At 73.2% G+C, this 57,671-nt stretch carries 47 protein-coding genes (1 of these 47 cut by a window edge); 31 read left to right on the top strand and 16 right to left on the bottom strand.

Annotated elements, in window-relative coordinates; all coding sequences use genetic code 11:
* The 3 genes in view from AB0A74_RS08755 to truA are tightly spaced (at most 58 nt apart) and all read left to right on the top strand, a layout consistent with a single transcriptional unit that may run on beyond the window.
* A protein-coding gene (locus tag AB0A74_RS08755; RefSeq protein ID WP_121224939.1) for a DNA-directed RNA polymerase subunit alpha crosses the window boundary here: on the top strand, positions 1-234 show its 3' end. It extends 822 nt beyond the left edge of the window; 234 of the gene's 1,056 nt are visible here — the last part of the coding sequence; its start codon lies beyond the left edge, outside the window; it ends in the stop codon at positions 232-234.
* 58 nt (positions 235-292) lie between these two features.
* On the top strand, positions 293-865 hold the full coding sequence (gene rplQ / locus AB0A74_RS08760) for a 50S ribosomal protein L17 (RefSeq protein ID WP_358248236.1): 573 nt from the start codon (positions 293-295) through the stop codon (positions 863-865).
* Between the two features lie 56 nt (positions 866-921).
* On the top strand, positions 922-1,713 hold the full coding sequence (truA, locus tag AB0A74_RS08765; RefSeq protein WP_358248237.1) for a tRNA pseudouridine(38-40) synthase TruA: 792 nt from the start codon (positions 922-924) through the stop codon (positions 1,711-1,713).
* Here the strand turns inward: truA and AB0A74_RS08770 are convergent.
* Positions 1,679-2,578, bottom strand: coding sequence for a lysylphosphatidylglycerol synthase domain-containing protein (locus AB0A74_RS08770; RefSeq protein WP_358248238.1), 900 nt, complete (start codon positions 2,576-2,578; stop codon positions 1,679-1,681). The two genes, truA and AB0A74_RS08770, sit on opposite strands and share 35 nt — an antisense overlap.
* Positions 2,579-2,613: 35 nt before the next feature.
* On the bottom strand, positions 2,614-3,357 hold the full coding sequence (locus tag AB0A74_RS08775; protein ID WP_358248239.1) for a PIG-L family deacetylase: 744 nt from the start codon (positions 3,355-3,357) through the stop codon (positions 2,614-2,616).
* A 49-nt stretch (positions 3,358-3,406) separates the two neighbouring features.
* Here AB0A74_RS08775 and AB0A74_RS08780 point away from each other — a divergent pair, with 49 nt between their 5' ends.
* On the top strand, positions 3,407-4,489 hold the full coding sequence (locus AB0A74_RS08780) for a glycosyltransferase family 4 protein (RefSeq protein ID WP_358248240.1): 1,083 nt from the start codon (positions 3,407-3,409) through the stop codon (positions 4,487-4,489).
* Here AB0A74_RS08780 and AB0A74_RS08785 read toward each other — a convergent pair.
* The 4 genes from AB0A74_RS08785 to eccE all read right to left on the bottom strand — a co-directional run bounded on the left by AB0A74_RS08785 (position 4,479) and on the right by eccE (position 9,275).
* A complete protein-coding gene (locus AB0A74_RS08785) occupies positions 4,479-5,306 on the bottom strand; it encodes a Uma2 family endonuclease (protein ID WP_358248241.1) in 828 nt (275 codons plus the stop codon). The two genes, AB0A74_RS08780 and AB0A74_RS08785, sit on opposite strands and share 11 nt — an antisense overlap.
* 53 nt (positions 5,307-5,359) lie before the next feature.
* Positions 5,360-6,922: a S8 family peptidase gene (locus AB0A74_RS08790; RefSeq protein ID WP_358248242.1), complete on the bottom strand. Its 1,563-nt coding sequence runs from the start codon at positions 6,920-6,922 to the stop codon at positions 5,360-5,362.
* Between the two features lie 251 nt (positions 6,923-7,173).
* Positions 7,174-7,899, bottom strand: coding sequence for a hypothetical protein (locus AB0A74_RS08795; RefSeq protein WP_358248243.1), 726 nt, complete (start codon positions 7,897-7,899; stop codon positions 7,174-7,176).
* The gene (gene eccE / locus AB0A74_RS08800; RefSeq protein WP_358248244.1) at positions 7,896-9,275 is read right to left on the bottom strand and encodes a type VII secretion protein EccE; all 1,380 of its coding nucleotides are present in this window, start codon (positions 9,273-9,275) and stop codon (positions 7,896-7,898) included. Before eccE ends, AB0A74_RS08795 begins: the two co-directional genes overlap by 4 nt.
* Before the next feature lie 130 nt (positions 9,276-9,405).
* Here eccE and eccB point away from each other — a divergent pair, with 130 nt between their 5' ends.
* The 3 genes from eccB to AB0A74_RS08815 all read left to right on the top strand — a co-directional run bounded on the left by eccB (position 9,406) and on the right by AB0A74_RS08815 (position 12,636).
* On the top strand, positions 9,406-11,040 hold the full coding sequence (gene eccB / locus AB0A74_RS08805; RefSeq protein ID WP_358248245.1) for a type VII secretion protein EccB: 1,635 nt from the start codon (positions 9,406-9,408) through the stop codon (positions 11,038-11,040).
* 142 nt (positions 11,041-11,182) lie between these two features.
* The gene (locus tag AB0A74_RS08810) at positions 11,183-11,545 is read left to right on the top strand and encodes a hypothetical protein (protein ID WP_358248246.1); all 363 of its coding nucleotides are present in this window, start codon (positions 11,183-11,185) and stop codon (positions 11,543-11,545) included.
* Positions 11,542-12,636 (top strand): hypothetical protein, encoded by a 1,095-nt coding sequence (locus tag AB0A74_RS08815; RefSeq protein WP_358248247.1) that lies wholly within the window; start codon positions 11,542-11,544, stop codon positions 12,634-12,636. The genes AB0A74_RS08810 and AB0A74_RS08815 overlap by 4 nt, the downstream gene beginning before the upstream one ends.
* A 73-nt stretch (positions 12,637-12,709) precedes the next feature.
* Here AB0A74_RS08815 and mycP read toward each other — a convergent pair whose 3' ends face one another.
* Both mycP and eccD read right to left on the bottom strand, forming a co-directional pair.
* Complete coding sequence (gene mycP / locus AB0A74_RS08820; RefSeq protein WP_358248248.1) at positions 12,710-14,140, bottom strand: type VII secretion-associated serine protease mycosin; 1,431 nt, start codon at positions 14,138-14,140, stop codon at positions 12,710-12,712.
* Between the two features lie 3 nt (positions 14,141-14,143).
* Positions 14,144-15,538, bottom strand: a complete 1,395-nt coding sequence (gene eccD, locus AB0A74_RS08825; RefSeq protein ID WP_358248249.1) for a type VII secretion integral membrane protein EccD — start codon at positions 15,536-15,538, stop codon at positions 14,144-14,146.
* Between the two features lie 286 nt (positions 15,539-15,824).
* Between eccD and eccCa the strand changes: the two genes are divergently transcribed.
* From eccCa to AB0A74_RS08900, 15 genes are all read left to right on the top strand, one after another.
* Positions 15,825-19,829 (top strand): type VII secretion protein EccCa, encoded by a 4,005-nt coding sequence (gene eccCa / locus AB0A74_RS08830; RefSeq protein ID WP_358248250.1) that lies wholly within the window; start codon positions 15,825-15,827, stop codon positions 19,827-19,829.
* 653 nt (positions 19,830-20,482) lie between these two features.
* Positions 20,483-23,338, top strand: a complete 2,856-nt coding sequence (locus AB0A74_RS08835; protein ID WP_358248251.1) for a BTAD domain-containing putative transcriptional regulator — start codon at positions 20,483-20,485, stop codon at positions 23,336-23,338.
* Positions 23,339-23,559: 221 nt separating this feature from the next.
* The gene (locus tag AB0A74_RS08840) at positions 23,560-26,304 is read left to right on the top strand and encodes a BTAD domain-containing putative transcriptional regulator (RefSeq protein ID WP_358248252.1); all 2,745 of its coding nucleotides are present in this window, start codon (positions 23,560-23,562) and stop codon (positions 26,302-26,304) included.
* 26 nt (positions 26,305-26,330) lie between these two features.
* Positions 26,331-28,097 carry a BTAD domain-containing putative transcriptional regulator gene (locus tag AB0A74_RS08845; protein WP_358248253.1) on the top strand — a complete coding sequence of 589 codons (1,767 nt, stop codon included), beginning with the start codon at positions 26,331-26,333 and terminating at the stop codon, positions 28,095-28,097.
* Between the two features lie 115 nt (positions 28,098-28,212).
* The gene (locus tag AB0A74_RS08850; RefSeq protein ID WP_358248254.1) at positions 28,213-29,988 is read left to right on the top strand and encodes a type VII secretion-associated protein; all 1,776 of its coding nucleotides are present in this window, start codon (positions 28,213-28,215) and stop codon (positions 29,986-29,988) included.
* An 11-nt stretch (positions 29,989-29,999) separates the two neighbouring features.
* Positions 30,000-30,425 carry a hypothetical protein gene (locus AB0A74_RS08855; protein WP_358248255.1) on the top strand — a complete coding sequence of 142 codons (426 nt, stop codon included), beginning with the start codon at positions 30,000-30,002 and terminating at the stop codon, positions 30,423-30,425.
* Positions 30,426-30,576: 151 nt separating this feature from the next.
* A complete protein-coding gene (locus tag AB0A74_RS08860; RefSeq protein ID WP_358248256.1) occupies positions 30,577-30,894 on the top strand; it encodes a WXG100 family type VII secretion target in 318 nt (105 codons plus the stop codon).
* Between the two features lie 80 nt (positions 30,895-30,974).
* On the top strand, positions 30,975-31,262 hold the full coding sequence (locus AB0A74_RS08865; protein WP_358248257.1) for a WXG100 family type VII secretion target: 288 nt from the start codon (positions 30,975-30,977) through the stop codon (positions 31,260-31,262).
* Positions 31,263-31,581: 319 nt separating this feature from the next.
* The gene (gene rplM, locus AB0A74_RS08870; protein WP_358248258.1) at positions 31,582-32,025 is read left to right on the top strand and encodes a 50S ribosomal protein L13; all 444 of its coding nucleotides are present in this window, start codon (positions 31,582-31,584) and stop codon (positions 32,023-32,025) included.
* A gap of 26 nt (positions 32,026-32,051) precedes the next feature.
* Complete coding sequence (gene rpsI / locus AB0A74_RS08875; RefSeq protein ID WP_358248259.1) at positions 32,052-32,585, top strand: 30S ribosomal protein S9; 534 nt, start codon at positions 32,052-32,054, stop codon at positions 32,583-32,585.
* Positions 32,586-32,702: 117 nt separating this feature from the next.
* Positions 32,703-34,037, top strand: coding sequence for a phosphoglucosamine mutase (glmM, locus tag AB0A74_RS08880; protein WP_358248310.1), 1,335 nt, complete (start codon positions 32,703-32,705; stop codon positions 34,035-34,037).
* 22 nt (positions 34,038-34,059) lie between these two features.
* Positions 34,060-34,440, top strand: coding sequence for a hypothetical protein (locus AB0A74_RS08885; RefSeq protein WP_358248260.1), 381 nt, complete (start codon positions 34,060-34,062; stop codon positions 34,438-34,440).
* A gap of 169 nt (positions 34,441-34,609) precedes the next feature.
* Positions 34,610-34,912, top strand: coding sequence for a hypothetical protein (locus AB0A74_RS08890; protein ID WP_358248261.1), 303 nt, complete (start codon positions 34,610-34,612; stop codon positions 34,910-34,912).
* The gene (locus AB0A74_RS08895) at positions 34,912-37,932 is read left to right on the top strand and encodes a WXG100 family type VII secretion target (protein WP_358248262.1); all 3,021 of its coding nucleotides are present in this window, start codon (positions 34,912-34,914) and stop codon (positions 37,930-37,932) included. The genes AB0A74_RS08890 and AB0A74_RS08895 overlap by 1 nt, the downstream gene beginning before the upstream one ends.
* Positions 37,929-38,402 (top strand): hypothetical protein, encoded by a 474-nt coding sequence (locus AB0A74_RS08900; RefSeq protein WP_358248263.1) that lies wholly within the window; start codon positions 37,929-37,931, stop codon positions 38,400-38,402. Before AB0A74_RS08895 ends, AB0A74_RS08900 begins: the two co-directional genes overlap by 4 nt.
* Positions 38,403-39,092: 690 nt before the next feature.
* Here the strand turns inward: AB0A74_RS08900 and AB0A74_RS08905 are convergent.
* A complete protein-coding gene (locus AB0A74_RS08905; protein ID WP_358248264.1) occupies positions 39,093-39,908 on the bottom strand; it encodes an alpha/beta hydrolase in 816 nt (271 codons plus the stop codon).
* A 134-nt stretch (positions 39,909-40,042) separates the two neighbouring features.
* Between AB0A74_RS08905 and glmS the strand changes: the two genes are divergently transcribed.
* From glmS to tsaE, 5 genes are all read left to right on the top strand, one after another.
* Complete coding sequence (gene glmS, locus AB0A74_RS08910) at positions 40,043-41,905, top strand: glutamine--fructose-6-phosphate transaminase (isomerizing) (protein ID WP_358248265.1); 1,863 nt, start codon at positions 40,043-40,045, stop codon at positions 41,903-41,905.
* Positions 41,906-41,936: 31 nt separating this feature from the next.
* Positions 41,937-43,337, top strand: a complete 1,401-nt coding sequence (locus AB0A74_RS08915) for an NAD(P)H-hydrate dehydratase (RefSeq protein ID WP_358248266.1) — start codon at positions 41,937-41,939, stop codon at positions 43,335-43,337.
* 114 nt (positions 43,338-43,451) lie between these two features.
* Positions 43,452-44,552, top strand: a complete 1,101-nt coding sequence (gene alr / locus AB0A74_RS08920) for an alanine racemase (protein WP_358248267.1) — start codon at positions 43,452-43,454, stop codon at positions 44,550-44,552.
* Positions 44,549-45,652 carry an alpha/beta hydrolase gene (locus AB0A74_RS08925; RefSeq protein ID WP_358248268.1) on the top strand — a complete coding sequence of 368 codons (1,104 nt, stop codon included), beginning with the start codon at positions 44,549-44,551 and terminating at the stop codon, positions 45,650-45,652. The genes alr and AB0A74_RS08925 overlap by 4 nt, the downstream gene beginning before the upstream one ends.
* Entirely contained in the window at positions 45,634-46,098 is a 465-nt protein-coding gene (gene tsaE / locus AB0A74_RS08930; RefSeq protein ID WP_358248269.1) for a tRNA (adenosine(37)-N6)-threonylcarbamoyltransferase complex ATPase subunit type 1 TsaE, read from the top strand. The genes AB0A74_RS08925 and tsaE overlap by 19 nt, the downstream gene beginning before the upstream one ends.
* Here tsaE and AB0A74_RS08935 read toward each other — a convergent pair.
* From AB0A74_RS08935 to AB0A74_RS08955, 5 genes are all read right to left on the bottom strand, one after another.
* Positions 46,095-47,309 (bottom strand): carboxyl transferase domain-containing protein, encoded by a 1,215-nt coding sequence (locus AB0A74_RS08935; protein WP_358248270.1) that lies wholly within the window; start codon positions 47,307-47,309, stop codon positions 46,095-46,097. The genes tsaE and AB0A74_RS08935 overlap by 4 nt on opposite strands.
* A complete protein-coding gene (locus tag AB0A74_RS08940; protein WP_358248271.1) occupies positions 47,306-48,631 on the bottom strand; it encodes an acyl-CoA synthetase in 1,326 nt (441 codons plus the stop codon). The genes AB0A74_RS08935 and AB0A74_RS08940 overlap by 4 nt, the downstream gene beginning before the upstream one ends.
* Positions 48,632-48,713: 82 nt before the next feature.
* Entirely contained in the window at positions 48,714-48,974 is a 261-nt protein-coding gene (locus tag AB0A74_RS08945) for a hypothetical protein (protein ID WP_358248272.1), read from the bottom strand.
* A 72-nt stretch (positions 48,975-49,046) separates the two neighbouring features.
* Entirely contained in the window at positions 49,047-49,355 is a 309-nt protein-coding gene (locus AB0A74_RS08950) for a thioredoxin family protein (protein WP_358248273.1), read from the bottom strand.
* Positions 49,343-49,714, bottom strand: a complete 372-nt coding sequence (locus AB0A74_RS08955) for a MerR family transcriptional regulator (RefSeq protein WP_358248274.1) — start codon at positions 49,712-49,714, stop codon at positions 49,343-49,345. Before AB0A74_RS08955 ends, AB0A74_RS08950 begins: the two co-directional genes overlap by 13 nt.
* Before the next feature lie 82 nt (positions 49,715-49,796).
* Here AB0A74_RS08955 and tsaB point away from each other — a divergent pair, with 82 nt between their 5' ends.
* From tsaB to tsaD, 3 genes are read left to right on the top strand one after another with little or no spacing between them, the layout of a single operon-like run.
* Positions 49,797-50,468 (top strand): tRNA (adenosine(37)-N6)-threonylcarbamoyltransferase complex dimerization subunit type 1 TsaB, encoded by a 672-nt coding sequence (gene tsaB / locus AB0A74_RS08960; protein ID WP_358248275.1) that lies wholly within the window; start codon positions 49,797-49,799, stop codon positions 50,466-50,468.
* On the top strand, positions 50,465-50,923 hold the full coding sequence (gene rimI, locus AB0A74_RS08965; RefSeq protein WP_358248276.1) for a ribosomal protein S18-alanine N-acetyltransferase: 459 nt from the start codon (positions 50,465-50,467) through the stop codon (positions 50,921-50,923). The genes tsaB and rimI overlap by 4 nt, the downstream gene beginning before the upstream one ends.
* Positions 50,916-51,968, top strand: a complete 1,053-nt coding sequence (gene tsaD, locus AB0A74_RS08970; protein ID WP_358248277.1) for a tRNA (adenosine(37)-N6)-threonylcarbamoyltransferase complex transferase subunit TsaD — start codon at positions 50,916-50,918, stop codon at positions 51,966-51,968. Before rimI ends, tsaD begins: the two co-directional genes overlap by 8 nt.
* Here the strand turns inward: tsaD and AB0A74_RS08975 are convergent.
* Positions 51,939-54,869, bottom strand: coding sequence for a BTAD domain-containing putative transcriptional regulator (locus AB0A74_RS08975; RefSeq protein WP_358248278.1), 2,931 nt, complete (start codon positions 54,867-54,869; stop codon positions 51,939-51,941). The genes tsaD and AB0A74_RS08975 overlap by 30 nt on opposite strands.
* 85 nt (positions 54,870-54,954) lie before the next feature.
* Between AB0A74_RS08975 and AB0A74_RS08980 the strand changes: the two genes are divergently transcribed.
* Positions 54,955-55,818 carry an NAD(P)-binding domain-containing protein gene (locus AB0A74_RS08980; RefSeq protein ID WP_358248279.1) on the top strand — a complete coding sequence of 288 codons (864 nt, stop codon included), beginning with the start codon at positions 54,955-54,957 and terminating at the stop codon, positions 55,816-55,818.
* Here the strand turns inward: AB0A74_RS08980 and AB0A74_RS08985 are convergent.
* Complete coding sequence (locus AB0A74_RS08985) at positions 55,815-57,320, bottom strand: alkaline phosphatase D family protein (protein WP_358248280.1); 1,506 nt, start codon at positions 57,318-57,320, stop codon at positions 55,815-55,817. The two genes, AB0A74_RS08980 and AB0A74_RS08985, sit on opposite strands and share 4 nt — an antisense overlap.
* Between the last annotated feature and the right edge of the window lie 351 nt (positions 57,321-57,671).

Below are 57,671 nucleotides of genomic sequence, written 5' to 3' on the forward strand. Positions count from 1 at the left end.
CTGGTCTCGCGCAGCGAGGCGGACCTGCTGGACATCCGCAACTTCGGCGCCAAGTCGATCGACGAGGTCAAGATGAAGCTCGTCGGCCTCGGCCTCGCGCTGAAGGACAGCCCGCCCGGGTTCGACCCGTCGGCCGCCGCGTCCGACTACCCCGCCGAGGGCTGGGGCGCCGCGGACACGTCCGTGGACAACCACGACGACGGCCACGACTACGCGGAGACCGAGCAGCTCTGAGGCCGCTTAGCGGCCGGGCCGGAGCAGAGGATCAGAAAGAAATCCGAGGAGCAATTCGATGCCCACCCCCACCAAGGGACCCCGTCTCGGGGGCTCGCCGGCCCACGAGCGGCTCATGCTGGCCAACCTGGCCACGTCGCTGTTCACCCACGGTCGGATCACGACCACGGAGGCCAAGGCGAAGCGGCTGCGCCCGTACGCCGAGAAGCTGATCACCAAGGCCAAGGTCGGCGACCTGCACAACCGTCGCGAGATCCTCAAGGTCATCCGCGACAAGGACGTCGTGCACAAGCTGTTCGCGGAGATCGGCCCGCAGTTCGCGGACCGCGCCGGCGGCTACACCCGCATCACCAAGACGCTGCCGCGCAAGGGCGACAACGCCCCCATGGCCGTGATCGAGCTGGTGCCGGAGAAGACCGTCACCTCCGAGGCGGAGCGCGCCCGCAAGACCAAGTTCGCCAAGGACGAGGTCAAGCCGGCCGAGACCAAGGCCGAGGAGACCAAGGCCGACGAGGTCGCCGACCAGGACGCTGACGCGCCCGAGTCGGCCACCAAGGACGCCGCGGAGGAGCCCGCCGAGGGCGCCGACGAGGCCGCTCCGAAGGCCGAGGACAAGAAGGACGAGTCCTGACGGACCCGACCGCCGACGAGCCCGTCGTCCCCTCGCGGGGCGACGGGCTCGTTCGTGTGCGCCTGGACCTGGGCTACGACGGCACGGAGTTCTCGGGGTGGGCGCGCCAGCCGGGTCGGCGGACGGTGTGCGGGGTGCTGGAGGACACGATGTCCACCGTGCTGCGGGAGGACGTGTCCCTGACCGTGGCGGGGCGGACCGACGCCGGCGTGCACGCGGCCGGCCAGGTGGCGCACGCGGACCTGCCCGCGTCGGTGGACGTCGAGGGGTTGCCGCGGCGGCTCGCGCGGGCGTTGCCGACCGACGTGCGGGTGTTCTCGGCGCGGGTCGTGCCGGCCGAGTTCGACGCCCGGTTCGCGGCGTTGCGGCGGCACTACGAGTACCGGGTGACCGACGCGCCGTTCGGCGCTTCGCCGCTGCGGCGGCTGGACACCCTGGCGTGGCCGCGTCCGCTGGACGTGGACGCCCTGAACGCCGCCTCCGAGCTGCTGCTGGGGGAGCGGGACTTCTGCGCGTTCTGCAAGCGCCGGGAGGGCGCGACGACGATCCGCGAGCTGCAGCGGCTGTCGTGGGAGCGGGACGGGGACGTCCTGACGGCGTCCGTCTCGGCGGACGCGTTCTGCCACTCGATGGTGCGCAGCCTGGTGGGGGCGCTGCTGGCCGTCGGGGAGGGGCGCAAGCCGGTCACCTGGCCCGCGTCGCTGCTCTCGTTGTCTTCTCGATCGAGTGAGGTCACGGTCGCTCCGCCGCACGGCTTGTCACTCGTCCGGGTGGACTACCCGGAGGACTCGGAGCTGGCCGCGCGGGCGCTGGTCACGCGGAACGTGCGCGGCGCACCGACCAGTTGAGCCAGGCCACGCCGCCCATCGGGATCTCGGCGAGGTAGGTGAAGACGGCGAACAGGAGCACGCCCGCGACGGCCGGCCCGGCGGGTGTGCCCAGCGCGACGAGCAGCGCGATCGTCCCGTTCTCGCTGACCCCGAACCCGCCGGGCGTCACCACGGCCAGCGTGAGCAGCCGGCTCACCGCGAACGCCGCGACCAGCGCGCCCGGTGACAGCTCGACCCCGGTCACCGCGAGGCAGCACCACAGCAACAGGGCCTGCAACGCCAGGTAGACCACCATGCCGGTGGTCATCTTCGCCCAGTTCCGCCGGATGACCTGCGCGTTCTGCCGGCGCAGCCGCACCACGAACCGCCGGGCGCGGCCCCGCAGCACGCCGCTGAGCCAGCGCAGCCTGGTCAGGGCGGCGACGGTGACGACCAGGGCCACCGCGGTGGTGAGGGTGGCGGCGAGGACCGTGCGCCCGAGCACGGCCGCGCCCTGCACGGCCAGCGCGACCAGCGGGAGGGCGACCCGGCCCAGGGCGTTCCACAGGCCGCTGACGATGGTGGACGTGGTGATCGCGCGGGCCGTGTGCCCCCAGCTCGACGCCATCACGGCGGTCACGGCGACGCCCGCCGCGCCGCCGAACGGGAACAGGTTGCTCACCGCGCTGCCGGCCGCGTTGAGGCTGAACGCCTGGGTGTTGCGCAGGCCGGGCAGCGAGCCGGTCAGGACGTAGGTGTAGGCCCACAGGCCGGCCAGCCACAGCGCGGTCAGGCCCGCGAGGGCGGCGGCGCTGACGGCGGCGAGGTGGTCGGTGATGGTGGCCCAGCCGACGCCGCCGACCTTCGGGACCAGCGCGACCACCAGCCACACCGCGAGGCCCACGGAGGCGAGCGAGGCGAGCAGGTTCAGGTGGCCCCTCAGCGTGCGCGCAAGCGTTTGCGCTCGATGTACCACTCCGTGCCCATGACCAGCCGGAACAGCGGCGGCGGCAGGCTCAGCAGGGCGCCCACGGTGCGGGTCTGGTCGCCGCCCGTCGTCTGCGTGGCGTGCGCCGCCAGCGCCGCCCGCTTGCACCCGGCGTACCGGCGGACGTCCACGGTGTGCGTGATCGCCGCGCGGGGCGTGTAGGCGGTCCGGAACGGGGTCAGGTCGAACCGCCGCGCGACCCGGGCCAGCCGGAGGGCGCGCAGCAACAGGGTCCGGTCGACCGTCGCCTCCCACACCCTCAGTGTGCCCGCCAGTTCGGCGGCCAGCGCGCCGACACGGTGGACCTGCACGTGGTCGGGGTGCCCGTAGCCGCCGACGGGGTCGTAGGTGGTCAGCAGGTCGGCGCGTTCCTCGTGCAGGATCTCGGCCAGCCGCCCGGCGGCCTCCGGCACGTCCGCCCGCGCGAAGCCCGTCGAGGCGCTCCCGTCCAACCCGGAGTCGGCGTAGCCGAGGAACTCCACCCGCGCGCACCCGAGCACCTCCGCCGCCCGGTGCGCCTCCTTCGTGCGGACGGCCCCGAGGTCTCCCCGGTGGGCGGCCAGCCCGCGCTCGCCGGCGGTCGCGACGACCAGCACCACCCGGTGCCCCTCGGCGGCGAGGCGGGCCATGGTGCCCCCCGTCAGGAGGGCTTCGTCGTCTGGATGGGCGTGGAAGAACACGCAGGTTCGGCTCACGGGTGTAAGAGTGTCAGTTGCTCCGTTCAGCGGCTTGACGGGAGTCCCTGTGTCGATCATCCACGTCAGCGACTGCTTCCTGCCGCGCCTGGGCGGCATCGAGGTCCAGGTGGCGGGTCTGGCCGAGGCGCAACGACGCGCGGGCGCGGAGGTCCACGTGATCACCGCGACCCGCGCCGCCACCCGGCCGCCCGGCTACACCGTCCACCCGGTGGCGATGCCGTTCGGGCCGCCGATCCACCTGCGTGCCGGGCACCACCTGGACCGGTTGCTGGGGTCGTTGGGTGCGGACGTCGTCTACGTGCACGTCGGCGCGGTGTCGCCGTTCGCGTGGTCGGGCATCCGGTCGGCGCTGGGGCTGGGACTGCCGACGGTCGCGGTGGTGCACAGCATGTGGGACCCGGCGGTGCGCCGGTGCTACCGGGCGCTGGACCGGGTGGACGGGTGGTCGCGGTCGCCGCTGGTGCTGGCCGCGGTCTCGACGGCCGCGGCGGCGCGGGTGCGGTCGGCGTTGCCGGGAGAGGTCTTCGTCGTGCCCAACGGCGTGACGCCGGCGCTGTGGCGGGGGATCCCCGCGCAGCGCTCGGGCGGGCCGGTGCACATCGTGTCGGTGGGCAGGTTGGCGTCGCGCAAGCAGCCGCTGCACTTGTTGGCCGTGCTGCGGGAAGTGTTCTCGGCGGTCGGCGGGGTGCGGGCGACGCTGGCCGGGGACGGCCCGGAGATGGGGGCGGTGCGCCGGTACGTGCGGCGGCACGGCATGGACTGGGTGAGCCTGCCCGGTCGGCTGGACCGCGAGGCGGTGGCGCGCCTGCTGGCGTCGGCGGACGTGTTCGTGAACCCGACGGTGTGCGAGGCGTTCGGCTTGGCGACCCTGGAGGCCCGGACGGCGGGGGTGCCGGTGGTGGCGCGACCGGGGACGGGCGTGGCGGACTTCGTGCGCGACGGCGTGGAAGGGCTGCTGTCCGACGACCTGGCCGCGGCCCTGGTGCGGTTGGCGTCCGACCGCGGCTTGCGCACCCGGATGGCGGCCCACAACCGGTCCACGGACCCACCGTGCACGTGGCCGCGGGTGCTGGAGGCTTTGGAGGCGTGCCGGGAACGGGCGGTGCGCGGCGGAGTGCTCAGGGGGTGAGGTCGGCGAGGTCGAGGGTGATCGGGACGGGGGAGGCGGTGATGGTCTCGGGGCCTTCGGTTTCGAGGATGTTCTCGGCTTTGTAGAGCCCGTTCTCCAGGCGGAAGGCCGTCATCTGCATCGCGTTGAGCTTCGGTCGCCTTTCAACGCCCCAGAAGAACGGCACGCCGGCGTTGGCATAGCTCGCCATCTTCGTGTCGCGCTCCGCCGTGCGGTTGCCGGGTGACCACACCTCGACGGCGAGCCGCACCGCCTCGGCCGGGAACGAGACCCCGATCGGCTTCCGGTCGAGCACCACGATGTCGGGGATCAGCGCCGTGCGCAGAGGTGTCGAGATCCGCACACCGACACCTTGAACGACGTGCAGGTCAGCGCGCCCGTCGGACTCGACGGCCTGGTACAGCTTCATGTACAGGCGCCCGCCGGCGTGCTGGTGGGTGCCCGACGGCGGAGGAGTCACGAACAGGTACCCCATGATCAACTCGATGCTCGACCCGTCCGGAGCGGGATCCAACTCCAGCCAGTCCTCGATGGTGTGCGGCCCGAGGGTCGAGCGCGGTGGGTCGTACTCGGTCGGCGGTTCACAGCCGTACTCCGGTGCTGCGGACACGGATGGACCTCCTGCTTCGTCTTCCCTCACAGCGTCCCACTCTCCACCAAACGGGTGAGATCGCAACAGAACCGCCACCATCGGATCAGCGGTGACGGCATCGGGGTCGAGGCCCGCCCCCACCGCGACGGCTTCGACCGGGAACCGGTCGTCGAGCGGCCCGCTGTCGAGCGCCGCCGGGTCCCGGAACGGCAGAACGGCCCCCACCGGCGGAAGGAGGTGGGGGCCGTTCGTTGTGCTGCCTGGTACCGCCGGACCTGCTACAGGTCGAGGGTCCAGGTGTCGATGTAGCCCGTGTCCTGCGAGTAGACGTCGCGGACGCGCAGCTGCCAGTTGCCGTTCGCCGTCTCCGCCGACAGGTTCACCGTGTACGTCGCGTCCACGTTGTCCGCGCCGTCCGAGCCGCTGGACACCTTGAGCTGCTTCACCGCGCCGCTCGGCGTGATCAGGTCGATCGCCAGGTCACCGCGGTACGTGTGCTTGATGTGCACCTCGACCGTGGCGGTGGCGCTCGCGGCGCCCGCGCAGTCGGTGATCGCGATGGTGCTGGTGGCGGTGCCCAGGTCGGGCACGTTCACGTCGGTCGCGTTCGTCTTGGGCGCGCAGCCGGTGGGCGGCGGGGTGGTGCTGCCGACCAGGCGGAGGAGCTTGTTCGGGGAACCCGTGCCCGCGTTGCCGACGACGCCGCTCGTCGCGCCGTTCACCAGGGCGTCGCGCACCTGCTGCGGCGTGGCGGTCGGGTTGGCCGCCAGGTACACCGCCGCCGCGCCGACGACGTGCGGGGTCGCCATCGAGGTGCCGCTGATGGTGTTGGTGGCCGCGTCGCCGGTGTGCCAGGCCGACGTGATGGACGAGCCCGGCGCGAAGATGTCCAGGCAGGTGCCGATGTTGGAGAACGACGAGCGCGCGTCGGTGTTCGTCGTCGACCCGACCGTGATGCCCTCGGTCGTGCGGGCCGGGGAGGTGTTGCACGCGTTCGCGCCGTTGTCGTTGCCCGCCGCGAGGCCGTAGGTCACGCCGGCCGCGATGGAGTTGCGGACGGCCTGGTCGACCGTGGCGTCCGCGCCGCCGCCCAGCGACATGTTCGCCACGGCCGGCTTCGCGGCGTTCTGGGTCACCCAGTCGATGCCCGCGATGACGCCCGCGTACGTGCCGGAGCCGGAGCAGTTCAGCACCCGCACGCCGACCAGCTTGGCCTTCTTCGCCACGCCGTGCTTGGTGCCGCCGACGGTGCCCGCGACGTGCGTGCCGTGGCCGTTGCAGTCGGTGGCGTCGTTGTCGTTGTCGACGGTGTCGCGCCCGGAGACCGCGCGCCCGCCGAAGTCGGTGTGGGAGAACCGGATGCCCGTGTCGATGATGTAGGCGGTGACGCCCTCACCCTCGTTCGGGTAGGTGTAGGAGTTGTTCAGCGGCAGCGCCGCCTGGTCGATGCGGTCCAGGCCCCAGGACGGCGTCGGCGACTGCGTGCCGGAGATCTTCACCTCGGCGTCCTGCTTGACGTACTCGACGCTCGGGTCCGCGGCGAGCCGGCGCGCCTGCGCCTCGCTCATGGTCGCGGAGAAGCCGCGCAGGGCGCTGGTGTAGGTGTGCTTCACGGAAGCCTGGTACTTCGCGCTCAACGTGTCGGCGCTCGCCGCGCCCACGTCCTTGAGCACCACGATGTAGCTGTCCTTGACCGCGTTCGGCGCGTCGAGGCCGAGGATCTCGCCCTCGGCGGCGCCGGCGGTGAACGTCGTCAGTGCGGCGGTGACGGCGAACGCGGTGCCGGTGGCCAGGCCCGCTCCGGTCACCCGCCTCGTCCAGGACGCGCGAGAGTCTCGCATCGCAGGGGTTCTCCTCTTCGCAGGGTGTGCGCCCGGGAGGATCACCGCGGCGAGACCGCCCGGACACGGTGAGTCAGTTCCTAGTTCGCCCTGCGGTGGGAGCGCAAGAATTCGCACCGAATACGAGCCGGTCGGCCTCTCCACAGTATTGACCCGGCCTGTGAACGAAATGCTGCGGAGAGTGACTGGACGGAGAAAGAAAAACGTGCCCCGGACCAGCCGGCCCGGGGCACGCCAATGCTGCTCGGAGGTCAGTCGCCGCGCCGGACCGCGCCCAGGATCTGCTGCTCACCGGGCGTGGTGACCAGCCGCAACGGCCGCCACAGGTTCGCGCCCAGCGCGATCACCTGGTCGTCCTTCAACGTCGTCAACTGGTGCGCCATCTGCGGCGGCAACCGCCAGATCTGCGCCGCCAACTGCGCCTGCCCGACCGGCAGCCGCTGCAACAGCACGAGGTCCGCGGAATTCGCCGTGCCGGACGCCTGCGGGTGCAGGTAGGGCAGCACGTACATCGTCGTCTGCCACGGCGAGCGCGGCGGGAACAGCTCCTGCGGCACGTGCCCGCCGTCGTGCACGACGAGCAGCGGCGCGTCCTCCGACGGCCGCGGCAGGTCCACCGGGGAGAGCCGGCGCAGCTGCACGGTCGGCGCGGGACGCCCGTCCGGGCCGGTGCCCGCCGCCCGCACCACCGGCTGCCACGCCTGCGGCCGGCCGGTCGCGACGGTGATCCACGCGCCGGTCGCCATCGCCCGCAGCGCGATCTGCCGCGCCAGGTACAGGCCGCCGACCACGACCATGCGGGTCGGCGCGGACCGCAGCACCGAGATGGTCAGCGGCTCGCCCTGCAGGCCCGAGCCCAGCACCATGCCGCCGCGGTCGCCCGACGGGCTGACCACGTCCAGCAGCTGCGGCGCGACCAGGAACTCCGGCGCGACGCCGCGGCCCTGGCCGGTGTCCAGCAGACGGCTGTTGCTCACGCGACACCTCCGAGCGGCAGGGTGGCGGCCAGGCCCGCGACCTGGAGCCCGTTCAACGGGGTCAGGGTGATGTCCAGCTTGTCCGCCAACGCCTTGAGCCGGTCGTCCGCGCGGTCCAGCTCGGCCGGCGTCCGGGCGGACACCCGCACCAGGCCGCGCAGGCCGACCTGGCCCTGCTCGCTGCTCGGCGAGATCGTCATGGACAGCGTCGAGGACAGCGCCCGCACGCCGGTCAGCGCGTTCAGGTTGTTGCGCATGCCCTTCGCGGGCCAGCCGGTGATCGCGTAGGACGCGTGGCCGACGCCGCCCGCGGTGACGCCGCCCCACTTCTCGCGCAGCGACACCGGGTTGTTCGTGCCCGCCACGGAGGTCAGCTCGGCGGCGGAGATGCCGGCGCGGATCAGCTCGTCGGAGTCCAGCGGGCGGATCGTCACGCCGGCGGACTCCAGGGCATTGCGGACGCGGGACAGCGCGCCGATCAGCGCCCGGTGCGCGCCGACGACGCCGCCGCCGCGCTCCCGGATCGCCGCCGCGCACCGCTTCGGGTCCAGCCGCACCGCGATCCACGTGGTGCGCCGGGCCGCCGCGGGCAGCGGGCCGAGCACCTCCATGTAGGAGTTGAGGGCCGGGGAGTTCGCGGGCAGCGCCGCGGAACCGGGGTAGCAGTGCCAGATCACCGAGATGGCGTCCAGCACCACGCCGCGGTCCTCCAGGCACGGCGCGAGCGCGCCCAGCGGCAGCGACGGCGCGGTGCCCACGGCGTTGATCAGGCCGGGCGCCGGGTCGACCAGCAGCACCGCCGTCCACGCGCCCTGGTGCCACGCCAGGCCCAGCGGCCGGCGCTCGTGGTCGGTGCCCTTGGCCACCACCAGGTCCGGCACGGCCAGGCGCAGCAGCGCCACGCGCGGGTCGTCCGAGCCGATGACCGAGGCCTCTTCCTCCGACGGCGGCTTCATCTCCACCGGGCCGCCGCGCTTGGCGGAGCGGCTGTGCGAGCGGAGGTTGTAGCGCACGACGAGGCCGATCCACTGGGTCAGCCAGCGGCCACGCGACCGGGTGAACGCGAGGATCAGCGCGATCAGCACGATCCCCCCCGCCGTGTAGAGCAGGGCGGGGGCGATCTCGTCACCGGTCGTGCCGACCGCGAGCAGGATCAGGCCGACGGCGACGCCGACTTCGAGGACAACCAGGTTGGCGACCGGCAGCGCGCCGAGGCTCGCCCCGGTCGCGCGCCGACGTGCCCGGAGCAGGGCGGCGCGCACGCCGCCGCCCGGTGGCTGCGCGGGACCGCCGGGGCCACCAGGGCCGCCGGGGCCGCCCTGCGGGCGGGCCGTGGCAGGGTGCGGTTGACCCGGATGTGGGGTGGTCACGGACATCCGATCTGGTTCTCTTTCCCGTCGGCGTTCGGCGGGTGGACCGACCGGGTCTGACCAACCCGCACACGCGCCACCCGCCGTCCGGCTATCGTGCAGACCGTACCGCGACTGGGAGAGCAGCGAGCCGAGAATGGCATCAACACCCACCACCAAGTCACAGGTCCAGGCCTACCGCTTCGTGCTGCGCAGGATGCAGTCCGCCCTGGTGCGCAGAGACGCGGTGATGCTGCACGACCCGATGCGCACGCACTCGCGTGCCACCGCTGTGGGTGTGATCCTCGGCGTGATCGGGCTCATCGGCTTCCTCGTGTTCGGCTTCTTCTCGCCGGACCCGCGGCTCGACGACGAGACGCAGATCGCCATCTCGAAGGAGACGGGCCAGGTCTACGTCGTCCGGCAGGGCGGCACGAAGCAGCTGATCCCGATGACCAACCTGGCCTCCGCCCGACTGCTGATCCTCAACCAGTCGAACCCGGACAAGGCGCAGCAGATCGGCGGCGGTGACGCCCAGGCGGGCCAGGTCAACGCGGCGCCGCAGGTCGCGGGCGGCGAGCCGAAGCTGGTCAGCGAGAAGGCCCTGGCGAAGCTGCCCAAGGGCCGGCTCACCGGCATCCCGGACGGCCCGGACGTCCTGCCCGCCAAGCCGGAGGACCGGATCGGCGCGGAGTGGTCGGTGTGCGACACGCTCGACCTCGACGAGTCGCTGAACAACCCGACGTCGAAGAACAAGTTCGAGACGACGGTCATCGCCGGCATGAGCGGCGGTTCGCTGCTGGACGGCAACAAGGCGCTGCTGGTCAAGGCGGGCACCGACGACAAGCAGGCCTACCTGATCTACAAGGCCCCGGTGAACTCGAAGATCACCTCGACGTCGACCGTGCGGGCCAAGGTGGACCTGACCGACCCGCAGGTGCAGAACGCGCTGAACCTCAAGGGCAAGACGGTCCGCGCGGTCAGCGCCGGCCTGCTCAACGCCATCCCCGAGGCCAAGCCGCTGGAAGCGCCGAAGATCACCGGCGCCGGCGAGAACGTGACCTACCTCCAGGGCGTGCCGGGCCTGAAGGTCGGCCACGTGATCGAGGTCGAGCGCACCGGCGCGGACTCCGAGTTCTACGTGGCGCTCAAGGACGGCCTGCAGAAGATCAGCCGCGCGGCCGGCGACCTGATCCGCGCCGACAACGAGCAGGGCGCGCCGAAGGTCGTCAACATCGCGAAGATCGACACCAAGGAGCCGGCCGAGAAGCTGGACTTCCTGGACTACCCGGCCGAGGTGCCGGACGTGCTGGAGCCCAACCAGAACAACCGGGTCGTGTGCCTGGGCTGGCGGGCGGAGAACGTCAACGCGGACAACCGGTCGCAGCACACCCAGGTGACCATCGCGCCGTCCCTGCCCGTGCCGACCGACGCGGTCGCGGTGAACATCAACCAGGTCGGCGCGACCGGCGAGGCCGTGAGCAAGTTCATCATGGCGCCGGGCAAGTCGGCGGTGGTGCGCGCCGCGACGTCCACGCAGGACTTCAGGAGCGGCCCGATCCACCTGATCACCGGTCGTGGCGTGAAGTACGGCATCCCGGACACGCTGATCGCGGGCGCGCTGGGGCTGGGCGACCAGTTCGTGCCGGGCCCGGAGTCGATCCTGCGGTTGTTGCCCAACGGTCCGCAGTTGAACCGCAACGACGCCATCCGGAGCTGGGACTCGATCCCGGTCCCGAAGAACGTCGGCTTGCTGCCCGAGGAGCAGGCCAAGAAGGCGTCCGGCGGCTGAGCGGTGCCGGACGGCGCGCCGCCGGCGGGCTTCGGCGAGCCGCCGGCGGGCTTCGGCGAGCCGCTGGTGGCGGGCTGGGCCCTTCGGCGGAACCCGGGGGCGTCGGGGACCGTCACACCTGACGCTTGAGGGAGGTGTTCGGGTGTACGAGGCACCACGTCCCCCGGTCGCGGGGTCCGGCAAGGTCAGCGTCGACGCGCGCTGGGTCGAGTTGTACGCGCAGCGCGTGGACGAGGCGGCGGAGGAGTTGGCGCGGGCGCGGGATCGGTTGCGGTCCGCCCCGGTGCGACCGCACAGCTTCGGCGAGCTGGGCAAGACCCTGCGCACCTCCGAGGCCTACACCCGCGCGGCCGGGATGCTGAACCAGCAGCTCGACCGCGCCTGCGAGGTGCTGTCGGCCGCGTCCAAGGGGCTGCACGCGGTGGCCGAGCACTACGGCGGCCAGGAGGACGAGGCCGCCGCGCTGATCAAGAAGGCGCACCGCCGCCTGGAGGACTCGCGATGAGGGGCAAGGACGGCCGGCAACTGGTCGCCGAGGTCGGCGCCGAACTGGACTACCTGGCCGGCATCAGCCGCCGGCTCGGGTTGCAGGACCTGGTGGCGGACTACTTCGAGCCCGTCGTCGGGTCCTGGAACGACCTGCACGAGGAGGCCGAGCGCTGGCGCGCGGCGGGCCTCGTCGCCGAGCACGTGACCCGCGACCTGACCAAGCCGCTGGGCAAGCTCGACTCCGCGTGGCAGGGCCGGGACGCCGAGTCCTTCGTGGCGCACATGCAGTCCGTGGGCCTGGCCGGGCACGACATGTCCGACGCCATGCACGCCATGGGCGACGCCCTCGACCAGACCGCCGACGGCATCCGCGGCATCGTCGAGGACATGGCGCGCGTGTACGCCGAGGCCGCCGACACGGTGTCCGGCGCGGCGGCGCTGCCGTTGGACGGCGACCGGCGCGTGGTCGAGGTGCTGGACGAGCTGCGGGACCCGGCCAAGGAGCTCTACGAGTCGGTCCGGGACATCCTGGAGGCGTTCCTGCGGCTGTGCGACGGGGTGTCCGGCGAGAACTCCGACTTCGCCGACGTGAAGATGGAGCACAAGTACCCCGAGAAGGACTGGACGTTCAGCGAGCCCAAGAAGGCGACCGCGCCGCCCGCAGGCGGCGGGGGCGCCGCCGCGCCGCCCGCCGCGACCGAGCCCGCCAAGGCCGGTGGCGGTGGCGTGGGTGGCGGTGGCGTCGGTGGTGGGGGCGTCGGTGGCGGTGGCGTCGGCGGAGGTGGCGGTGTGCCCGGTGGCGGTCTCCCGGGTGGGTCGCCGGCCGAGCGGCTGGGCTCCGGCGGGTACACGACCGTGCAGGAACCCCGCACGTCCGAGGCGGGTCCGGCCCCGGCGGCGGCTGCGGCGTCCGGTGGTGGCCGCGGCGGTGCGCCCGCCGGCGCGGGCATGGGCATGATGGGCGGCGGCATGATGGGCGGCATGGGCGCCGGCGGCCAGCAGGGCGGTGACAAGGAGCACAAGTCGAAGTTCCGGATCACCGGCACCACCGAGGAGTTGCTCGGCAAGCCCAAGAAGACCGCTCCCCAGGTGCTCGGCGAGGACTGAGGACCCCGAGGACCGGGTCCCCGAGACGGCGAAAGGGCCGCTCCCACGACGGGAGCGGCCCTTTCGACTTCGGTCAGAGCACCGAGCGCTTCACCGGGACGGCCGCCTTGCGGGCCCGGTTGCGGTTCACCGTGTGGACGATGAACAGGGTCAGCAGGAGCAGGCCCACGCCGCCGCCCGTGCCGGACAGGGCCACGATCAGCGGCGTCGGGTCCGGCGGGTTCAGCGGGTCGAGGTTGGTCAGCACCTGGGACGGCTGGACCGGCTTGAAGTCCTTGCGCTCCGACGGGAGCTCCGCGGTCAGGGCCGCCACCGGGTTGATCATGCCCGCGCCGACCTTGTTGTCCCGGCCGCCCGGGTTGCCCGGGTGCTGGGCGGTCGCCTTGATGCGGTCCATGACCTGCTTGGCGCTCAGGTCCGGGAACCGCTCGCGGACCAGGGCCACCACGCCGGCCACGTACGGCGCGGCGAAGCTGGTGCCCTGGATGCGGGTCGGCCCGCTGGGACCCTCGCTGGAGTTGGTCAGGCCCTGGCCGCGCGGGTCCAGGGTGACGATGTCCTCGCCCGGCGCCGCGACGCTGACCCACGGGCCCCACACGGAGAACGACGACACGTTGCCGGTCTGGCCCACCGAGGCCACCGACAGGACGTTGTCGGCGTACCACGGCGGCGAGGCGACGATGTTGACGTTGTTGGGGTCCTCGTTGTCGTTCTGGAGGGAGCAGCCGTCCTTCTGGGTGAAGTTGCCGGCCGCGGTGACGATCACGACCTGCTTCTCGTTGACCGCCCAGTCGATCGCGGCCTGCAGCTCGCGTTCCTGCTGGCTGGGCTCCTGGGGCTGGGCGCAGGAGGTCAGCGAGATGTTGATGACCTTCGCGCCCTTCTCGGCGGCCACCACGATGGCCTTCGCGAGGGTGCCCACCTTGCCCGCCGAGTCGCGGTTCTGGCTCTTGTCGGTCGGGTGCTCGAACTTGAAGTTGCTGCTGGTGTGCCGGATGGCGAGGACCTCCGCCTCCGGCGCGGCGCCCACGAACCCGGTCTCGTCGTCCCGGCTCGCCGCCGCGACGCCCGCCACCTCGGTGCCGTGGCCGTCGCAGTCGTCCACGCCGTTCTTCTCGGTCTCGACGTAGTCGCCGGTCGGGGTGACCCGGCCCTTCAGGCGCGGGTGCTCGTTGACGCCGGTGTCGATGATCGCGATCTTGACGTCCTTGCCGGTGGCGAACCGGTGCGCCTCCTCCAGGCGCAGCTGCATCTGGCCCCACGGCCGGTTCGGGATCGTCTTGTTCCCGGTGTTGGAGGCGATGCAGATGTTCTTCTGGGTGTAGGGGACGTCCTCGACGGGCGGCTCGAACGCCGGGCGCAGGCTCCGGTCCACCGGGGGCGGCACGGAGTTCGGCCGGGTCGGGGCGGGCGTGGTCGTCGGCTGGGCGATCGCGCCGGGGGTGGTGACCAGGGTCAGCGCCACGGCCACCGCGGCGGCGGACTTCCGAGTCGTCGTCCGCATGGCTCAGGCCGGGATCAGCTGGCGCATGGCGACGTACAGGTCCATCACGGCCAGCGCGAGCGGCAGCACGATCGCGATCAGGATCGCCTCCAGCACGTCCACCGTGCGGCGCAGCACCGGCGAGAACTTCTGGCCGGGGAAGATGACGCCGAGCACCAGGGCCGCCGCGCCGACCAGCACCAGCGTGCCGAACACGAACAGCAGCCGGTTGTCCAGCGAGGACTGCACGAGCCAGCCCAGCAGCACGCCGGCCGCCGCCACCATGCCGCTGACCAGCAGCGCCACCGCCTGCGCGCCGTTGGCGTAGGCCCGGCCGCGCAGCATCAGCACCAGGGCCACCGTGACCGCGAGCATCGGACCCCAGATGGTGCCGTCGCCGGCGGCGATCACCGCGAACACCGCGGCGGTGCCGCCGCAGCCGATGATCATGCCGGTCAGGTACTCGTGGGCGTTCGCGGTGCGCCGCTCGATCACCGCGTACTCGGGGAAGCCGGTGTCCTCCTTGAGGTCCTCGGCACTGCCCGGCACGGTCGGCAGCGGCAGCTTGGCCAGCTGGATGGTCAACCGGGGCAGCGCGGACAGCGCCGCCAGGGACACCGCCGCGGTCGCCGCCGCGATTCCCACGATCGGGTGGTCCACGAAGATGCCGATGAGGAACGCGAGGCCGCTCAGCGCGCCCGCCGTGGCCGCCGCGATGAACACGGTGATGCCGCGGCCGATCAGCAGGATCGCCGCGCTGGCGAAGATCAGCACCAGGACGCTGGCCAGCAGCAGGTTGGGCCGGCCGATCGCGCCCGGGACGGTGTAGAGGCCCGCCACGTACGCCATGGGCAGCCCGCCCGCGCTCGCGATCAGGACGCCGGTGCCGACCGCGTTGTAGGAGCGGGAGATGACCGCGCCCGCGGCCAGCGCCACGATCGCCATCGCGCCCGCGCAGATCGCCGGCCACAGGCTCGGGCCGCCCGCCAGCGGGCCGGACAGCAGCACCGCGACGGCCGCCGCGATCAGCGCCAGCGCGCCCGCGATGTGGCCGTACTTGCGCGCGGTGTCCTTGGTCCACGGCCGGAAGCTGTCCGGGTCCGACTCGGCGATCGCGTCGACCACGTCGTCGTACAGCGGCGGCGGCGGGTTCTCGTTGCGCTTGCGCAGCTGGAGCAGCTCGCCGTCCACGACGCCCAGCGAGGCCAGCGTGCGGCTCGGGTCGAGCGGGCTGTCGCCCAGCTTCGCCAACGCCCACCCGCCGTGTCGCACGCCACCGTCCGGAGTGGCCTCCTTGGCCATGTCCAGCAGCATCGGCAGCAGGTCGGCCACCGCGACGTCGGCGGGGAGCGCGACGTCGATGCGCGTGCGCGGCGCAACCACCGTCACCCGGCTGAACACCGTCGTACCGGTCGCCACCAGGGCCCCCTAAGTCCTCTTGCGTGTCTGCGTGCCGCCCCGACCTTATTGGCTCGCTCGACGCGCCGGCCGGAGGGGCGGGACACAGTATGGCCGGAACGGGTGACCGGAGGAGGGCCGTTCCGGCGAACACGTGCGACGTGGATTTCCCGGACCCACCTTCGTGGCGGGTTCCGATGCGCCATAGTGTCGGGTGCGGCGCCCCCGCTCGTCGGCGCCCGCCGTGACCTGCCGGGTCGCGCACCCTGCGTGTTGGTTCGAGAGAGTGTGAAGAGGTGCCTGTTAGGTGAGCACGTTGCAGTTCAAGCGCACGGCACGCCTCGCTGCTCCCCGTCCGCCGGGCGGTGAGGTCCACCTCGAACCGCCGCCCGAGGTGCCCCGGATCATCCCCGGCAACATCATGATGAAGGCGATGCCGGCCGTCATGATCGTGTCGTCCGTCGGGATGATGGTCCTGATGTTCACGTACAGCAACAAGAACCCGGCCGCGATGATCATGCCCGGCATGATGATGATCTCGACCATCGGCATGATGGCGGGCGGCATGGGGTCCGGCAAGGGCCAGAAGAAGGCCGAGATGAACGAGGACCGCAAGGACTACCTGCGGTACCTCGGGCAGATGCGCGACCGGGCCCGCGAAGCCGCCAACGAGCAGCGCGCCGAGCGGGAGTGGGTGCACCCCGACCCGCAGATGCTGTGGTCGCTGGCCACCACCCGCCGCATGTGGGAGCGCCGGCAGAACGACCCCGACTTCTGCCACCTGCGCGCGGGCCGCGGCTCGCAGCGCCTGGCCACCCGGCTCGTGCCGCCGCAGACCGGCCCGGTCGAGGAGCTGGAGCCGATCGCCACGCTGGCGCTGCGCCGCTTCGTGCGCGCCCACTCGCTGGTGCCCGACCTGCCCATCTCGATCGCGCTGCGCGGCTTCGCCGCCGTCGGCCTGCTCGGCGAGACCGACGCCAAGCGCGGCCTCGCCCGCGCGCTGATCGCCCAGATGGCGACCTTCCACTCCCCGGACGACCTGCTCATCGCCGTCGTCACCACCGGCCGCACCAAGGCCGAGTGGGAGTGGATGAAGTGGCTGCCGCACGTGCAGCACCCGAACATCGTGGACGGCATCGGCCAGATGCGGATGATGGCCGGTTCACTGACCGAGGTCGAGCAGATGCTCGACGAGCAGCTGCGCGACCGCCAGCGGTTCACCCGCAACGCGCCGCCGCCGGCCGACCAGCCGCACATCGTGATCCTCATCGACGACGGCGACGTCACCCGCGAAGAGCAGATCATCCTGGAAGAGGGCCTGGTCGGCGTCACCCTGCTCGACCTGTCCGAGTCGCTGGGCAACCTGACCGCCCGGCGCGGCCTGCGCCTGGTCATCGAGGACGACAAGCTGGGCGCGCGCAGCGCCAGCGGCGTCGAGTGGTTCGGCGCGCCGGACTGGCTGTCCGTGGTCGAGGCCGAGGCGCTGGCGCGGCGGCTCGCGCCGTACCGGATCGGCGGCGTGGACGCGGGCGGCGGCGACGAGGACCCGCTGTCGATGTCCAACAACCCGCCGCTGATCGAGTTCCTGGGCCTACCCGGCGACCCGATGACCTTCGACGTGCAGCAGGCGTGGCGGCCCCGGCCGGTCCGCGACCGCTACCGCGTGCCGTTCGGCATCGGCGAGTTCGGCCAGCAGGTGGAGCTGGACATCAAGGAAGCGGCCATGGAGGGCATGGGCCCGCACGGCCTGTGCATCGGCGCGACCGGTTCCGGCAAGTCCGAGTTCCTGCGGACCCTGGTGCTGGGCCTGCTCGCCACGCACTCCTCGACGTCGCTCAACATGATCCTGGTCGACTTCAAGGGTGGCGCGACGTTCCTCGGCCTGGACAAGGCCCCGCACGTCGCCGCGACGATCACCAACCTGGCGGGCGACCTGACCCTGGTCGACCGCATGAAGGACGCCATCGCGGGCGAGGTCGCGCGGCGGCAGGAAGTCCTGGCCAAGGGCAACTACAAGAACGTGTGGGACTACGAGAAGGCACGTGAGAACGGCGCCGACCTCGACCCGCTGCCCGCGCTGTTCATCTGCATCGACGAGTTCTCCGAGATGCTGACGGCCAAGCCGGACTTCATCGACATCTTCCTCCAGATCGGCCGCGTCGGCCGGTCGCTCCAGATGCACATGCTGCTCGCGTCGCAGCGCCTGGAAGAGGGCAAGCTGCGCGGCCTGGACACGTTCCTCTCGTACCGGATCGGTCTGAAGACGTTCTCCGCCGCCGAGTCGCGCGCCGCCATCGGCGTGCCGGACGCCTACGAGCTGCCGCCCATCCCGGGTTCGGGCTACCTGGGCGTGCAGGGCGCGCCGCTGACCCGGTTCAAGGCGCTGTACGTGTCCGGCCCGTACCGGCCCGCCGGCATCCAGGTGGCCGGTCCGTCGGCCGTGGTGTCCAGCGACAAGCGGCCCCGGTTCTTCGTGCCGGACTACATCGAGATCCCCAAGGAGCCGGTCAAGCCGGTCGAACCGGTCAAGCAGGAGAAGGAGAAGGAGGACAGCAACGAGCCCAGCGAGCTGGAGGTCATCGTCGGCCGCCTGGTGGGCCAGGGCCCGCCGGCGCACGAGGTGTGGCTGCCGCCGCTGAACGAGCCCCCGTCGCTGGACACCCTCCTGCCGCCGCTGCAGACCACCGAGGACCGCGGCCTCACGCCGCCCGGGTTCTTCTCCAACGGCAAGCTCCAGGTGCCGCTGGGCGTGGTGGACAAGCCGTTCGAGCAGCGCCGCGACCTGCTGTGGGCGGACTTCTCCGGCGCGGCCGGCCACGGCGCGATCGTGGGCGGTCCGCAGTCGGGCAAGTCGATGATGCTGCGCACGATGATCACGTCGATGGCGTTGACGCACACCCCCGAGGAAGTGCAGTTCTACTGCCTCGACCTCGGTGGCGGCACGCTCGCGTCGCTGGAGAACCTGCCGCACGTCGGTGGCTTCGCGTCCCGTCTGGACGTGGACAAGGCCCGCCGCATGGTGGCCGAGCTGTCCGGCCTGATCTCCGAGCGCGAGGTCCGGTTCCGCGCGCAGGGCATCGACTCGATGGTCGAGTTCCGCAACCGCAAGCGGCGCGGCGAGATCCGCGACGACGACTTCGGTGACGCGTTCCTGGTCGTGGACGGCTGGATGAACTTCCGGCAGGAGTTCGAGGCGCTGGAGCCGCAGGTCCAGGCGCTGGCCGCGCAGGGTCTGTCGTTCGGCGTGCACGTGGTCGTGGCCGCGAACCGCTGGGCGGAGATCCGGCCCGCGATGAAGGACCTGTTGGCCACCCGCTTCGAGCTGCGCCTGGGTGACCCGAGCGAGTCGGACGTGGACCGCAAGGTCGCCGTCAACGTGCCGGCGGGTCGGCCGGGCCGCGGCCTGTCGCCGCAGAAGCTGCACTTCCTGACCGCGCTGCCGCGCATCGACGCGTCCTCGGACGCGGAGAACGTGGCGGCGGGCGTGCAGGACATGGTCGCGAAGGTCAACGCGGCCTGGCGCGGCCGGCGGGCCCCGCAGGTCCGGTTGCTGCCCGACCTGCTGCCGTACCCGGAGTTCATGGCCCAGGTCCAGCAGCTCAACCCCAACCGCGGCCACCTGGTGCCGATCGGTGTCAACGAGGACGAGCTGGCGCCGGTCTACCTGGACTTCGACGCCGACCCGCACTTCATGACCCTGGCCGACGGCGAGGCGGGCAAGACGAACATGCTGCGCACGATCGTGCGCGGCATCATGAGCAGCTACACCTCGCAAGAGGCGCTGATCATGCTGGTCGACTACCGCCGCACCATGCTGGGCCTGATCGACACCGACCACCTGTTGTCCTACGCCGTGTCGTCGGCCCAGCTGACCGACATGATCAAGGACGTGCGCGGCTCGATGGCGGGCCGGCTGCCCGGCCCGGACGTCACGCAGGAGCAGTTGAAGAACCGGTCGTGGTGGAAGGGCCCGGAGCTGTTCGTGATCGTCGACGACTACGACCTGGTCGCCCCGCAGGGAGCCCAGAACCCGCTGGCCCCGCTGGCGGAGTTCATCCCGCAGGCGAAGGACGTGGGCCTGCACATCGTGGCGGCGCGGCGCATGGGTGGCGCGTCGAGGGCGATGTACGACCCGATCCTGGGCAAGCTGAAGGAGATCTCGGCCCCGATCATGGTGGGCTCCGGCTCGAAGGAGGAGGGCGCGATCGTGGGCAACCTGAAGCCGTCGCCCCAGGCGCCGGGCCGGGGCACGCTGGTGACGCGGAAGTTCGGGCAGCAACGCATCCAGTTCGCCTGGATCCAGCCCGACTAGCCGGAACTGCGGAAGGGGCCACCTCTCGTGTGGGAGGTGGCCCCTTCGCTTTGCCTGCTCGACGCACGGCGGGTCGTCCCCCGCGTCCCCCGCGTCCCCGCGTCCGGACACGCCGGAAGGGGCCGCCCAGCGCGTGGGGCGGCCCCTTCCGGACACCTGCGGACCCGACCCGCGGACATCCGCACGGGGGAGCGCACGGACGTCCGCGGGTCGTGGTGGTCACCGGCGAGCACGTCGGAGCCCGGTACGTCACCCCCCTTGTTCGACGACGCACCCGAAACCCCGACTCCCCGGCCCGGGACCGCGGCACCCCCCGTGTTGCCGACCGCCGTCCCGACCCCGGAATCCGCCCCGCGGTGAACGCTGTCCACTGTGCCCGGTCCCGCTCACACTCGACTCACGCCGCCGGCCGATGCGCCGGGGGTGGGCGGGTGTGGCGGGGAGGTGGGACCCGGGGTCGGGGGTTCCAGGTCCCACCTCCGCGCACGTGATCAGTCCACGGGGTGCTTCCGGGCGATAGACCACCTCCTTCGGAGCGGGACCGACTTCGTCCCGCGTCGAATCGTGTCGGCCGGGCCTCACACCCCTGTCACGCGGACCTCACGCGCACCCCGGCGACCGGCCGTAAACTGTCCCCCGCTCGGAGGAGGGATATGAGGACTGCGTTCAAGGTGCTCGGTCCCCTCGCGGTGTGGCGCGACGGCGAGCCGGTGCCGGTGCCGGCGGGCCGGGCCCGGGTGCTCCTGGCGTCCCTGCTGCTCAGGGCCAACGAGACGGTCTCCGTGGACACCCTCGTGGAACGCCTGTGGGACGGCGCGCCGCCCAGCCCGCACCGCGCCCGCGCCACCCTCCAGATGGTGATGACCCGCCTGCGCCAAGCCCTCGGCGACGTGAACGTGGTGCGCACCACACCCGGCGGCTACGTCGCCGACGTCGGCCCCGGCGAGTTGGACCTGCACGTCTTCCGCACCCTCACCGAGCAGGGCCGGTTCGCCGACGCCCTCGCGCTCTACCGGGGCGAGCCGCTGTCGGACGTGCGCTCCGACGTCCTGCACGCCGAGGAGGTCGAGCCGCTGCTGGAGGAGCGCCTGACCGTCCTCGAACGCCGCATCGACGCCGACCTGGACGCGGGCCGCTCCGCCGAGCTGGTCGCCGAGCTGCGCGCGCTGACCACCCGCCACCCGTTGCGCGAGCGGTTCTGGGGCCAGTTGATGCTCGCCCTGTCCCGCTCCGGCCGGCAGGCCGACGCGCTGGCCACCTACCGCTCGGTGACCCGGCTGCTGGACGAGGAGCTGGGCGTCCCGCCGGGACCGGAGCTGCGCGAGGTCCACCAGGCGGTGCTGTCCGGCGCGTCGCACGCCCCGGCGTGGCCGCTGCCCCGCCAGTTGCCGCCGGACATCGCGGACTTCGTCGGCCGCGAGGACCTGCACCGCGACGTGACCGCCGTGTTCAGCCCCGCGTCGGCCACCGCCGTGCCGATCGCCGTGGTGACCGGCCCGCCGGGGTCCGGCAAGAGCGCCCTGACCGTCCACATCGCGCACCGCCTGAGCGACCGGTTCCCCGACGGCCAGCTGTTCGTGCGCCTCGGCGACGGCACGCACCGCCCGCGCGACACCGGCGAGGTGCTGGCCGAGCTGCTCACCGGCGTGGGCGTCGGCCTGGCGTCGATCCCCGAGGACGTCGAGGCGCGCGCGGCGGCGTTCCGGTCCCGCATCGCCGGGCGCGCGGTGCTGCTGGTGCTCGACGGCGCGGCCGACGTGGACCAGGTGCGCCTGCTGCTGCCCGGCGGCGCGCGGTGCGCGGTCCTGGTGAGCAGCCGCCGGCACCTGACCGGCCTGCCGGGCGGCCGCGTGCTGCGCCTGGGCCCGCTCGACCACGACGACGCCCTGCGCCTGCTGTCCGGGATCATCGGCGCCGACCGCGTCCACCGCGAACGCGAGGCGGCGGACGCGGTCGTCGAGGCCACCGGCGGCCTGCCGCTCGCGCTGCGCATCGTCGGCGCCCGCCTGGCCACCCGCCCGAGCCTGCCGCTGAACGCGCTCGCGGTCCGCCTGTCCGACGAACGCCGCCGCCTGGACGAGCTGTCCACGGCGGACATGGAGGTCCGCGCCGGGTTCGAGCTGAGCTACGCCGCGCTGGACGACCACGTGGCGGTCGCGTTCCGCAGGCTGGGACTGCTCGGCCCGGTGGACTTCGCGGCCTGGTCGGTCTCCGTCCTGACCGACGGCGACGGCGAACGCCTGGTCGAGCACCTGGTCAACGCCAACCTCCTCCAGGAGGCGGGTGTCGACGCGACCGGCGAACCCCGCTACCGCCTGCACGACCTGCTGGCCGTGTACGCGGCGGAACTGGCCGCCCGGGACGACCCGACCGGGAACCGCGACCGCCTGCGCCGCCACGCCGAGGCCCTGCTCCTGCTCGCCGACAAGGCGCAGCACGACACCCGCGTCTACGTGGACATGCTGCCCATGCGGCCGGTCCACGTCGAGGAGCCCGCACTCGCCCACGACGCCGAACGCCTCACCCGCGGCGGCGCGGCGTGGCTGGTGTCCGAGCAGCGGCAGGTCGTCCGCGCCGTCGAGGTCGCCGCGGCCGAGGGCTGGCCGGACATCGCCGCCGACCTGGCCGACCGCGCCAGCCACCTGGACCTGGACGTGTTCATCGGCAGCGCCGGCATGGCCCGCCTGCACGCGTTGTCCAGCGCGAGCGCCCACGCGGCCGGCGACACGAACCTGGCTCTGCGCATGGAGCACCACCGCCTGAGCGAGGCCGCGAAGGACGTCGTGGACGAGGCCCTCATCGAGGACTTCCGCACGTGCGCCGAGGGCCTGGAGGAGATCGGCGACACCCTCACCCTGGCCTGCCACCTGGCCACGTGGGCGTACTACCAGTCGGTCTTCGACGGCAAGCCCGCCGTGGACCTGGCCGAGCGCGCCGCGACCCTGGCCCGCGAGACGGGCGACGACAGCGTCTACCTCTCCGCCCTGCGCGAGCACGCGTCGATGGTGGCGTGGAGCGGTCGCATGTCCGACGCCCTCCCGCTCTTCGAGGAAGCCGTCACCCTCAGCCGAACCCAACCGGACGCGCTCTCGGAGGCCCAGGTCAGCCACCGGATCTCGATGTACGCCCTGCGCAACGGAGACCTGGCCCTGGCGGCCGAGACGTCCCGCCGGACCCTGGCCCTGCTGGAAGGCGCCCAAGACCTCCGCGCGACGGCGTACGTGGTCAGCCACGCGTCCCGAGTGGACGCCGCGCTCGGCAACCACGACAGCGCCGTGGAACGCGCCCAACGCGCCTACGAGATCTTCACCGGCTTGGCGGAAGGCATCGGCTCCGCCACCGCGGCGGCCAACGTCGGCGAGAGCTACCTCGCCGCCGGCCGCCCGGCCGAAGCCGTGGCCTTCCTGGAGGAAGCGATACCGACCCACGAGGGCGTCGGCGCGTCCGAGGCGCTGGAACGCATGGCGGAAGCCCTGGCCAAGGCACGCCGGGCCCTGCGACCGAACTGAGCACCACCATCAACACCAGGGGGGAAGTTGATGACCGCGGAGCCCGAGGCGCCCCGTCCGCCGGCGGTCCGGAGCGAAACTGTCCACAGTGGACCGTCGTGGGACCGGGCCGGCTGGAGGACGTCGCCGGATCCGCTGTGAGCGCGCCACGGCGGTGGCGCAACTCCGGGTAGTGGTGCCGCGTCCCGTGTACGGGTCTCGGCCAGGGGGGAAGGGGTGGCATGACGACCGAATTCCGGGTTCTCGGACCGGTGGAGGTGTGGCAGGAGGGGCGGCTCGTCCCCCTCCCGGCCGGGCGGACGCAGGTGCTGCTGGCGGCGCTGTTGTTGCGCTCGGACCAGGTCGTGCCGGTCGAGGACCTGGTCAGCCGGGTGTGGGGCGAGGACGAGGCGGACAGCCGGAGGACGCGGGGCGCTCTCTACATGCTGGTCGCGCGCCTCCGCCAGGCGTTGGGCGACGCCAACGTCGTGCGGACGACCACGAACGGCTACCGCGCCGAGGTGCCGCCCGGCGCGTTGGACCTCGACCGGTTCCGCGACCTCGCCGCCCGGGACCGCTACGCGGAAGCGCTGGCGCTGTGGCGGGGCGCGCCGCTGGAAGGGCTGCCGGTGACCGCGCGGTTGGCGGTGGACGTCGCCGCGTTGGCGGAGGAGCGCGAGTTCGTGCTGGAACGCCGCATCGCGGCCGACCTGGCGGCGGGCCGCGCCGCGGACCTCGTGGTCGAGCTGCGCGAGCTGATCCGGCAGAACCCGTTGCGGGAACCCCTGTGGGGCCACCTCATGGTCGCCCTGCACCAGTCCGGCCGCGAGGCCGAAGCGCTCGCGGCGTACGGCGAGTTGAGGTCCCTGGTCGCCGAGGAGCTCGGCATGGACCCGAGCCCGAACATCCAGCGGGTCCACCGGGAGCTGCTGGCGGCGGCGCCGCGCGACGACCGCTCCGCCGTGCCGAGGCAGCTCCCGCTGCCGAACCGGTTCTTCGTGGGGCGCGTGGCCGAGCGCCGCCGGCTGCTCGACCTGGTGGACGCGGCGGCCGGCGACGGCGCGCCGGTGATCGCCACGATCAACGGCACGCCCGGGGTCGGCAAGACCGCGCTCGCCGTCCAGTGGGCGCACGAGGTCGCGGACCGCTTCCCGGACGGGCAGGTGTACGTGAACCTGCGCGGTTTCGACGAGGTGGCGGAGCCGATGCACCCGGCCGAGGCGGTCCGCGGGTTCCTCGACGCCCTGGGCGTGGCGCCGGACCGCATCCCCGCCGACCCGGACGCGCAGGCGGGGCTGTGGCGGGGGTTGCTCGCCGAGCGGCGGGTCTGCGTCGTGCTGGACAACGCCCGGGACAGCGAGCACGTGCGCCCCCTGTTACCCGGCGGCGGCGGATCCCTCGTGCTGATCACCAGCCGCAACGACCTGACCGGTCTGGTCGCCCGCGAGGGCGCGTGGCCGCTGTCCCTCGACCTGCTCGACGGGGACGACGCGCACGCGCTGCTCACCAGGCAGGTCGGCGCGGCGCGGCTCGCCGCGGAGCCGGAGGCGGTGCGGCGCCTCCTCGCGCAGTGCGGCGGACTGCCGCTGGCGCTGGCGATCGTCGGCGCACGCGCCGCGGTGCAACCGGACCTGCCGCTGCGCACGCTCGCCGACGAACTCGCGGACGAGCGCACCAGGCTCAGCGCCCTGGAGACCGGCGACGAGGTGACCAGCGTGCGCGCGGTCTTCTCGTGGTCGTGCCGCCACATGACCGACGCCACCGCGCGGGTGTTCCGCCTGCTCGGACTGCACCCCGGGCCGCACGTCACCACCGCGTCGGCGGCGAGCCTCGCGGCGGTGGACCCCGTGACCGCCCGCCACACCCTCCGCGAGTTGGTGCGCGCCCGGCTGCTCGTCCAACGCGCGCTGGACCGCTTCGACCTCCACGACCTCATCCGGTTGTACGCGGCCGACGAGGCCCGGGCCCACCTCACGCCGGACGAGCGCCACGCCGCGACGCACCGCCTGCTCGACCACTTCGTGCGGTCCGCCGACAACGCGGACCGGCGCCTGTACCCCCAACGCGACCCCGTCCGGCTCGTGCCCGCCCTGCCGGGCGCCGTGGTGGACGAGTTCCCGGACCACCAGGCCGCGCTGGCGTGGTTCACCGCCGAGCACCTCGTCCTCGTGGCGGCGGTCGCGAAGGCCGGCGAGGCCGGGTTCGACCGGCACGCCTGGCAGTTGGCGTGGACCTGCGCCACCTACTTCCAGCGCCGGGGCCACTGGCGCGACCAGTTGGCCACCAACCGGATCGCGCTGGCGGCCGGTCTCCGCCTGGGCAGTCGCGACGCGCAGGTGCGCGCACACCGCAACATCGGGCACGCCGGCCTGGTGATGCGGATGCTCGACGACGCCGAACACCACTACCGGCGCGCGCACGCGCTGTCGGTCGAGCTGGGCGACGCCTTCGGCCAGGGTCGCGCGTTGCGCGGGGCCGCGGCGGTGCACGAGTTCCAGGGGCGGTACCGCGAGTCCCTGGAGGAGTCCGAGCGGGCGCTGGAACTGTTCCGCTCGGCCGGTGACCGCCCCGCGGTGGCGGGCGCGTTGAACGCGGTGGGCTGGTACCACACGCTGCTGGGCGACCACCAGGCCGCGTTCGACCACTGCGCACAGGCCCTCGCCGTCTTCCGGCAGTTGGACGACCGGTTCGGCATGGCCAACACGCTGGACAGCCAGGGGCACGCCCTCCACCACTCCGGCCGGCTGGAAGAGGCGGTGGCCGCCTTCCGCGAGGCCGTCGTCCTGTGGCGGGAAACCGGCGTGCGTCCCGAGGAGGCGCGGACCATGCTCAGGCTGGCCCGTGCCGAACGGGACCTCGGCCTGCTCGACACGGCCCTCGCGACGCTGCGGCGGTCGCACGCGATATTCACCGAGATCGGTTACGCCGAGGCCGAACCGACGGCGAAGACGATCGAGGAGTGGTCGGAGGAGGGGCGTCGCCCCTGACCCGAGCGGAGGCGAACGCGAGGCTGATGGCAGTCGAATTCCGCCTGCTCGGCATGCTGGAGGTGCGGTACCGGGGCGAGGTGGTCCCGACACCCGCCGGCAAGGCCCGAGACCTCCTGGCCGCCCTGCTGCTCCGGGCGAACGCCGTCCGCGGCGTCGACGAGCTGGTGGAGCTGCTCTGGGCGCCCGGGCACGCGAACCCGGAACGTTCCCGCGCCACGCTGCACATGGTCGTGGCCAGGCTGCGCCGCTCGCTCGGCGCGGCGAACGTGGTGCGGACCGCGCCGGGCGGGTACGTGGCCGAAGTCCAGGCGGACAGCGTGGACCTGCTCCGGTTCCGGGCGCTGACCGCGGCCGGCCGGTACCACGAGGCCCTCGCCCTGTGGCGCGGGGCGCCGCTGCCCGACGTGCGCGCCGACGCGCTGCGGCTGGCCGAGATCGCGCCGCTGGTGGAGGAGCACCTGACCGTGCTGGAGCGGCGCATCGACGCGGACCTGGACCGCGGCGCGGCCGGCGGGCTCGTCGCGGAACTGCGGTCGCTCACGCGGCAGCACCCGCTGCGGGAGCGGTTCTGGTGGCAGTTGGTGCTCGCGCTGTACCGGTCCGACCGCCAGGCCGACGCGCTCGCGGCCTACCGCGAAGCGCGCCGGGTGTTGCTGGCCGAGCTGGGGGTGGAGCCCTCGGAGCCGTTGCGGCGGCTGCACGACCGCATCCTGGCCGCCGAACCGGCCCCGGTCGCGCCGGTGGAGGACCGCCGCCCCGTCGTCGTCCCGCACGCGCTCCCGGGCCGCAACCCGCACTTCGTGGGCCGGGACGCCGAGCTGGCCGCGTTGTCGACGCTGCTCGACGACGACGCGCACGGCCCGTCGACGGCGGTGGTGACCGGCGCGCCGGGCGTCGGCAAGACCGCGCTCGCCGGCCACTGGGCGAACCTGGTGGCCGAGCGGTTCCCCGGTGGCCGGGTGCACGTCGATCTCCGCGGGTTCGACCCGACCGGGCGACCGGCCGCGACCGGGGAGGCGTTCCGGGCGGTCCTGGGCGCGTTCGGCCTCGACGGGGAGCACGTGCCCGCCGACCCGGGAGCGCTGGCGGCGCGGTACCGGGACGTCCTGCGAGGGCGTCGGGCGCTGCTGGTCCTGGACAACGCCCGCGACGAGGACCAGGTCCGGCCGTTGCTCCCGCGCGGTCCGGGCTGCCGCGTCGTGGTGACCAGCCGCGACCGGCTGACCGGCCTGACACCGCCGGGTGGGGCGGTGCGGGTGTCGCTCGACCTCCTCGGCCCCGCCGAGGCGCGGGCGCTGCTCGTCCGCCGGCTCCGCGCGGACCGGCGGGCCGACCCGGCGATCGGGGAGCTGGCGGACCACTGCGCCGGCCTGCCCCTCGCCCTCTCGATCGTCGCCGCCCGTGCGGGCACCCACCCGCACACGCCGCTGCGGGCCATCGCCGACGAGCTGTCCGCGCCGTCCACCCGGCTGGACTACCTGGACGCCGGCGAACCGGACGTCAGCGTGCGGGACGCGTTCTCCTGGTCCTACCGGCTGCTCGGCCCGCGCGCGGCGAAGGTGTTCCGCGTCATCGGCTCCCGGGGTGGCGAGGAGCTGTCGCCGTCCGCCGCGGCGGCGCTCGCCGGGATGTCGGAGCAGGAGGCCTCGACGGCCCTCCACGAGCTGCGGCGCGCGCACCTGCTGGCGGAACCCCGCCCGGGCCGGTTCTCCCTGGACGACCTGATGCGGTGCTACGCGGTCGAGCGGGCACTGGCCGAGGGGGACCCGGTCGACCGCGGCGCCGGGTGACGCGGATCGCAGGACCCGCCGCGGTGGATCGCCGAGCCGCCGTATCCGTCGTCCCGATGACCGGTCCGGTAAGAATGTGGGGCCTGCCGGCCTCGCAGGGACGAGGGGATGACCGATGAGCTTGCGCGTTGCGGTCGACTTCGGCACGTCCAGCACCTGCGTGGCGATCTCGGTCGACAACCGGGAGCCGCAGGTCGTGGTGGTGGACGGCCAGCCGATCGTGCCCTCCGCCGTGTTCGCCGCCGCGGACGGGACGCTGTTCGTCGGGCAGGAGGCGGAGCGGCAGGCGGCCGTGGACCCCGCCCGGTACGAGCCCCACCCCAAGCGCCGGGTCGACGAGGGTGAGCTGCTGCTCGGGACCTCCGTGTTGCCCGTCGTGGACGTCGTGCGGGCGGTGTTGACGCGGGCGGTGGGTGAAGCTCGGCACGTGGCCGGTGGTGCGCGGGTCGATCTCCTCGTGCTGACCCACCCCGCGGACTGGGGCGCGATCCGGACCCGGGTGTTGTTGCAGGCCGCGCGCGGGTTGGGCCAGGAGGTCCGGCTGGTGCCGGAGCCGGTCGCGGCGGCCGTGTTCCACTCGGCCACCCACGCGATCGCCGAGGGTTCCGCCCTGGCGGTGCTCGACCTGGGTGGCGGCACGGTGGACGCCAGTGTCGTGGCGCGCTCCGGCGGGACGTTCCGGGTGCTGGCCACCAAGGGTGATCCGAGCTTCGGCGGCGCGGACATCGACCAGGCGTTGTTGGAGCACATCGGGACGTTGGTCGGGCCGGGGGACCCGGAGGCCTGGCGGCAGCTCGTCGAGGGTCGCGAGATGGCCGACCGGCGCAAGCGGCGGGTGCTGCGGCAGGACGTTCGCGGCGCCAAGGAGACGTTGTCGCGGCACTCGTACACCGATGTGCCGATGCCGCCACCCTTCCCGGACGCCCATGTCACGCGGGCCGACCTTGAGCGGTTGGTCGACGGGCCGTTGCAGCGGGCCGCCGCCCTGGTGACGTCGGTGGTGCGGGACGCCGGACTGGATCCGCGTGGGCTCGCCGGGGTGTTCCTGGTGGGTGGGTCCAGTCGGATCCCGCTGGTCGCGCGGCTCGTCTTGGAGCAGTCCGGGGTGGTGCCCACGAGCATCGACCAGCCGGAGACGGTGGTGGCTCGGGGTGCGTTGCGCGCGGTCAGCACCGATCCGCTGCGGACGGGCGCGCTGCCCGGCCAGGGCGATGTGACGCGGAAGATCACGACCGACGACTCGACGCGGAAGATCACCCGGCGGATCACGGCGTCGCCGCCCGGAGGGTTCCCGCGGCCCGCGTACTTCCCCCCGGCCCCGCCGGCGCGGAAGAAGAGCCGGGTGCCGTTGGTGGTGGCGGGGGCCGTGCTGTTGGTCGCCGTGATCGGGGCGTCCGTGGCCTACGCGTTGACCCGGGAGGAGAACACCGGCACGCCCACCACGACCTCGTCCAGCGCCCAGGGCAAGTTGATCGCCCAGTACGACTACACCTTCACCGCCCCGGTCGGCTGGACCCAGACCGGTGGGGACCCGAAGCGGCGCGAAGTGCTGCTCAAGCCGGAGTCGCCGGAGTCCCCGCTGGACGTGATCGCCGTCAACGAGCAGAAGCTCACCTACAACGCCACCGCGGACCGGACGCGCGCCGAGCGGGAGCTGCGGGAGGGGTACGACAAGCGGCAGAACGTGTCCGGTTTCGACGCTTCCGCCGACTTCGCGGGCAAGGATGTCGTTTACTACCGGGAAGAGGCGGAGACCTTCACGGTCGACTGGTACGTGGTGCTCCAGGGTGACGCCCAGGTGAGCGTCGGGTGCCAGTTCCCGGCTTCCGGCGAGGAGCGGGTCCGCCCGGCGTGCGAGCAGGTGGTCCGCACGCTGACCGTGACCAGTTAGAGGGAAGTGTGATGACCGGCATCCCGGAGGCGTTCGCCAGGTTCCGCTCCGATGTCGAGGCGGCGGTGACGAGAGGGCGTCGGGCGGCGGCGGCCGCCAGCGCGTCGAACGCGGCCCAGCGCGACCGGAACCGCGAGCTGGCCGACCAGGCGCGGGTGAAGCGGGTCGAGCCGGCGGGCCGGCGGCCGACCCCCGAGGACGTGCGCCGGGTGGCCACCGGGTTCCGGGAGGACCGCGGGTTGCCCGTCGAGCGGTTGCCTTCCGGTGCCGAACTCCTCGCGCCGGCCGAAGAATCGCAGAAGCGAACGGACGCAATCGCAAATCCGGTGTCGTCGCCGCCGGTGTCCGGATCGCGGGCGGTCGCCGGCCCGAGTGGCCAGTTGCCCCCCGAAAGGGGCGATGACGAGGACTTTTCGCAAGCGCGAATCCTCTACTGAGGGCCGGTTCCCCCGGTTTGCGTTTACTAGCGCAACTACTTCACAAGAAGTCGCGACAGGGCGGAACCGACCGTGGCAGGGTCTGCGTCGGAAGGGACGTACCAAGCGAGAACGGGTACGACCGGATCTTCGATGAAGGGGGTTTCTCCCAATGGCTGGTTACGGTACCGGGACCGAGGAACTCGTCGGCGCCGCGAAGGACATCGTGAGCACCGACGAGAGCGTGCAGGGCATCCTGAGCCAGGTCCGCAACACCGTCGACACCGTCGGCGCGAGCTGGAAGGGTTCCGCCGCCACGGCGTTCAACACCCTCATGCAGCGCTTCGACGAGGACGCCCGCAAGCTGCAGGAGGCGCTCCGCGCGATCGCCGAGCAGATGGCCGGCACCGCCGAGATCTACCAGCGCCAGGAAGAGGAGCAGAACCAGTCGATGAGCAGCCTGACCAGCCGCCTCGCCGGCGGGTTCTGATCCGCTCCGACTGCGTCAGCAGTTCTTCGCTTTCTGTTTCCGGTTCCGCTCGGCACCATTGACTTTTAGTTAGGGGAGAAATGAACGACCGCATTGAAGTCAGCTTCGGCGAGCTCGCCAGCGCCGCCTCGTCGATCTCGTCGCAGGCCAACCAGGTCCAGCAGCAGCTGGAGGACCTGAAGACCCGCCTCGCGCCCGTGATCGCCCAGTGGGACGGTGGCGCGTCCGAGTCCTACCAGGCCGCGCAGGCGCAGTGGGACCAGTCGGCCAACGACCTGCAGTCGGTGCTCGCCTCCATCGGTGTCGCCGTGCAGCAGGCCACCGAGGCGTACGAGGCCGCGGAGCGCACCAACCAGAACCGCTGGTGACCTCCGTCACCGCAGCGTGACCCGCGAGACCCCCGGGCTCTTCGAAGGCCCGGGGGTCTCGTCCTGTCCGTCGGTGCCGCCCAGGCCTGCCCACCAGGGGCGGGCCCATCCCGATCGAGCGCGGTCGGGCGTGTTCCAGGCCGGTTGGCGGGGTCGTTTTGACCCGGACGTGGGCCTACCGGTATCTTCCTACGTTGTTGTGCGGTACCCGGTGCGCTTCCGCGTGCCTCGTGTTCTGGTCCACCTGCCCGTCTGGGGTGTCTGGAGCCTGAGCAGCCGCCGCAATGACCCCAGACGCAAGTGACGACGAGGTAGACCCGTGCGCACGTACAGCCCGAAGCCCGGCGAGGTGACCCGAGCCTGGCACGTGATCGACGCCCAGGACGTGGTGCTCGGCCGGCTCGCCACCCAGGCCGCGACGCTGCTGCGCGGCAAGCACAAGCCGACTTACGCCCCCCACGTTGACACCGGTGACTTCGTCATCATCATCAACGCGGACAAGGTGGCGCTGACCGGCAAGAAGCGTGACCAGGAGTTCGTGTACCGGCACTCCGGCCACCCGGGCGGTCTTCGCCAGAAGTCGTTCGGCGAGGTGCTCGACACCCGGGCCGACCGGCTGGTCGAGAAGGCCATCAAGGGCATGCTGCCCAAGAACCGCCTCGGCCGTGTGATCGCCGGCAAGCTCAAGGTCTACACGGGCCCGACCCACCCGCACGCGGCGCAGCAGCCGCAGCCGTTCGAGATCAAGAAGGTCGCCCAGTGACCGAGCCGTACTCCGAGGAAAACGACGTGACCACCCCTGAGGTCGAGACCGAGGCCGTCGAGGCGGACACCGCCGCCGACGCCGTCGTCGAGTCCGATGTCGACGGTGCCCAGGACGAGGCCGCCGAGCCCGCCCCCGCGCCCGTCGTGCGCCCCGTGCTCAGCGCCGGCGCGCACCACCTCGCGCAGACCGTCGGCCGCCGCAAGGAGGCCATCGTCCGCGTGCGCCTGCTGCCCGGCACCGGCAAGTTCACCCTGAACGGGAAGTCGCTGGAGACCTACTTCCCGAACAAGGTGCACCAGCAGCTCATCCGCGAGCCCCTGGTGACCACGGAGAAGCCGGAGACCTTCGACGTCATCGCCAACCTCAGCGGCGGCGGCATCACCGGTCAGGCCGGCGCGCTGCGCCTCGCGATCGCCCGCGCGCTCGTCGCCGTGGACTCCGAGGACCGCCCGGTGCTGAAGAAGGCCGGCTTCCTCACCCGTGACCCGCGGGTCAAGGAGCGGAAGAAGTACGGTCTGAAGAAGGCCCGCAAGGCGCCTCAGTACAGCAAGCGCTGACCTCGCGGTCGGCACCAGAGCACCACCTGCGGGAGCAGTCAGTTCTTCGTCGAACTGCTGCTCCCGCAGTGCTTTCCACCCGAAGTTGTGTGGTTCATCACGGAGGTCATGGCGATCATGGGTCGGCTGTTCGGCACTGACGGTGTGCGTGGTCTGGCGAACGCGGACCTGACCCCGGAGCTGGCGCTCTCGCTGGCCGCCGCCGCCGCGCGGGTGCTCGCCGAACACGACCGCTCCCACCGCCCGGTCGCCGTCGTCGGCCGCGACCCGCGCGCCAGCGGCGAGATGCTGGAGGCCGCCGTGGTGGCGGGGCTCACGTCGGCGGGCGCGGACGTGCTGCGGGCGGGCGTGCTGCCCACCCCGGCGGTCGCGCACCTGGTGGCCGCGCTGGGCGCGGACGTCGGCGTGATGATCTCCGCCTCGCACAACCCGATGCCCGACAACGGCATCAAGCTGTTCGCGGCGGGCGGGCACAAGCTGCCCGACTCCGTCGAGGACGAGATCGAGCAGAAGCTGGGCGCGCTGGACCACCGCCCGACCGGCGCGGGCATCGGCCGCGTCCGGGACGTCGAGGACGCCGAGGGCCAGTACGTGCAGCACCTGCTGAAGGTGACGCCGCACCGCCTGGACGGCCTCAAGGTCGTCGTGGACGGCGCGAACGGCGCCGCGTCCGTGGCCGCGCCGGACGCCTACCGCCGCGCGGGCGCCGAGGTCGTGGAGATCCACACCGCCCCGGACGGCCTGAACATCAACGACGGCTGCGGCTCCACCCACCTGGACGAGATCCGCAAGGCCGTCCGCGAGCACGGCGCGGACCTGGGCATCGCGCACGACGGCGACGCCGACCGCTGCCTGGCCGTGGACGCCGACGGCAACGAGATCGACGGCGACCAGATCATGGCGGTCCTCGCGATCGCGATGAAGGAGTCCGGTGAGCTGACCGACGACACCCTGGTCGCCACCGTGATGAGCAACCTGGGCCTGCACCTGGCGATGCGGGAGCACGGCATCACGCTGCGCACCGCCGCCGTGGGCGACCGGTACGTGCTGGAGGAGCTGCGGGCCGGCGGGTACGCGCTGGGCGGCGAGCAGTCCGGGCACGTGGTGCTGCCCGCGCACGCCACCACCGGCGACGGCCTGCTCACCGCGTTGCGGCTGATGTCGCGCATGGCGGAGACCGGCAAGCCGCTGGCCGAGCTGGCGGGCGTGATGAAGCGGCTGCCGCAGGTGCTGGTCAACGTCGTGGTCGCGGACAAGGCGCGGGTGGCGAAGGACACGGCGGTCGGCGAGGCCGTGGCGGCCGTCGAGGCGGAGCTGGGCGACACCGGCCGGGTGCTGCTCCGCCCGTCCGGGACGGAGCAGCTCGTCCGGGTGATGGTCGAGGCCCCCACCCACGAACTGGCGGAGTCGGCGGCGCAGCGCCTGGCGGGTGTGGTTTCCTCGGTGGGCTGATCCACGAGTCCCGGGGGCACCCATGGTGATCGACCTGCTCATCCTCCTCGTCCTGGCCGGGGTGGTGGTCGTGGTCGTCCTGATCGTCAAGTCGACCAAGAAGTCCCGGCAGCACAACCCGTACGGCCAACCCGGCCCCCATGGCCCGCAGCCGCCCCACGGGCAGCCGCCTTTCGGGCACCCCGGGCAGCAGCAGCCGTACGGCCCGCCCGGCCAGTTCGGCCCGCCACCCGGTCAGCAGCCGCCGTACGGCCAACCCGGTCAGGCCCAGCACGGCCAGGTCCCGCCGGGGCAGCAACCGCCCTTCGGCCAACCGGGGCAGGCCGGTCCGTACGGGCAGCCGCCACAGGGTCCGCCACCCGGCCAGTTCCCGCCGCCCGGACAGGGTCAGCCGCCCCGGTAGGCACGAGCGCGTGCCGCCGGCGTTTACACCTGCAAGGAACGCGTCCGAACAGGCGTCGGACGGCCTCGCGGGCTGCCACGATGGGAACCGGGCGCCGAAGCGTCGCGTCGTAACGGACGAGTTCGGTAGAGGGTCGTGGCCGTCGCGCCACGGAGGGGAGTGAAGCGCCGTGGCCGGTTACGGCACCAGTACCGAGGCCATGCAAAAGGCCTCGAAGGCTATTTCCGACACCGCTAAGGACACGGCGGAAGAGCTCCAGAAGGTCGGCCAGACCGAAACGGTCGACGCCGATTTCGGCGAAGCGCACAAGCACCACTTCGCGAAGTACAAGTCGGGCGTCGAGAACTTCGGCAAGGGCATCACCAACATGTCGACGACGCTCGGGTCCTTCGCGGGCAAGATCGGCGCCGGCGCGTCGACCTACGGTGACGTCGAGTCCCAGAACGCGGGCAACGTGGGGAGCAAGTACTGATGGCCGAGCCGGGCTGGAACGAGGTCAAGGCCCTCCTCGACGACCCCAACGTCTCCGAGGACAAGAAGAAGGCGCTGCTGCGCGAGTACACCAACTCGACCGCGCCCTGGAACATCCCCGACGAGGCCGAGAAGTACCAGGACCGCTACGACTACGACAGCTGGGACGTCAGCCTCTACAACCGCGCGACCAGCGACCTCGAAGGCGTCTACAACGAGGCCAAGGCCGAGTCCGACACCAAGAGCTACAACAGCCGCGAGCAGACCAAGGCCGTGAACGAGGGCCAGAAGTCGTTGGACGGCAAGCAGCCGCCGACGGCGTCCGGCGCGGGCACGAAGAACTCGAACGAGCTGTTCGACGCGGGCAAGGCGGGCCTGAAGGTCTTCGAGAAGTTCATGCCGATCTGGAACAACCGGCCCGGCGACTGCCTCGGCAACACGACCAACCTGGACTACGCGAACCACATCGAGAAGCCGTACAACGAGCAGCGGAACATCAACTTCCACAAGCTGCTCATGGAGGCCGACGAGTTCAGCACGGCCAAGACCAAGGTCGACGAGATGCGCACGGACGTGGACGCGCAGCTCAAGGGCCTGTACGGCGAGTGGAAGGGCGCGGCGGCCGACAAGTCGCACGAGCACTACAGCGACCAGATCGTCCCCAAGATCAACGAGCTGGGCGAGGGCCTGGACGGCGCGGCGAAGCTCACCCGGTCCGCGGTGACCGGTGTTTTCCAGCTGTGCAAGAGCAAGGCCGACGAAGTCCTGGAGATGTACCGGGAGCAGATCGCGCAGGCGGACACGTACATGGCCGAGAAGGTCGTGTCGTTCTCCCGCGGCGAGGGCGACTACTCCAAGGACCGCGTGCTGGAGATCGCCGGCTGGGTCGACTCGAAGATGGGCAGCAACATCGCGGACCGCATCAACAGCGATGACTGCTACCTGAACGACGAGAACAAAGAATACGCGATCAACCAGTGCAAGCGGTGGATCCAGCAGTCGTTCAACACCGAGTTCTGGGGCCTCTACACGCAGTTCAAGAACCTGTGTGAGACCACGAAGTCCTCTGTGGACCAGAAGTGGGAGACCCTGGCCTCCTACATGTCGGGCTTCGAGAACCCGTTCCCGGCCGCGTCCGGCAGCGACGACAAGGGCGGCAACGACGGGAACGGCAACGGCAACGGGAACGGCAAGGGCACCCCGCCCGGCGGTGGTGGCGGCACCCCGCCCGGTGGCGGCGGTGGCGGCACGCCCGGCGGTGGCGGCGGCATGCCGGAGATGCCGAAGCCGGAGAACCCGCTGGACAAGGACGGCGACGGCAAGCCAGACGACGTCAAGCTGCCCGGCGACACCGACGGCGACGGCAAGATCGACGACCTCGACGGCGACGGCAAGCCGGACGACCTGAACGGCGACGGCAAGCCCGACGGCCTCAAGGGCGAGGAAGAGCCCGAGACCGTCACCATCAAGAGCGGCGACAACGAGATCAAGATCACGGAGCCGGACGAGCGCGGCCACGTGCAGATCACCGTCGACACGCCGACCAGCGAGCCGAAGACCTACGACGTCGACTTCAGCAACAACCCCGACGCCCTGAAGGCCCTGACCGGCCAGAACGGCGCGGCGGCGTTGGCGGGCGCGCTGGCCGGCGCGACCCCGGTGTCCGGTGGCACTCCCGGAGCCCCCACCGCCGGTGGTCCGACGGGTGGACCGGCCGTGGGCGCGACGGCGGGTGGCGCCGAGGGCGGCGCGATCCCGATCGAGGCCGGTGCCGACGGCAAGGCGCTCATCGAGCTGGACGGCCTGGCGATCACCGCCGAGGTGGACCCGCTGACCGGTGAGATCAACCTGACCGTGGACAACGGCGACGGCACGCCCGAGGAGTACGGGGTCGAGTTCGGCGAGGACAAGGCCGACGACGGCAAGGCGGGCATCCCGACCATCGACGACGCGGTGCCGATGCCCGCCGAGGTGCCGCCGGGCCAGCCGGACGTGCGCGCGATGCCGTTCGAGGGCGGCGCGGAGACGTTGATCGGCCAGGAGACCGGCGTGGCCGGCGCGGAGACGCTGATCGGCCGCGAGACCGGTGCGGGTGGCGTGGAGACGCTCATCGGGCACGAGACCGGCGTGGGTGTGGCCGGGGGCGCGGTCGGCGAGCCGTTGATCGCTTCGCCGGAGACCGGGTTCGGTGGCGGGTTCAGCGGCGGTCCCACCGCGCCGGACCCCGGGTTCGGGCCGGGTGGCGGGGCGGAGCCGTTGATCGGCCGACCGGAGCCCGCGATCGGGTTCGTGGACCCGGCCGGCGTCGCGCCCGACCCCGGGTTCGCCGCGCCTGGCACGCCGGCCGGCGGCTTCACGACGATGCCCGCGGCCGACCCCGGGTTCTCGGCTCCGGGCACCCCGGCCGGCGGCTTCACGACCATGCCGGCCGCCGACCCCGGGTTCGCGCCCGGCCAGGGCGGCTTCACCCCCGGTGGCGGTGGCTTCGCCGGCGGTGGTGGCGGTGGCTTCGGGCCCGACTTCGGCCAGGGTGGTGGCGGCGGTGGCTTCGGCGGTGGTGGGCCACAGTTCGCGCACCACGAGCAGGCGTTCACCGCGCCCGACAACAGCGGCACGACCACGACGTCCGGCGCGTCGGTGTTCGGTGGCGGCGGGTCGGCCGGGTTCGGCGGTGCGGACTCCGTGTGGGGCGCGCCGGCGTCGGACAACACGTGGAGCAGCCCGTCCGGAAGCGCGGACCAGGGCCTGGCGTCCAACATGAACACGTCCGAGGCGGGTCAGCCGGGTGCGGCGACGCTGCCGTCCATGACCGAGTCGCACGGCCAGTCGTCCGGGTCGCCGATGGGTGGCGGCATGATGGGCGGCGGGATGCCGATGGGCGGCGGCATGGCGGGCGGCGGTCAGCAGGGCGGTGGCGACACCGAGCGCAGCCCCGGCCAGTGGCGCACCACCGGCTCGCTGTTCGACGACGACGTGAACCTCAGCCGCGTGCAGGGCGTGCTGGGTGAGGAGGGTCGATGAGCGCTTCTGCCGAGCGCCTCGCCGCGGCGATGAGCCGCATGGACCAGATCGACCGGGAGGCCGCCGACCGTCGCGAGCTGCGCGAACGGCACGCCCGGGAGGCGCGCGACAAGGCGGGCGACGCCTTCTCCAAGCAGGCGCAGATCGCGGAGAAGACGATCGAGCGCATCCAGGAAGCCGGCAAGGCCCAGAAGGCCGCCGGCGGCTGGGGCACGACCGCGGCGACGCAGAAGAAGGGCGGCGAGTTCCAGTTCGGCACGGAGGACGACGAGCCGACCTACGAGACGCAGCAACAGCCCGGCTACGGCTGGTCCTCCGGCCAACCAACCCCGGCCGCCGCGCCACTCCCACCCCCGGTCACCCCTCCACCCGCCCCGACCCCACCACCCGCTCCGGCTCGACCGGCGGCCCGACGGCCGGCACCGGTTGACGACGATGACGATTTCGGCGGCCAGAGCTGGCTGACGTGAACCGGAACGGCCCCTGCCTCGCTGAGGCGGGGGCCGTTCCGCGTTGGCCGGGACTCGTGCTGCGGTAGTGGGGCCGGTTGTGGCTCGGTCGTGGCGGCCGGTGATCGTGGCGGCCGGTGATCGTGGCGGCCGGTGATCGTGTTGGCGGGGATCTTTCGGGAGCGGGATCGTTTGGCGGGGTGGGTGCCGGTTGGTGGCTTGGGCTTTGCTGCCGGTAGGTGTCCACCCGCCCACCCCCTCCCAGGCCACCCCGCAAAAGCCCCAACCGCACCCGCCTTCGGCGGCCGGCACTGCCCGGCTCCGCCGGGCCGTGCGACCCGCGCGCAGCGCGGGTCTGCGCGCGCAGCGCGCTGGCGCGCTCCGCGCGCCCGGCTTGTGCCGGGGTGGCCTGGGAGGGGGTGGGCGGGTGGACACCCACCGGCAGCAAAGCCATTGGCCATGCCGAGCCGCGCCCGCCGCCATCAACCCTGCCGAGCCGCGCCCGGCTGCCAGGCCCGGCCAGTCCGGACCGCTGCCAGCCCCGTAAGCCCGGACCGCTGAGGCCCGCCAATCCGCGCCCCGCACGGCTCGAAGCCCCGCCAATCCGCGCCTCGCGCGGCTTGAAGACCTGCTCAGCCGCGGCCTCCGGCCCCCGCTTCCATCATCCCAGCGGGCACCGACAATTCCGAGTGTTCGCCGGCCAAGGAGCGCTCAGCGCAGCGTCAAGGCAGCCCGCTGATAGGCCAACGGCGCGCCCTTCACGTCCTCCTCCAGCAAGGCGTCCCACTTCTTTTCGCCCTTCAGCACGCGCAGCAGGAACGCCGTCAGCATCGCCCGCGCCAAGCGTTGCGCGGCCCGTTCGCCCTTGCCGTCCAGGAGCAGTTCGCTCCAGTGCCGGCCCTCGGCGAAACCCAGGTGGCTGGTCTTCGGCAGCACCCGGTACTGCACCGGGCCCGTCCACGCTTGCGCGATCGCCTCCGCGTGCCCGACCGGGGGCGCGATGCGGTCCTCGCCGGCCGCCAGGTGTAGTCCCGGCACGGTCACCCGGCGGGCCGCGTCCAGTGCCGACGGGCGGACCTCCGAGGCCGCCAGGGTCACCACCGCGCGCACCCTGTGGTCGTCAGCGGCGGCCAGTACCGCCGCTCCGCCGCCCATCGAGTGGCCCGCCACGGCCAGGCGTTCCGGGTCCACGCTGATGCCGCCCTCGCCCAACCGGACACCGGTGCACACGTCCAGCGTGGTGCGCAGGTTCCCCGCCAACAGCCTCGACGACATCAGCGGACCGCGCTGCGTGCCGGGAGCCGCCGCGACGATGCCCCACGACGCCAGGTGCCGCAGCAGCGCCCGGTACCTCGTGACCGGTTGCAGCCAGCCGTGGCCGAACGCGACGGCGGGGAGGCCCAGGCCGGCCGCGGGGGTGTAGACGAGGCCGGGGAGGCCCACCAGGGCGAGGTCGCCGCGCAGCACGGGGTGCTCGCCGGGCCTGCCGAGCTGGTCGAGCACCTGCTTCGCCGAGTAGCCGCTCACCGCGTGAACGGTAGTCGATCGCGCCGAACCCGCGCACGCCCCGATTGGTCTACACCAATAAAGCCGCCGACCAGCACAAACGCCAGGAAGTGGCCCGTTCGGGTGACAACCCTGGTCTGGTTACGCTGTGCGGCGTGTGCGGAATCGTGGGATACGTGGGCCACCGGCCGGCGCTGGACGTCGTCCTCGACGGGTTGCGGCGGCTGGAGTACCGGGGCTACGACTCGGCGGGCGTCGCCGTGCTGGACGGCGCCGGCGGGCTGGCCGTCGAGCGCAAGGCCGGGCGGCTGAGCAACCTGGAGGAGCGGCTCGACGAGGTGGGCCGCGAGGCGTTCGCGGGCACCGCGGGCATGGGCCACACGCGGTGGGCCACGCACGGCGCGCCGATCGACCGCAACTCCCACCCGCACCGCGACGTGACCGGCCGGGTCGCCGTGGTGCACAACGGGATCATCGAGAACTTCGCCGCCCTGCGCGCCGAGCTGGAAGCGCGCGGCGTCGAGATGGCCAGCGACACCGACACCGAGACCACCGCCCACCTGATCGCCATCGCCTACACCGAGGGCGACACGGCGGGTGACCTCGCGGCCAGCGTGCGCGCCGTGGTCCGCCGCCTGGAGGGCGCGTTCACCCTCGTGGTGACGCACGCCGACCAGCCGGACACCGTCGTCGCCGCCCGCCGCTCCTCGCCGCTGGTGGTGGGCGTGGGCGAGGGGGAGACGTTCGTCGCCTCCGACGTGTCCGCGTTCATCGAGCACACCCGCGAGGCCGTCGAGCTGGGCCAGGACCAGGTCGTCGTGATCACCCGCGAGGGCTACGAGGTGACCGACTTCGCGGGCGGGGCCGCCGAGGCCAAGCCGTTCACGGTCAACTGGGACCTGTCCGCCGCCGAGAAGGGCGGCCACGAGTACTTCATGCTCAAGGAGATCGAGGAGCAGCCGGACGCGCTGGCCAACACCCTGCGCGGCCACTTCGTCGGCGGCCGGATCGTCCTGGACGAGCAGCGCCTGTCCGACCAGGACCTCCGCGACGTGGACAAGGTATTCGTCGTGGCCTGCGGCTCGGCCTACCACTCGGGCCTGGTCGCCAAGTACGCCATCGAGCACTGGACCCGCCTGCCCGTCGAGGTCGAGCTGGCCTCCGAGTTCCGCTACCGCGACCCGGTGCTGGACCGCGACACCCTGGTCGTCGCCGTGTCCCAGTCCGGTGAGACGGCCGACACGCTGGAGGCCGTGCGGCACGCCCGCGCCCAGAAGGCCCGCGTGCTGGCCGTGTGCAACACCAACGGCGCGCAGATCCCGCGCGAGTCCGACGCCGTGCTCTACACGCACGCCGGCCCGGAGATCGGCGTCGCGTCCACCAAGGCGTTCCTCGCCCAGATCGCCGCGAACTACCTGGTCGGCCTGGCGCTGGCGCAGGCGCGCGGCACCAAGTACCCCGACGAGGTGGCGCGCGAGTTCCACGAGCTGGAGGCCATGCCGAAGGCCGTGCAGCAGGTGCTGGGCACGGTCGAGCAGGTCCGCGCGCTGGGCCGCGAGCTGGCCGACTCCAAGGCCGTGCTGTTCCTGGGCCGCCACGTCGGCTACCCGGTGGCGCTGGAAGGCGCGTTGAAGCTCAAGGAACTGGCGTACATGCACGCCGAGGGCTTCGCCGCGGGCGAGCTGAAGCACGGCCCGATCGCGCTGATCGAGGAGGGCCTGCCGGTCGTCGTGGTGATGCCGTCGCCCAAGGGCCGGGCGGTGCTGCACTCGAAGCTGGTGTCCAACATCAGCGAGATCCAGGCGCGGGGCGCGCGGACCATCGTGATCGCCGAGGAGGGCGACGAGACGGTCCGGCCGTTCGCCGACCACCTGATCGAGGTGCCCGCGGTGTCCACGCTGCTCCAGCCGCTGGTCTCGACCGTGCCGCTGCAGGTCCTGGCCGCGGAGATCGCGCGCAGCCGGGGCTACGACGTGGACAAGCCGCGCAACCTGGCCAAGTCCGTCACCGTCGAGTAGGTCACCGGCCGCGCGCCTAGGCTCTCCCGCTATGCGGGGACTGTGGACCACGGGACGGGTCAAGGCGGCCGAGGAGCGGGTCATGGCGCGGGTGCCCGAGGGGGCGCTCATGCGGCGGGCCGCGTTCGGCGTCGCGACGGTGGCGCTGGAGCACCTGGCCGGGCGGCGGCGGGTCGGCCTGCTGGTCGGGGCGGGCGGCAACGGCGGCGACGCGCTGTGGGCGGGCTACTACCTGCGCCGGCGCGGGGTGGCCGTGTCCGCGGTGCTGCTCGACCCGGCCAGGGCGCACGCCGCCGGCCTGGCCGCGTTCCGGCGGGTCGGCGGCCGGGTCGTCGACCGGCTCACCGACGTGGACCTGGTGGTCGACGGCATCGTGGGGCTGTCCGCGCGGGGCCCGCTGCGGCCGGACGCCGCCGAGCACGTGGCGCACCTCGACGCGCCCGTGCTGTCGGTGGACCTGCCCAGCGGCGTGGACCCCGACACCGGCGCGGTGCGCGGCCCGCACGTCCGGCCCGCGGTCACGGTCACGTTCGGGTGCCTCAAGCCCGTGCACGCGCTGGCCGACTGCGGCGAGGTGCGGCTGGTGGACATCGGCCTGGGCCCCGAGCTGGCCGGCCCGGACCTGCTCGAACTGGACGTCTCCGACGTCGGCGAGGCGTGGCCGGTGCCGGGTCCCGCCGACGACAAGTACACCCAGGGCGTGACCGGTGTCGCCGCCGGTTCGGCGACCTACCCCGGCGCGGCCGTGCTGGCCACCGGCGCGGCGCTGCTGGCCACCTCCGGCATGGTCCGGTACGCGGGCGCGGCGGCGGAGGGCGTGCGGGCGCGGTGGCCGGAGGCGATCTGCACCGGGTCGATCACCGACGCCGGCCGCGTGCAGTCGTGGGTGGTCGGGCCGGGCCTGGGCACCGGGCTGGGCGCGGAGGCCGTGCTGCGGACCGTGCTGGAGGCGGGCGTGCCGGTGTGCGCGGACGCGGACGCCATCACCATGCTCGCCAACAACCCCGACCTGTGGGACGCGCGCGACCCGGACACCCCGCTCGTCCTGACCCCGCACGACCGCGAGTACGAGCGCCTGGCGGGCGAGGTCGGCGACGACCGGGTGGCGGCGGCGAAGCGGGCGGCGGACAAGTTCGACGCCGTGGTCCTGCTCAAGGGCCACACCACGGTCATGGCCGCCCCGGACGGCCGCGTGCTGGTCAACCGCGCCCGCACGTCCTGGGCCGCCACGGCGGGCTCCGGCGACGTCCTGTCGGGCCTGGTCGGCGCGCTCCTGGCGGCCGGCCTGGACCCGCTCCTGGCGGCGGGCTGCGCGGCCCGCGTGCACGTCCTGGCGGCGGAGCTGGCCGCGGACGGGGCACCGATCCCGGCGACCTCCCTCCTCGCCGCCGTCCCCGACGCGATCCGCGCCGTCCGCCCGCTGACCCCCTGACCCCGAGCCGCGCCGTCCGCCCGCCGACCTCCCGACCGGGGCCGGGCCGTCCAGCCGCGGACCACCCGACCCGGGCCGGCACCGACCGCCCCCTGTGTCACCATGAACGGTGTTATGGCTGCTCCTCGCGCTGAGGTCGTGATCGACCTCGACAACCTCCGGCACAACGTCGCGCTCCTGGCCGGCCGCGCGCCCGCCGCCGCGACCATGGCCGTCGTCAAGGCGGACGGGTACGGGCACGGCGCGGTCGAGGTGGCGAGAGCGGCCCTGGAGGCGGGGGCGACCTGGCTCGGCTCGTGCTCCCTGGCCGAGGCGCTCGCGCTCCGCGGCGCGGGCATCACCGCGCCCACGCTGGCCTGGCTGGACCCGGTCGGCACCGACTACGCGCCCGGCGTCGAGCAGGACATCGACCTCTCCGCGGCGAGCACCCGGCAACTGGCGGAGATCGCGGACGCCGCCCGGCGCGCGGGCCGGACCGCCCGCGTCCACCTCAAGATCGACACCGGCCTGTCCCGCAACGGCTGCCCGCCCGACGAGTGGCCCGCCCTGGTCGAGCAGGCCGCCGCCACCCCCGAGGTCCGCGTGGTCGCCGTCTGGTCGCACCTGGCGTGCGCCGACGAGATCGGCCACCCGGCCACCGACGCCCAGGCCGAGCGGTTCGACGACGCCTACCGCGCCGCCGTGGCCGCGGGCCTGGACCCGATGCGGCACCTGGCCAACTCGGCCGCCCTGCTCACCCGTCCCGACCTGCACTTCGACCTGGTCCGGCCGGGCATCGCGGTCTACGGGCTCAACCCCGTGCCGGAGCCGTTCGACCTGCGCCCGGTCATGACGTTCCGCTCCGCGGTCGCGCTGACCAAGCGCATCGCGGCCGGCGAGTCGGTGTCCTACGGCCTGACCTGGACCGCCAAGGCCGACACCACGCTGGCCCTGGTGCCCGTCGGCTACGCGGACGGCGTGCCGCGCGCCCTGTCCAACCGCATGCACGTCCTGCTCGCCGGCGCGCGGCGTCCCGTGGTGGGGCGGGTGTGCATGGACCAGGTCGTGGTGGACTGCGGCGACGACCCCGTGGCCGAGGGGGACGAGGTGGTGCTGTTCGGCACCGGCGCGCACGGCGAGCCGACCGCGCGCGAGTGGGCGGACACCACGGGGACCATCGACTACGAGATCGTCACCGGCATGTACCGGCCGCGCGTGGCGAGGACGTACCGGTGAACACGCTGTGGAAGGCCGTCGGCTGGGCGGGCGGCGTGCTCGGCGCGGCGGCGACGGGCGTCGCGGTCGGCGTGGCGGCCAACCACAAGAAGGTCGCCAAGGACCGCCGCCAGGACGACCCGCTGGCCGACGAGCCCTTGGGGGAGCTCACCCCGAACCGCGAGTCCACGGTCGCCGCCGACGACGGCGTGCCCCTCTCCGTGGAGGAGATCGACCCCGAGGACGGCGGCACGCCGGACCTCACCGTCGTCCTGGTGCACGGCTTCGCCCTGGACCGCCGCTGCTGGCACTTCCAACGCCGCGACCTGGCCGGGCTCAGCGAGCCCAGGGTCCGCCAGGTCCTCTACGACCAGCGCGGCCACGGCCGTTCGGGTCGGGGGAAAGCCGAGTCGAGCACCATCGACCAGTGCGCCCGCGACCTGGACGAGGTGCTCCGCGCGGTGGTCCCCGAAGGCCCGGTCGTCCTGGTCGGCCACTCCATGGGCGGCATGACGATCATGGCCCTCGCCGAGCAGCAACCCGAGCTGTTCGCCGACCGCGTCCGGGGCGTGGCCCTGGTCGGCACGGCGGCCGGCGCGGTGGGCGGCGCCGGCCTGCCCAAGAGCGTGCTGTCCCGCTACAACCCGGTGACCCTCGGCGTGGGGCGGCTGGCCGGCCTCCAGCCCGGCCTCGTGGAGTGGGTCCGCCGCCGCGCGAACACCCTCACCTGGAGCGGCATCCGGGCGCTGGCCTTCGGCGACCGGGGGACCAGCGCGTCCCTGGTCGACCTGATGGAGCAGATGATCGGCGGGACCACCGTGCAGGTGCTCACGGAGTTCCTGGAGACTCTGGGCACGCACAACAGGTACAAGGCGCTGGCCGGTCTGCGGCACTGCGAGGTCCTCGTGATCAGCGGTGACGCCGACAAGCTGACGCCGTTCTCGCACGCCGAGCGGATGGCCGAGGAGATGCCGCACGGCGAACTGGTCCGCGTCCCGGGTGCGGGCCACATGGTGATGATGGAACAGCCCGACCTGGTGACGGGACACCTGGTGGGCCTGGTTCGGCGCAGCGCGGTCGAACGGTCGGAAAGCAGGCGGCGGTGGTGGCGACGAGCGTGACCCTCCCCAGGGTGGAGGACACGGAGGAGTTCGGGCGCAGGCTCGGCGAACTGGTGCGCGGCGGCGACCTGCTGCTGCTGGCCGGCCCCCTCGGGGCGGGCAAGACAGCCCTGGTGCGCGGTCTGGCCAACGGCCTGGGCGTGACCGGCCGGGTCAGCTCGCCGACGTTCGTCATCGCCCGCGTCCACGAACCCGCGCCGGAGGGCCGGGGCGTGCCGCTGGTGCACGTGGACGCCTACCGCCTGGGCGGGCACCTGGACGAGCTGGACGAGCTGGACCTGGACACCGACCTGGTGGACGCGGTGGTGGCCGTCGAGTGGGGCGAGGGCGTGGCCGAGCGCCTCTCCGAGGACCACCTGCTCATCCGCCTGGAACGCCACGACGACGACGTCCGCACGGCCCACCTGGAGCCCCACGGCTCCTGGACCACCCGCGAACTGCCCTAGGCCTCGGCGATCCCGCGCACGACCCCCAGGCGGACCAGGTCCTGCGGGCGCAGCATCAGGTCGTCGGCCAGCTCCCGCACGTCCGCGCGCTTGAGGATCGCGGCGGCGAGTTCGGGCGCGATCACCGAGAAGTAGGCGTCGGGCGCGATCCAGGTGTGGTCGGGCGAGGACAGCGCCAGCGCCCCGCCGGACCCGCCCTCGCCGACCACCAGGGTCGTGATCGGGACCCGCGTCTCGGCCACCACCGCGAACAACTCGGCGATCGCCGCCCCGAGCCCGGCGCGTTCGGCGGCGGCGTCGTTGGCCGCGCCGGGCGTGTCCACCAGGGTCAGCACCGGCAGCGCGAGCCGCCCGGCCAACCGGATGACCCGGCTCGCGGTCCGGAACCCGGCGGGCGTGGTGGCGGTGCCGGTCTGGGCGACGTAGGCGACGGACCGCCCGTGCCGCCGGCCGATCCCGCACAGCAGCCCGGGATCGACCCCGCCGGCCCGGTCGCCGCTCAACGCGACCCGGTGGTCGAAGTAGTCGTCCAGGTACGCCGCCGCCCGGGGCCGCTCGGGCGCACGCGCGCGCTCGACGGCGCTCCAGCCGTCCTCGGGCAGGTCGGTCGCCCCCAACGCCCGGGGCACCTCGGCCGGCACCGCGCCACCGCCGGTCAACAGCCCGAGCAGCCGCCCGACCACGTCGTCCACGTCATCCTCGGCGACGACCACGTCCACCGTGCCCGCCGCGAACTGGCCCTCGGCGGTGTAGGCGGGGTCGTCGCCGGGCCGCACCCGGCTGCCGGCGAACCCGACCTGCGCGCCCGCCACCCCGACCACCACGTCCGCGCCCGCGCCCAGCGACGCCCACAGCCCACCGGTCGTGGGGTCCCGGAGCACGGAGACGTGCGGCAACCCCGCCTCCCGGTGCACCGCGCACAGCCGCGCCACCCGCTGGAGCTGCCGCAACGACAGCATCCCCTCCTGCATCCGGCTGCCGCCGGTGGCGATCACCGACACCACCGGCAGGCCCCACGCCAGCGCCTCGCCGAACGCCTCCTCCAGCACCGCCCCGGTGGCCGTGCCGACCGACCCGCCCAGGAACCGGAAGTCGAACGTGATCACGACCGCGTCCGCGCCCCGCCGCCACGACACGGACTCCGCCCCGCCGGTCCGCTCCCGCGCCCGCCGAAGCTGGTCGTCGTAGCCGGGCCAGCCGAGCGGGTTCACCGCAGCTCCCGCTTCAGGACCTTGCCCATGTCGTTGCGCGGCAACGACTCCACGAACCGGACCACGCGGGGCCGCTTGTGCGGCGTCAGCAGCTTCGCCACGTGGTCGGCCAACTCCTCCGGGGGCACCGGCGCCCCGGCAGCCACGACCCAGGCCACCACCCGCTCGCCCAAGTCGTCGTCGGGCTCTCCCGTCACCGCGACCTCCGCCACTCCCGGGTGCTCCAAGAGGGCGTTCTCGATCTCGCCGGCCCCGATCTTGTACCCGCCGCTCTTGATCAGGTCGGTGGCGCGCCGCCCGACGATCCGCAGGTACCCGTCCGGCTCGACCACCGCGAGGTCACCCGTCCGGAACCACCCGTCCGTGAAGGCCTCGCGGGTGGCGTCGGGCCGGTTCAGGTACTCCAGGAACAGGTTCGGGCCGCGCACCTCGATCTCGCCCGGCTCGTCCCCGACCACCCGCACCTCGACCCCGTCCAGCGGCGGTCCGACCGTGCCCGGCCGCCGGTCCCCGGACGCCCGGACGCTGGTGTTCATCAACGTCTCCGTCATGCCGTACCGCTCGACCACCCGTTGCCCGGTGAGCCGTTCGAGCTGCTCGTGGACGGTGGCCGGCAGTGCCGCCGACCCCGACACCAGCAGCCGGGCCTTGGCGAACGCCGCCGCGTGCTCGGGCGCCTGCGCGATCCGGTGGTACATCGTGGGGACGCCGAACATCATCGTGCCGACCGACGCCATCGCCTCGGCCGCCTTCTCGACGGTGAAGCTCCCCAGGTGGTGCACCGTCCCACCGCGCCGCAACGGCCCGAGGACGCCGATGCCCAGCCCGTGCACGTGGAACAGGGGGAGGCCGTGCACGACGACGTCCTCGGCGGTCCACTCCCACGCCTGCGCGAGCGCGTCGAGGTTCGACGCCAACGCCCGCCGGGGCAGCACCACGCCCTTGGGCGGCCCGGTGGTCCCGGAGGTGTAGATGATCAGCGCGGGGGCTTCCGCGTCGGGTTCGGGCAACGGCACCTCGACCCCGGACGGCAGGTGGTCGTCCACCACGAGGTCCGGCTCGCTGTCCCCGAGGATGTGCGCCAGTTCCCGCTCACCCAACTTGGGGTTCAACGGCACCACGGGCACCCCGGCGAGCAACGCGCCGACCACCACCACACAGGTCCGCACGTCGGCCCGCGCCCACACGGCGATCCGCCGCTTCCCCACCAACCCGTACGCCACCTGCCGGGCTTGCGCGGCCAGTTCGGCGTAGGTCAACTCGTAGTGGGGGAACCGGATGGCCACTTTGGCGGTGGGGGAGGCCAAGGCAGGCAGCAACATCCACCCACCTTGACCAAGAACCCGCCGAACCGCATCACAACTGTGCTCCGAGCCACCCGGCGGTCTCGTCGCGCGGTCGGCGCTACGACTTGATCAGGACCGAGGTCTCGGCCACGAGCTTGGCGTGGGGCGGCTGCGAGGACGTCACCGGATCGTCCTCGCCGATGGTGTCCTGGCCCGGTGCGGAGGTCGTCGACCGCTGGGAGTTGCGGACCCTGTTGTTGGTGCGCTTCGCGCGGCTGTCGATCTGAAGCGGCAGACGCCAGCGCAGGTGCCGGAGCGAATGGCGAGTGGCGGTTGAATTCCCGGCGGGCTGGTCGCACCCGCCGTGGCGGTCGATCACGACCGCCTATTCGATCGGCTCAATGGCGAAGCCCCCGATCGGCTCAGGGGCTTCGCGATCATGGAACGTGTTTCAGCCGAGGTGCGGCTCCAGCCACTTCAGCAGTTGCGCCTTCGGTCGCGCCCCCACCAACTGGGCCACCAACTCCCCACCCCGGTACAGCTGCAACGTCGGCATCCCCATGATCCCCAGGTCCCGGGCCGTCCGGGGGTTCGCGTCCGTGTCGATCTTCGCGAACGACACCGACTCCAGCTCGGCGTCCAGCTCCGCCAGCACCGGCTCGATCATCCGGCAGGGCGGGCACCAGGCCGCCGTGAACTCCACGAGCACCGCGTCCCCGGTGATCGCCTCCGCGAACGTCTCGTCCGTCAACGCGCGCACGGTCTGCTCCTCTTCTCCGCCTCCGCCAACTGCGTGCGCACCCGGCTCCGCGCGGCCTCCAGGCGCTCGATGCACTCGTCCAACTCGGCGAGCTTGCGCCGGTACACCGCGACCGACGCGGGACACGCGTCCCCGCTCGGGTGGCCGTCGCGCAGGCACTCGACGAACGGCCGGGTGTCCTCCAGCGCGAAGCCGATGCCGGCCAGCGACCGGATCTCGGTCACCAGCCGCAGGTCGGCCTCGTCGTACTCGCGTTGCCCGTTGGCCCCGCGCCGCGCCCGCAGCAGTCCCAGGGACTCGTAGTAGCGCAACGCCCGGGTGGTCGTGCCGCCCCGTCGTGCCAGTTCTCCGATGCGCACGGTGCCGATCCTCCGCCTTGACGCCGACGTCAAGTCCAGTGTGCTTCAGCCCACGAACACGGCACCCGTACCCTTGACGACCGTGCTAGTGCTCGCCTTGGACACCGCGACCCCCGCCGTCACCGCCGGAGTGGTCGAACTGACGCCCGACGCGCCGCCCCGCCTGCTCGCGCGGCGGGTGACGGTGAACGCGAAGGCGCACGGCGAGCTGCTCACCCCCCACCTCCAGGAGGCCCTGGCCGAGGCCGGGAAGACCCTGCGCGACCTGGACGCCATCGTCTGCGGTTCGGGGCCCGGCCCGTTCACCGGGTTGCGGGTCGGCCTGGTCACCGCCGCCGCCCTGGGCCAGGCGCTCAACCGCCCGGTCTACCCGGTCCCCACCCCGGACGCCATCGCGCTGGACGCGAACACCGGCCACCCGCTCCTGGTCGCCACGGACGCGCGCCGCAAGGAGGTCTACTGGGCCGCCTACGACGCCGCCGGCCGCCGCACCGACGGCCCGCACGTGGACAAGCCGGCGGACGTCCTCGACAAGCTCCCGGCGGTCACCGCGGCGGCCGGCGAGGGCGCGCGGATCTACGCCGACGTGCTCGGCCTGCCGGTGGTGGACGCCCGGTACCCGTCGCCGACCTCCCTGGTCGCCGCCGCCGCGGGGGAGCTGCTCGCCGGCGCCCGCCCCGCCGCGCTCACCCCGCTCTACCTGCGTCGACCGGACGCCGTCGAACCGGTCGGCCGCAAGCGGGTGACGAGGTGACCCCGCGCACGGTCACCATCGCGCCGCTGCGCCGCGAGGACGCGGCCCGTTGCGCCGAGATCGAGCAGGAGCTGTTCCCCGGCGACGACCCGTGGAGCGAGAACGCGTTCCACAGCGAACTCGACCACGGCGGCTACTACGTCGGCGCGTACGCCGAAGACCGGCTCATCGGGTACGCGGGCCTGGCCCTCACCGACTTCGAGTCCAGCGTGCACACGATCGCCGTGGACCGCGCCCACCAGGGCTCCGGCGTCGGCAAGACCCTCCTGCGCACCCTGCTGGCCAAGGCCGACGAGCTGGGCCTGCCGGTGTTCCTGGAGGTCCGCACGGACAACGTGCCCGCGATCTCGCTCTACCTGGCGCACGGCTTCGAGCACCTCGGCCTGCGCCGCCGCTACTACCAGCCGTCGGGCGCCGACGCGTACACGATGGGAAGGCCCGCGAACCGTGACTGACCGGCTCATCCTCGGCATCGAGAGCTCGTGCGACGAGACGGGTGTCGGCATCGTCCGCCTCGGCCCGGACGGCGCGCTGGAACTGCTCGCCGACGAGGTCGCCTCCAGCGTGGAGGAGCACGCGCGCTTCGGCGGCGTGGTCCCGGAGGTGGCGTCGCGCGCCCACCTGGAGGCGATGGTGCCCACCATGCGCCGCGCCGTGGAGAAGGCCGGGATCGAGCTGTCCGACGTGCACTCGATCGCCGTCACCGCGGGTCCGGGCCTGGCCGGGGCGCTCCTGGTGGGCGTCAGCGCCGCCAAGGCCTACGCCGCCGCGCTCGACAAGCCGCTCTACGGCGTCAACCACCTCGCGGGGCACGTCGCCGCCGACACCCTCCAGCACGGCCCGCTGCCCAAGCGGTGCGTCGCGCTGCTGGTCTCCGGCGGCCACTCCCAGCTGCTGCTGGTCGAGGGCCTGGCGGAGAAGATCACCGAGATCGGCTCCACCGTGGACGACGCCGCCGGCGAGGCCTACGACAAGGTCGCCCGCCTGCTCGACCTGCCCTACCCGGGCGGCCCGCCCATCGACAAGCTCGCCAAGCAGGGCGACGGGTGCGCCATCGCGTTCCCGCGCGGCCTGACCGGTCCGCGCGACGCCAAGTACGACTTCTCGTTCTCCGGCCTGAAGACGTCGGTCGCCCGGTGGGTGGAGAAGCGGGAGCGCGCCGGCGAGGAGATCCCGCTCGCCGACGTGGCGGCGTCGTTCCAGGAGGCGGTGGCCGACGTGCTGACCGCCAAGGCCATCCGGGCGTGCAAGGACCTCGGCGTGGACACCCTGGTGATCTCCGGCGGGGTCGCGGCGAACTCGCGGCTGTCCGGCCTGGCGGCCGAGCGCTGCGCCGAGGCGGGCATCGAACTGCGCGTGCCCCGTCCCCGGCTGTGCACCGACAACGGCGCGATGATCGCCGCGCTCGGCGCGCACCTGGTGGCCGCCGGCGCGAAGCCGTCGCCGCTGGATCTGTCCACCGTGCCCGGCCTACCCGTCGGCACGGTGCAGATCTTCTGACCCTTCCTTGAACGCCAACCGGAACCGCTCGTCGCCCAGCGCCGCGCGGGCGGCGGCGGTGATCCGGTCCACGTCGTGGCGCTCACCATCCGGCAGCGGCACGCCCACCGACAGCCGGTGCGCCGTCGCGACCCCGAGCAGCCGCGCGGCCTCCTCGTGCCGACCGGCCAGCGCCTCCGCACCCGCCAACCCCTCGCAGGCCAGCGCCACCGCGCGCGGGTCGCCGACCCGGCGCGCCAGGTCGAGCCCGGCGCGTTGCAGCCGCAGCGCTTCCTCGACGTCGCCCCGCTGCTCGGCGACGAACCCCTGCTCGGCCAGCACCAGCGTCGCCCCGGCCTCGAACCCCGGCCGCCGGTGCCACTCGCGCAGCCGCGCCAGCAGCCGGTCCGCCTCGGCCAGGTCCCCGGACCGCCGCGCGACCAGCGCCAGCCCGGTCTCCGCGTACATCTCGCCGGGGGAGAAGCCCTGGTCCGCGGCGATCCGCCGGGCCTGCTCGTGCAGGGCGCCCGACTCCGCGAAGTCCCCGGTCAGCAGGGCCACCCGGCCCAGCCAGGACAGCGTGTAGGACACCTCCGGCCACGAGCGCAGCTCCCGGGCCAGTTCGAGCCCCCGCCGGTGCACGCGCGCCGCCGTGTCGTAGTCGCCGCGCAGCTGCGCCAGCGTGCCCAGGGCGAACGACGCCTGGAGCCGGCCCCACCGGTCGCCCAGCGCGGTGAACGCCCGGTCGGCCCGCTCGGCGGCGTCCCGCGCGGTGTCGAAGTCGCCGCGGCCCATGGCCTGGCTGAACCGGTCCGACAGCGCCGCGGCCACGCCCCACTCGTCGCCGCGCGCGACGAACTCCGCCAGCGCCGAGTCCGTGAGCCGCTCGCCGGCGGCCATGTCCCCGACGGTGGAGAACACGTACCCGAGGAACCACCGCGCCCGCGGGTCGGCGACGTGCCCCGGGTCCCGCACCGGCCCGCCGGCCAGCACCGAGAACCCCTGCCGCCACGGGCCGTCCAGCGCGTCCCGGGCCTCCCGGACCCGGCCGCGCAGGAACCAGTACCAGGCCAACGCCCGCGCCGCGCCGGGGTCGCCCTCGACGGCGGCCCGCAGGTTCGCGGCGTCGGCGTCCAGCCGCGCCAGCCACCGCAGCTGGTCCGGGCCGCGCAGCTCGGGGTCCGCCCGTTCGGCCAACGCCCGGTAGTGGGCGGCGTGCCGGGCGCGGACGGCGGCCTGCTCACCCGCCTCGACCAGCCGCTCCCGCCCGTAGTCGGCCACCGACTCCAGCAACCGGTAGCGCACCCGGTCGCCGGGCACCACCACGACCAGCGACCGGTCCACCAGCCGGCTCAGGCCCTCCAGCACGTCGTCCACGCCGTCGCCCGCGCAGATCGCCTCGGCGGCCTCCAGGTCGCACCCCTCGACCACGACCGCCAACCGCCGCAGCACGGCCCGTTCGGCGGGTTCGAGCAGGTCCCAACTCCAGTCGATCATGGCCCGCAGCGTCCGCTGGCGCTCCGGCGCGTCCCGCGGACCGCCCGACAGCACCCGGAACCGGTCGTCCAACCGCTCCAGCAGCCCGTCCACGCCGAGCGCCCGCACGCGGGTCGCGGCCAGCTCCAGCGCCAGCGGCAACCCGTCGAGCCGCGCGCAGATCCGCTCGACCACGGCCCGGTTGTCGGCCGTCACGGCGAACCCGGGCACCGCCGCCGAGGCCCGTTCGCCGAACAGCCGGACCGCGTCGGGCGGTTCCAGCGGCGGCACCACCCAGACGGTCTCCCCGGCGATCCCCAACGGCTCCTGGCTGGTGGCCAGCACCCGCAACCCGGGCGCGGCCCGCAGCAACCGCGACACCAGCCCGGCGACCGCCCCCACCAGCCGCTCGCAGTTGTCCAGCACCAGCAGGACCTCCCGGCCGCGGAACGCCTCGGCGACGCGGTCGACGAGCTGGGCGGACATGCCCGGCGACACCTCTTCCCGCACCCCCACCACGGCCGCGACCGCCCCGGCCACCCGCTCGCCCGCGACGCGGTCCAGGCCGGCGAGCTCCACCAGCCACACCCCGTCGGCCACCGCGCCCTCCAGCGACCGCGCGACCTCCACCGCGAGGCTCGTCTTGCCCACCCCGCCCGGCCCGGTCAGCGTCACCAGCCGCGCCGACCCCAGCAGCCCGGCCACCGCCGCCACCGCCCCGGACCGCCCCACCAGCGACGTCACCGGCGCGGGCAGGTTCGTGCGCGGCCGGACCACCTCGTGCCGCAGCAGCGCCTGGTGCAGCTCCACCAGCTCCGGCCCCGGCGCGAGCCCCTGCTCCTCGGCCAGCAGCCGCCGGTAGGCGGCGTAGCTCTCCAGCGCCCGCACCTGGTGCCCGCCCAGGTACAGCGACCGCATGTGCAGCCCCCGCAACCGTTCCCGCAACGGGTGCCGCGCCACCTCCTCCGCCAACGACACCGGCCGCCCGGCCGCGAGCAGGGCCTGCGCCCGGTCCTCCACGACGGTCAGCCGCTCCTCCGCGACCCGCGCGGCGAACCCCACGGCGAACGGCTCCGACCCGAACTCCGCCAGCGGCTCACCGCGCCACAACGCCAACGCGTCGTCGTGCGCGCCCGCCGCCGCCAGCGCGCGGAACTCGACCAGGTCCAGCCACGAGTACCGCACCGCGTACCCCGGCGGCTGCCACACCACCACGTCCCGCCCCAGCGCCTTGCGCAGCGCGGACACCTTGGTCTGCAACGTGTTCCCCGGGTTGCCCGGCGGGTGCGCGCCCCACAGCGCCGCGCCCAGCGCGTCCACCGGGACCGGCCGGCCCTCGGCGACCAGCAGCCGCGCGAGCAGCGCCCGCACCTTCGCCTCCGGCACCCGCACGGGGGTCCCGTCCGCCGTCCACACCGCCAGGGGTCCCAGCACGCCGAATCGCACGACCTGGAGTCAACCAGCAGTGGACCCGCAGCCAACCCGCAGCGCCCGCCGACAACCTGGTCCCACCGACGAACGAAGGAGCGACATGAGCACGCCGCTGACCCTGATCGGCCTCGGCCCCATGGGGCAGGCCATGGTCCGCAGGTTCCTGGCCGCAGGCCACCCGGTCACCGTCTGGAACCGCACCGCGAGCCGCGCCGACGCGCTGGTCGAGCAGGGCGCCACCCGCGCCGACACCCCGCAGGCGGCGGTCGACGCGTCCCGGCTGGTCCTGCTCAGCCTGACCGACTACGCCGCCATGCACGACATCCTCGGCGACGTCGAGCTGGCCGGGAAGACCGTCGTCAACCTCAGCTCCGACACCCCGGACAAGACCCTGAAGGCCGCCGCGTGGCTGGCCGAGCGGGGCGCGGAACTGGTGGTGGGCGGGGTGATGGCGCCCGCGCCGTTGGTCGGCGAGGAGGGCGCGTACGTCTTCTACAGCGGCCCCAAGGACGTCTTCGAGGCGCACAAGGACGTGCTGGCCGTCATCGGCCGGCCGGACTACCTGGGCGAGGACCACTCCCTGGCGCAGCTGTTCTACCAGGCGCAACTCGACTACTTCCTGACCGCGCTGGCCGGCGTCCTGCACAGCACCGCGCTGGTCAAGACCGCCGGCGTCCCGGCCGCGAAGTTCGCCCCGTACCTGCGGGACAACCTGAACTCGATCTCGATGTACCTGGACGAGACCGTCCGGCACCTCGACTCGGGCGAGTACCCGGGCGACCAGGCGAACATCCTGATGATGGGCGCGACCGCCGACCACATCGTCGGCGCCAGCGAGTCCACCGGGCTGGACGCCGGGCTGCCGAAGGCGGTCCAGTCGCTCTACCGGCGCGGCATCGAGGCCGGGCGCGGCAGGGAGAGCTGGACCGCCCTCTACGAGGTGATCAAGGGTAAGGAGAATTAAACAGCGTTAAGTCCGGGGTTGCGGTCCTCCACCACGAACGACTTGAGGGTGGTGGCCGCGGCCCCGGGCGTCCGCACGGCGGGCAGGGTCCGGAAGTCCGCCCGCATCTCCTGCGCGGTGAACCGGGTGCGGACGTACCCGCGGCGGCGGCTGTGCAGCTTGATGTGCGGGTTGAGCCGGAGCTGGGTCTGGTCGACGGTGTCGTTGCCGTCGCCGCCGGAGGTGACCGACGTGCAGACCAGCTCGGTGCCGACGGTCCGCGACGACGCCGGGTCGTTCCAGTCGGCCTTGATGTCGGCGGCGTAGTGGGCGTGCACGTCACCGGTCAGCACGACGGTGTTGCGCACGCCCGCCTCGACCCACCCGCGGGTGATCCGGTCGCGCGAGGCCAGGTAGCCGTCCCAGCCGTCCATCGACACCTCCTTGACCGGGCCGTCCTTGCGGTCGCGCTCGGCGAAGAAGACCTGCTGGCCCAGGACGTCCCAGCGGGCGCGGGAGCGGCGGAACCCGTCCAACAGCCACGCCTCCTGCTCCGCGCCGGTGATGGTGCGGGTCGGGTCGCCGGCCTCGGCGCAGGTCTTCCAGCCGTCGCCGCACGCCTGGTCGTCGCGGTACTGGCGGGTGTCGAGCATGTGGAAGTTGGCCAGCGCGCCCCACTGGACGCGGCGGTAGAGCTGGAGGTCGATGCCGTTGGGGCGGGCGGACCGGCGCAGCGGCATGTTCTCGTAGTAGGCCTGGAACGCCGCCGCGCGCCGGTCGAGGAAGTTCGGGTCGGGCTGCTCGGGCACCTCGTCGGCCCAGTTGTTCTCCGTCTCGTGGTCGTCCCAGACGACCAGCCACGGCGCGGTCGCGTGGGCGAACTGGAGGTCCGCGTCGGTCTTGTACTGGGCGTGGCGCAGCCGGTAGTCGGCGAGGGTGCGGGTCTCGGGGCCGACGACGGCGCGCACGTCGGCGGCCTTGGCCGCGTACTCGTACTGGTAGTCGCCCAGGTGCAGGACCAGGTCCGGGTCGTCCTCGGCGAGGCGGCGGTAGGCGGTGAAGTAGCCCTCGCCGTAGTGGGCGCAGGAGGCGAAGCACATCGTGAGGTCCTGCACCTCCCACGGCGCGGGGGCGGTGCGGGTGCGGCCGACGGGCGAGATGTGGTCGCCGGCCTTGAACCGGTAGAAGTACTCGGCGCCGGGGCGCAGGCCGAAGGGTTCGACGTGCACGCTGTGGGCGCTGTCCGGCCGGGCGACCTGCGTGCCGCGCCGCACGATCCGCCGGAAGCCCTGGTCCTCGGCGATCTCCCAGTGCACCGGGACGACCCGGTTGGGCATGCCCCCCAGGCCGTCCTCGTTGAGCGGGTCGGGGGCGAGGCGCGTCCAGAGCACGACGCCGTCGGGGCGCGGGTCACCGCTGGCCACGCCGAGGGTGAAGGGGTCGCCGAGCTTGGGGAAGCCGGCCCCGGCCGTGGCCAGGGCGACACCGCCGATGAGCAGGGTTCGTCGCGTCACGGTGTTCATGCGCCAGACCGTCGCCCACCAGCCTGACGCCCGGATTAACTCCACCCGACCGCCAGACGACCGCCCCGTGAGCGCCACCACACCCACCCACGCCGCCGACGCTCCACCGCGCCACCCGCTGGGCCCACACCCGCCGCGCCCGCGCCGGCCGGGCCCTCGTCCGCCGCTGGTGGCCCGGCCCGGCCTCCCGCGTCAGCGGCGTGATCCACCCCCGGTCGCGGCCCGCCCGCCCCGCTCGGGCCGTCCGCCGTTCCGGTGCGGTCCCCGGGCGAGTGACGGGGGTCGTTGAAGCGTTGGCACTCGCGTGGGTAGAGTGCTAGATGCACGGCACCAGCAACCGCCCCGACCCCC

Origin of the sequence: Saccharothrix sp. NPDC042600, from assembly GCF_040647305.1 — a bacterium.
Lineage (GTDB): Bacteria > Actinomycetota > Actinomycetes > Mycobacteriales > Pseudonocardiaceae > Actinosynnema > Actinosynnema mutabilis.

Excerpts from the sequence above, each read along its gene's own strand:
- rplQ (WP_358248236.1), top strand. The coding sequence starts at position 293 with ATGCCCACCCCCACCAAGGGACCCCGTCTCGGGGGCTCGCCGGCCCAC.
- AB0A74_RS08790 (WP_358248242.1), bottom strand. The coding sequence starts at position 6,922 with ATGCGAGACTCTCGCGCGTCCTGGACGAGGCGGGTGACCGGAGCGGGC.
- eccE (WP_358248244.1), bottom strand. The coding sequence starts at position 9,275 with ATGTCCGTGACCACCCCACATCCGGGTCAACCGCACCCTGCCACGGCC.
- eccB (WP_358248245.1), top strand. The coding sequence starts at position 9,406 with ATGGCATCAACACCCACCACCAAGTCACAGGTCCAGGCCTACCGCTTC.
- AB0A74_RS08815 (WP_358248247.1), top strand. The coding sequence starts at position 11,542 with ATGAGGGGCAAGGACGGCCGGCAACTGGTCGCCGAGGTCGGCGCCGAA.
- mycP (WP_358248248.1), bottom strand. The coding sequence starts at position 14,140 with ATGCGGACGACGACTCGGAAGTCCGCCGCCGCGGTGGCCGTGGCGCTG.
- AB0A74_RS08835 (WP_358248251.1), top strand. The coding sequence starts at position 20,483 with ATGAGGACTGCGTTCAAGGTGCTCGGTCCCCTCGCGGTGTGGCGCGAC.
- AB0A74_RS08840 (WP_358248252.1), top strand. The coding sequence starts at position 23,560 with ATGACGACCGAATTCCGGGTTCTCGGACCGGTGGAGGTGTGGCAGGAG.
- AB0A74_RS08845 (WP_358248253.1), top strand. The coding sequence starts at position 26,331 with ATGGCAGTCGAATTCCGCCTGCTCGGCATGCTGGAGGTGCGGTACCGG.
- AB0A74_RS08850 (WP_358248254.1), top strand. The coding sequence starts at position 28,213 with ATGAGCTTGCGCGTTGCGGTCGACTTCGGCACGTCCAGCACCTGCGTG.
- AB0A74_RS08855 (WP_358248255.1), top strand. The coding sequence starts at position 30,000 with ATGACCGGCATCCCGGAGGCGTTCGCCAGGTTCCGCTCCGATGTCGAG.
- AB0A74_RS08860 (WP_358248256.1), top strand. The coding sequence starts at position 30,577 with ATGGCTGGTTACGGTACCGGGACCGAGGAACTCGTCGGCGCCGCGAAG.
- AB0A74_RS08865 (WP_358248257.1), top strand. The coding sequence starts at position 30,975 with ATGAACGACCGCATTGAAGTCAGCTTCGGCGAGCTCGCCAGCGCCGCC.
- glmM (WP_358248310.1), top strand. The coding sequence starts at position 32,703 with ATGGGTCGGCTGTTCGGCACTGACGGTGTGCGTGGTCTGGCGAACGCG.
- AB0A74_RS08885 (WP_358248260.1), top strand. The coding sequence starts at position 34,060 with ATGGTGATCGACCTGCTCATCCTCCTCGTCCTGGCCGGGGTGGTGGTC.
- AB0A74_RS08895 (WP_358248262.1), top strand. The coding sequence starts at position 34,912 with ATGGCCGAGCCGGGCTGGAACGAGGTCAAGGCCCTCCTCGACGACCCC.
- AB0A74_RS08900 (WP_358248263.1), top strand. The coding sequence starts at position 37,929 with ATGAGCGCTTCTGCCGAGCGCCTCGCCGCGGCGATGAGCCGCATGGAC.
- AB0A74_RS08915 (WP_358248266.1), top strand. The coding sequence starts at position 41,937 with ATGCGGGGACTGTGGACCACGGGACGGGTCAAGGCGGCCGAGGAGCGG.
- alr (WP_358248267.1), top strand. The coding sequence starts at position 43,452 with ATGGCTGCTCCTCGCGCTGAGGTCGTGATCGACCTCGACAACCTCCGG.
- AB0A74_RS08940 (WP_358248271.1), bottom strand. The coding sequence starts at position 48,631 with ATGTTGCTGCCTGCCTTGGCCTCCCCCACCGCCAAAGTGGCCATCCGG.
- AB0A74_RS08980 (WP_358248279.1), top strand. The coding sequence starts at position 54,955 with ATGAGCACGCCGCTGACCCTGATCGGCCTCGGCCCCATGGGGCAGGCC.
- AB0A74_RS08985 (WP_358248280.1), bottom strand. The coding sequence starts at position 57,320 with ATGAACACCGTGACGCGACGAACCCTGCTCATCGGCGGTGTCGCCCTG.